Origin of the sequence: Gillisella taibaishanensis (genome assembly GCF_001938985.1) — a bacterium.
In the GTDB taxonomy this organism is placed as follows: Bacteria; Pseudomonadota; Alphaproteobacteria; order Rhizobiales; family Rhizobiaceae; genus Allorhizobium; species Allorhizobium taibaishanense.
Genome location: NZ_MKIN01000019.1, coordinates 171,485 through 227,945 on the forward strand (window position 1 = coordinate 171,485; position 56,461 = coordinate 227,945).

The following is a 56,461-nucleotide window of genomic DNA, read 5'->3' on the forward strand; positions in this document are numbered from 1 at the left end:
CACTGTTCCCAGCCGACGACTTCGGGCGCTACCTTCCAGCCAGGGTTCTTCTCTTCCCAGACTTTGATGTACTTTTCATGGATCGGGTCGATCTTGTCGCCACAATAGATCCAGCTGATTTCCTTATCTGCTGCAAAGCTCGAAAGCGCCGAGCTTGCCAGCAGGGCCAGCGTACCGGCCATGATGGTCAAAGTTCTTTTCATCGGTGGTCCCCCTTTGTTGACAGTCCTGTCTTTGACAGTCCTGGTTGCCTGTTAGTCCTGAAACCCGGTCTCTGCTATTTCACTGCCCCTGCCGTCAGACCGCTGACCAGATAGCGTTGCAGGAAGAAGATCACGATCATTGCCGGCGCAATGCCGACGAAACTGGCGGCCATCAACTCGTTCCAGACCACTTCCTGACGCCCGAAATAGGCGAAGAGGCCGATCGGCAGCGGCATGTATTCCGTCTTGGAGTTGAAGGTCAGCGCAAAGATGAAGTGCTGGGCATAAGCCGTGATGAAGGTGGTGATACCGACGACTGATATGCCGGGCATGGCAAGCGGCAGGATCACGCGACGAAAGGTGTAGAAATGGCTGGCGCCATCGACATAGGCAGCTTCTTCCAGTTCCCGCGGGATGCGCATCATGTACGTGCGCAACAACCAGATGGCGGTCGGGATCAGAAAGGCGATCAGCGGCACGATCAGCGCGAAATACGTGTTGAGCATGCCCGAAACCCGCATCAGCCGGAAGATCGGGATCAGCAGCACAGCGCCCGAGAACATGTTGACCGCGAGAAAGACGCCGAGCAACACGCCCCGGCCCTTGAACTCGAACCGGGCAAAGGCGTAAGCGGCCGGCACCACAAGCAACAGCACCACGATGGTTGCCGTAATCGAGATGAAGAACGAATTGAAGATGTAGCGGCCAAAACCTGGCACATGCTCCCACATCGTTCGGTAGGCCTCGAAGGAGCCGTTTTCGGGCCAGAAGCGGTAGGGCGAGGAAAACAGCTGGCTCAGCGGTTTCAGCGAGACCAGAAACCCCTCGACGAACGGCGCCAGTACGAAGGTCAGAAACACCGCAATGCCACAATAGATGCCGATGATTTCGTACCACTTGTAGCGATTGATCATCGCGTGCTTATTGGTGCTCATCGGGACTGCTCCTGCGAGAGGCGGCTGGTGACGCGGAAATAGAAGTAGCTGAAGATCGACAGGAAGATGCAGATCAGCACGGCGCGGGCGGCGCCCTCACCATATTTGTAAGAGCCGATTGCGGTCTTGTAGGTATCGATGATCATCGTTGTCGTGCTGCCGCTCGGGCCGCCGCGGGTCAGGATCCAGATGATGTCGAAAGAGTTGAATGTCGAAATCAGCGAAATCATCGACATGGTGATCATCGCAGGCATCAGCAGCGGCAAGGTGATGCGGCGGAAGCGGTAGAAACGCCCTGCCCCATCCGTCCATGCAGCTTCGTGCAGGTCCTGTGGGATCGACTGGATGGCGGCCAGGAGATAAAGCGTGACCATGGGCACGCCAATCCACACATCGGTAAAGATTGTCGCCCAGAAAGCCGTCGAACCGTAGGCCAGGAAGGCAACCGGGCCATCCACCAGGCCGAAGCGCTGTAGCATCCCGGAAATCATCCCGAACTGACCGTTATACATCCAGCCCCACATGAAGATGCCGATAGCCATTGGCACGATCCATGGCGGCATCGTGAGGATGCGAAACAGCGTACGTCCGGGAACGGCGCTATTGAGCAAACTTGCACCAAACGTGCCGATGATCATCTTGAACAGGACAGAAAAGAAGGTCCAGACAAAGGTACGGACGATGACATCGGCAAAGGTGGCGTTGAAGATCTTGTTGTAATTCTCCCAGCCGACCCAGTTGGTCACCCGCTTCAGCGAGGCATCGGTGAAGGAGAGAATGAAGGTGTCGACCAGCGGATAGGCAACAATGATGGCGATGTAAATGGTCGCCGGCAGAAGCAGGCACCAGGCGAAAATGACGGTCTGACGCTTCGCCTCCATGATCAGCTCCTCACGCCTTTGCCGCCAGCGCCGGTGCCGGTGCCGTGCCATGAAGGCAAGCGTCGTAACGGCTCCAGACTGGGGCGAGATCCACGACCTTTCGATCAATCCTGGCCTGGTCGAGCGCAAGGGCAAGGATTCCAGCCTCTATGGCGTCCAATGCCGAGACGGGCTGTTTTGCACCTGTCTGGATGAAGGCCAAGACATCGGCTGCCATCTGCTCGTCAGCGCCGTAATGCTGCGATTTCTCAGAGGGCGCGCTGTAGGTGTTGGCGACCAGTTTCTCATTGTTGCGGGCGTTGTGCACGTCAAGGAAACCGCGGACGAAATCACCCTCAGCCATGCCCTTCGAGCCGATCACGCAGAACCGCCTAAACTGGTCTGGCACGTTGAGATTGGTATGGAAGGTCATCGCAACGCCATTCTCATATTCGATGATCGCGGTCTGATAGTCGATGATATCGGCATCGCTGTCGAAAACCTTGTCGGAACCCTGCCAGCCGCTTGGCTTGCGATGATAGAGCTCCATATCGTTGACGCCGTCCTGCTCCGGCGCATTGTCGGGCACGAAGCTCTTGCGTCCGCCAAAGCTTGCGACAAAGCGCGGGCGGGCGCCGACGACGCCATTGTACAGATCAAGATCATGGCAGCACTTTTCCAGCATGAAGCCGCCGGTGTAGCGGCCATAGCGACGCCAGTCGCGCATGAAGAAGGCGCCGTGATAGGGCTCGATATGCTCCGACGCCTCGATGGAGACGACGTTGCCGAGAAGACCCTCCTCCTGTGCCTTGCGCAAGTCGCGATAAAGCGGCGAATAGCGCAGGACCAGACCAACAAGGAGTCTGTCGTGCCCGTAAGTGTGGAGAAGCGAGGCAAGCTCTAGGCTCTCTTCGATGGAAATGACGATTGGCTTTTCGGTAAAGACCGTCAGCCCAGCCTGCAGCCCGAGGCGAATATGGTCTAGATGCAGATGGTTAGGCGAGCCGATCATCAGCAGGTCGAAGCCGCCGGCGGCAATCAGTTGCTCCGGGGTCTCGTAGGATACACCTACGGACACCCCTGCCGCCTGCAGCCCAGGCAGGCCGGCGGGCGCAGGATCGACGTAGCCGACAATCTCGAAGGTCGGGTCGATCTCACTGAACACACGACCCAGATAACCAAGCCGGAAACCGAGCCCGATAATGGCGACTTTCATGCTACAATCATCCCCGTTACGTAATTTATTTTCTTAAGACTGCGGAGTTTTAGATAATTCGTCAATAGAGAAACCGTTCGCCCGACAATCTGTGAAAACTATTTTCACAGCTGCTCAACTCCAGAAAAAACCTTCTGGCGAATTCCGATCAGTGCTGCATTGTCGAAGTCGCAATTGCCTGAGAGGGCGCTTGTTCATTCCCGCTTGTTTTTTTGTTAATGAACCATACCAAAAAAATGCCAATCGTCTAGATGAAATTGTCTAATCCCCTAATTTTCGGGGGAACTAGCTGAAATATCAACGTAAATCGTCTCTGCAGACTGTTAATGAAAAGTCCAATCAAAGACGATTGCATAATTGGTATTGCCTTGGTATCGTAAATTCATAAATCGCCAACGCGCAGGGGACATGACATGCAGACGGATGTGCTTGCCTTTGCCAATTTGCAATCGCGCGGCGGCGGTCCGCTCTATGTCAAGCTGAAGGGTTTGATCGAAGAGGCGATACAAGCCGGGCGGCTGAAAAATGGCGATGCCCTTCCTGCCGAACGGGATATAGCCGAAGTGGCTGGGATTAGCCGTGTAACGGTTCGCAAGGCGATCGACGAGCTGGTGGCCGAAGGCTTGTTGGTACGCCGTCGTGGCGCTGGAACATTTGTGGTGAAACCGGTCCCGCGCATGCAGCAGCCGCTGACGCGACTGACGTCATTTACTGAAGATATGGCCCGGCGCGGCATGGTCAGCGGTTCGCAATGGCTCGAGCGCGGACTGTTCTTGCCTACACCTGAGGAAACCATGGCGCTGGGCTTGTCAGGCAGCGCGCGCGTCGCCCGTCTTGTGCGGCTGCGGACGGCGAGCAGCATGCCGATCGCGCTGGAGCGCACCAACCTGCCGGAGGATCTACTACCGGATCCAGGCAGCGTCGAAAATTCCCTTTACGCTGCACTCGGCAGCGCCGGCATAAGGCCCGTGCGCGCCAACCAGCGGATCTCGGCGGTCATCTTGAGTGACGAAGATGCGAAATTGCTCGGCATGCCCCCCGGTTCTGCGGCGCTGTCGGTACAGCGCATCGCTTATCTGGAAACGGGGCGGGTCATGGAAGTGTCACGCGCGCTTTATCGAAGCGACGCCTATGATTTGGTCGCGGAACTGACGATCGGCTCATAGTCGCAGGTCTCTGCGGTCGTTTCGCAAGATGCATTGAAAGAAGAAGCGGTGTTGCTTGAGGGGTTATCGAGCCGCGCTTCATGGCCGAACAGGAAGGGAAATGACAATGATCACGACAATGCGCCGGGAAATCGACGAGATTCCCGCAGCCGTACGCCGCATGCTGCGCGACAGCCGAGACAGCATCAATGAAGCCGGCTCCATGCTGCGTAAGCGAGATCCTGCCGTCCTCGTCAGCATTGCCCGCGGCTCTTCCGATCATGCGGCGCATTTCCTCAAATATGCCTTCGAGCTAGAACTGGGACTTGTGGTCGCCTCCATCGGCCCTTCGCTTGCCTCGATCTATCAGGCACCGCTGAAGCTTGATCGCGCCGCGGCTTTGGCGATTTCGCAGTCAGGCGCCAGCCCTGATCTGCTGGCTTTGGCCAATACGGCAAAAACCGGTGGTGCTAAGACCGTCTGCCTGGTCAATACGATTTCCTCGCCCTTGGCAGCGGCCTGTGACGTAGCCGTCGATATTCACGCCGGGCCAGAAATTGCCGTTGCCGCTACCAAATCCTTCGTCAACTCGATTGCGGCTGGGCTTTCGCTGCTAAGCATCTGGAGCGGCAATGCCGCCCTCGTGGCGGCAGTCGAGGCTTTGCCTGATCATCTGGAGCAGGCGCTTTCCCTGGATTGGAGCGGTTTGGTCGAGACGCTACACGGCGCCGATTCGCTTTATATGCTTGGCCGCGGGCCGTCGCTCGCCATCGCCTGCGAAGCCGCCTTGAAATGCAAGGAAACGTCGGAACTGCATGCCGAGGCCTATTCCTCCGCCGAGGTGCTGCATGGTCCGGTGTCGCTGGTGTCAGCTCATTTCCCAATCATTGCCTTCGCCGCCCGCGATAAGGCTGAGTCTTCTATTGCGGCAACGGCCAACGGGCTCGCTGCAAAAAACGCCTCAGTATTCCTGACATCAGCGTCAGCAAAGGAGGCGAGCCGCCTGCCCTTCGTTGAAACAGGCCATGCGCTAACCGATGCGCTCGCGCTGATTGTTCCCTATTATGGCATGGTGGAATCACTGTCGCGGGCCCGGGGGCTTAATCCGGATAAACCCGTTGCCCTCAAGAAAGTAACTGAAACGCGATGATCCCTTCCCTGCCCGCCTCTTTTTCCTTTGCCGTCACGGGAGGGAAGGTCTTCGATGGGGCGCAGTTTCATGACGGTAAAGCGCTGATCATTGCCGATGGTCGGATTGTAGAGGTGGCTGACCTGCGGGCGGTTTCCTCTGACCTACCCCGCGTCGATGCTGCCGGCACGCTGGTGGTCCCCGGCTTTGTCGATCTGCAGGTGAATGGCGGCGGTGGCGTCCTGCTCAACAACCAGCCTGACCTGGATGGAATCCGGACGATCTGCGCCGCTCACGCACGCTTCGGCACCACCGCCCTGCTGCCGACGCTGATCACCGATAGATCGGAGTTACGCGACGATGTGCTGGCGCTCGGCCGTGATGCCGTTGCCGCCATGATTCCGGGCTATCTCGGTTTGCATCTCGAAGGGCCACATCTGTCGCTGGCACGCAAAGGCACGCATGATCCATCGCTGATTCGTCCGATGCGGGATGAAGATTTGGCAAGGTTGGTGGCGTCGGCTGGCACGTTCGGCCAGGCGCTGATTACTGTTGCACCTGAAAGCGTGACCGTGCAGCAGGTTCTAGCGTTGGTCGCCGCTGGCTACCATGTCAGCCTTGGCCATACCGACACGAGTTGCAGCAAGGTCAGCGACTATGTCGATGCCGGCGTGACACTGGTCACGCACCTTTTCAACGCTATGAGCCAAATGGGCAATCGAGAACCGGGCCTGGTTGGTGCTGCGCTGAATTCTGGAGCGCTGCATTGCGGGCTGATTGCCGACGGCTTCCATGTCGACCCGGTATCGATGCAGGTGGCCTTGCGGGCGAAGCGTGGCCCGGGCCGGATTTTTTTGGTCACGGACGCCATGTCGAGCATAGGCACCAACGAAACCGGCTTCATGCTGAACGGCCGCCAGGTCTACCGCCGCGACGGCCGCTTGACACTTGCGGATGGTACGCTTGCCGGTGCTGACATCGACATGCTGTCCTGCGTGCGTTTCGTTCGGGACAAGATCGGTCTATCGCTTGAAGAGGCGCTGAACATGGCCTCGCTCTATCCGGCAGATGCCATTGGCGCAGCAGCAAAGGGACGCCTTGCGCCTGGTGCGGACGCAGATTTCCTGCTGTTGACGCCGACGCTCGATCTTCTGTCGACCTGGATCGGCGGGACATGCATGTACCAGGCGAGCGAAACACGTCAGGGGGCGCGGGCATGATTGTCTGTTTCGACATCGGAGGCACCACCATCAAAGGTGCTATTGCTTATTCTCCAGAGGACATCCGTCCGGTTCCACGGCAGCCGACACCTGGTGATGATTTCGAAGCGTTCGTCGACGTTTTGCGCTCCGTGATATCGGAGGCAGAGGACGCACCCTTGTGTGTTTCGCTATCGATTTGCGGTGTCATAGATCCCGATACAAGGCGGGCCATTGTTGCCAACATTCCCTGCATTCATGGTCGCCTGTTGCAGCAAGATCTGGAGACCGCACTGGGTCTGCCCGTTTTGATCGCCAATGATGCCGACTGTTTTGTAATTGCCGAAGCAGGGCTCGGCGCAGGGCGTGGCCATCGGGTGGTTTTCGGTATTATTCTTGGCACTGGCGTCGGCGGCGGGTTGGTGATCGACGGCAAACTGATCAACAGCGACGGCGGCTTTGCCGGGGAATGGGGCCACGGCCCAATTGCCGCAACCGAAGTCGGCGATCCCCCGGTTTCTATTCCGCGCTTTCAGTGTGGTTGCGGCCAAAAAGGCTGCATTGATGCCACCTGCAGCGCCCGTGGACTCGAGAAGCTGCATGCGCACCTCACTAGCGAGAGTAGCACGAGTGAAATGATTGTAGATGCCTGGGGGAAGGGTGAGGCAAATGCCAGCCGCACGATCGGCGTTTATGTTGAACTGCTCGCCGGGCCGTTGGCGCTTGTCATCAATATGACGGGAGCAACAATACTGCCGGTTGGTGGCGGTCTCTCCAACGTATCGGCACTGATTGCAGCAATCGACAAAGCCGTTCGACAGCGGATCTTACGAAAGTTCCAACGGCCAATCATCGTCCCGGCTCAATGCAGGATAGAGCCGGGCTTGATTGGCGCGGCGCTGCTCGGTTTGGCAGCAATGTCTTGACGCTCCGCTGTCGACTGTTGCTGCATTTCTTCCCTTAGATCATGATGATCAGGGCTGCGACGAACACAAAGGCAGCAGCGCAAGTCATGATAGGAAGTGCTGAAAAAACGCGCTGGCGCAGATCGTAAACCGAGCCCATGAACGGCCGGGGTAATTCAGCCTGCCGCAACCCGATTGAAGGGATCAAGCGTTCGATAACAGTCATGATCAACCCTCAAAGAATAGGAAAGAAGCCGCCGAGAATGACAGCGTGATAATCGAACCGGTTTCGATCATTGTCTTCAACAGCGGAGTCCTTGCAGATTTTCGCGTCATCTCTTGGTGTAGCTTGCGATGCCTTTAACGGCTGAGTGTCCGCTTGATTGGCGCGATGCCTGGTCAAACCAAAAAGGTCGAAAGAGAACATGCTGGCAGCAATCGGCATTTTCTTCCTCCTGAAAATTATCGGTCGGCCTTGCGAAAGCTTTTCATTGTTTCGCCTGATTATGGTGACAGGCGGTGTGGCTCACGTCAATATTGTCTATAAAATTAGTATTCTATATGAAACAGGAAAAGGAGCAATTTCATCTTGAAAAAGCCCGAGACTGCAAATCATTCTTCAAAGGAGAGAGTGTGATGTTGCGTTTGATAAACGCATCTTTAGCGTCCAATCGCAATTTACCCATTTTGGAGCGACACGGTTAATCCGGTCGATGTATTTTCAACAGATCTAATTTTCATATCACTGCAGCACGGAAAGATCACGATGACGCGTTCCCGCCTGACAGCGGAATTGGAGCAGATGACGGCCGAGGGCGAAGGACCCGACGCCGCAACGTGTTCGTCTGCGCCCCGCACCTGCCGTCCCGTCCGCCATCCCGACAGCACAAGGGCGATGATCCTGGAGGCTGCGATCCAGGAATTTGCTGCCAAGGGCTTAGCTGGGGCAAGGGTGGACGCCATTGCGCTGCGGTCTAAAACCAACAAACGTATGCTCTACCATTTCTTTGGAGACAAGACTGGGCTCTACATCGCAGTGCTGGAGGCCGTCGTCACCCATGTCACTTCATCCATGCGGGGGCTAAACCTTGCCAACCGCGATCCCGTCGACGGCATCCGCGCGCTTGTCTTGCATAATTGGCACTATCTTCTTGCCCATCCTGAGTTTGTTAGTCTCCTGGCGGGCGAAAATCTTCTGAAGGGCGAGTATTCTAAGCGCTCGAACATGATCTCGTCGCTACATGGTCCCGTTTTTGCGAAAATCGAAAATTTGCTGCAACGCGGTGCTGCGCAAGGCGTATTTCGAGAAGGGATTAGCCCAACCACGGTTTATATGACTTATGCTGGTCTGGGGTTCTTCTATATCAGCAACCGCCACACGGTGGAGACGAATCTTAATCCCGACGTCTGGACCTGCGGCTCGATCGAAGCCTGGGGTGAACATATAGTTGCCGTCACCCTTGCCTTTCTTAGGACGGGCGCGAACTCGACATCCGTTTAGAAATAGCAGATCTCAGGCGTTGCCGATGCATCTTCCGCGTCACCCCTCCTCGCTGCCCGCAAAAGTCTTGCGAACGATACCGTGACGCTGCAGCTTGTCGTAAAAGGTCTTGCGAGGAATTTTCAGTGCCTCAATGGTTTTGCGTACATCGCCATCATAGCGGCTGAGGGCCTCACGCATGACCTCCGCCTCGAATTGATCGACGCGTTCAGGAAGTGAAAGATCGCTGATCTTCGCTGACAAAACTTGATTATTCGACGGCTCGACGTCTTCCAGACCCAGCACGAACCTTTCGGCAAAATGGGTGAGTTCCCGCACATTCCCCGGCCAGTCATGATCGCGCAGATAGCGCTCGACCCACGCCGAGACCGGCGGCGGCTCCCGCCGAAATCGTGCGGCGGCGCGTTCGATAAAATGGGCGAAGAGTAGCGGTACGTCGGGCCGCCGCTCTCTGAGAGGCGGTATCGTCAACGTGACCACATTCAGGCGGTAATACAGATCTTCACGGAATCCCCCGCGCTGGGCCGGATCGCCGAGATCGACTTTCGCCGCCGCAACCACCCTCAGATCGACTGGACGCACGTCATTGATGCCGAGTGGCGACACCTCGCGCATTTCAAGAACGCGCAACATCTGCACCTGGGTGGAGGCTGGCATACTCTCGATTTCGTCGAGAAATAAGGTGCCGCCACTCGAATGCTCGATACGGCCGATGCGCCGCTTTTGCGCACCGGTGAAGGCGCCGGCTTCGTGGCCGAACAACTCGCTTTCAATCATACTTTCCGGAAGCGTACCGCAGTTGAGCGCGACGAAGTTGCCTTTTGCCCGCCGGCTCCAGCTGTGCAGCAGGCTGGCCACCACTTCCTTGCCGCTACCGGTTTCCCCGGTCACGAGAACGTCGACATCGGTATCGGCGATTTGCCTGAGTGTTCGCCTTAGCCGCTCCATCGCCGGTGTCTGGCCGATCAGCGGCAGTCCATCCTGGGCGGCATCGGCGACCAGGCGGAGCTTGCGGTTTTCCAGCACCAGCCGGCGCATCTCAGCCGCACGATGCACGCTTTGTTGCAACCTGTCCGTAGCGAAAGGCTTGGTGATGAAGTCATAGGCACCGTCCTTGATCGCCTGTACTGCCATGGCAATGTCGCCATGCCCTGTTACCAGAATGACAGGCAGATCGTGGTCGAGCACTCTAATCCGGCGAAACAATTCCAGCCCGTCGATATCAGGCATGCGGATGTCGGTAACGACAACCCCGCCGAAGTCACCGGAGATTGACCGCAGGGCTTCAACAGGGCTCGAAAAGGCGGTGACGGAAAATCCGGCAAGTTCCAGGGTTTGGGTCGTTGCCGCCAGAAGATCGCGATCGTTGTCGATCAGGATGACTCTGGCGCCCCTATCCGGCTCTGTCGAACTCATGATTGATCTGCCTTCAAAAGGTGAATGCTGAAGCGGGTACCAGACGCAGTGCTGGTCACGTCGATCCGTCCGCCATAGTCGCTGATAATGTCGCGCGAGATCACCAGCCCAAGCCCAAGGCCTTGCGCCTTCGATGTGGTAAAGGGTGTAAACAACAACCGACGAATGTCTTCCGGGATACCCGGACCGTTGTCTTCGACAGTTACAACGACATCTTCCAGCCCCTCCTCCACCTGAACGTCCACTTTAGCGTCGTTGCGATATTCCAAGGCCTCGATCGCGTTCTGGAAGAGGTTGATCAACACTTGCTCCAGGCGGACACGATTGCCCTTGACGGTGAGATCAGGGTCGATCGCGCCAATGGCCAAGGCGTCCAGCCGCCCGGCAAAGCGGCTGCGCAACAGCATGACGGCGCCTTCGATGGCAGCGCCGAGCGGAACCGGCTCCGGCGGGGTGCGGCCCTTGCGCGCAAAGGCCTTCAACTCCTCGGTTATGGTGCCGATCCGTTCTGTCAGATTTGCAATGGCAGTGAGATTGCCCGTGGCCTGTTCAGGCTGAGCCCTGGCGAGAAAGACGCGGGCATTATCGGCATAAGCGCGGATTGTGGCGACCGGCTGGTTTATCTCATGGGCGACACCGGCCGCGACCTGGCCAAGGATAGCCAATCGGTTTGCCTGCACAAGCTCCTGCTGTACGCCTTGCAGCCGCTGCTCCGTCGCCTTGTGGCCGGCAATTTCCGCTTCCAATCGGTCGCGTGCCTGCGATAGGTCACTTGTGCGCTCGTCGACCCGCCTTTCAAGCTCCAACTGGTCGGCCTGGGCACGGGCCAGCCTTATGACGGTCGCCTGTCTTCGCCAGAGGATCAGCGCGACGAGCAGGAAGAACGGTGCGAGTACGGCAAGCGTCAAAAGTCGCCATTCGCGCACGGTAGCGGCTATCGCAGGCTCTGTTGGAACGAGGTAGTTCAGGTGCCAGCCAGTGCTCGGGACTGCAATTGAGAGGTCGAGATAATCGGCCGGTGTCCCGCCTGGAAAGACCGAACGAACCAACATTTCGTCGGGCCGGGTCTCTGGCCCGAATGGCTCGGCGCGATTGATCGGCAAGGCACGCAGCGGCGCATCACCAAACTGCAGACTGGTACGGATCTGGTCAAGCTCATCTGGCGGTAGTGCCTGCAGGGTCATGAACCGCCAGGAGGACAGGCTCGAAATCAGCACGACGCCGCGGCTGTCCGTGACGAAAGCCGCCCGGCCCTCCTCGCGCCAATCGGTTTCCAATTGATCGAATTCCGCCTTGACCACGACGACACCCAAAGGCGCGTTAGTTGGCCCGACACGTCGAGAAATATACAGCCCGGGTCGTTTGCTGATGCTTCCAAGGGCGAAATGTTCGGCCGTACCGTCCGTCATCGACCGGCGGAAATAATCACGGAAGGAATAGTCGACGCCGACGAAGCTCACAGGCTCGCGCCAGTTGCTGGAGGCGATGGCGCGGCCTGTCGCATCTGTAACATAGAGAACCGACGCACTCGTCCCCGCGACCAATCTTTCCAGCTTATCGTTCAAGCGATCAACGGCTGAGGCCGTGTGCTGGCTGAGAGCATCGACGACCTGCTGATCCTCCGACAGGAGCAGCGGCAAAGAGCGCGGTCGCTCCAGCACTGCCCGAAGGAACGCGACCTTCAGATTCGCGCTGATGCGTGCCTGGTCCGAGAGATCGTCAAGGGCTGCGTGACGCGCATAATAGCCAACAAGCGTAAGCGACAGCACAGTTATGACGCAGGCCATGACCGCAAGTAAAAGCCAGGGCTTGCGAGGCGCCTTTGCATAAGCAGCGGTCTGAGCGGGACTACGAGCCATTATCATCATTAATAACTTTGTGCACTTTTCCGCACACAACGCAAGAGTGCGGGCGGTTTTTCGCTCAAGTTGGCCTCTGCAATCATGGCTCCAATATGGCTTTTCAACGACTTAACGACGCTCAGCATCCTGGCACGGCGATTGCCTAGCCTATGCCAACATCGCTGTTGATGTTGGCAAATTGCATAAGCTCCCGGGAGGCCGATGTTCGGTTGGGAGCGCCTACCGGAGGATCCGATGCAGATTTCGACCCCGACCGCCTCGCACGGCGGCAAGCTTCCATTCTACCGTCACCTTTATTTCCAGGTTGTCGTCGCGATTATCGCCGGCATTGCACTTGGCCATTTTTACCCGCAGACCGGCGAGGCGCTTAAGCCGCTCGGCGACGCCTTCATCAAGCTGGTGAAGATGGTGATCGCGCCGGTCATCTTCCTGACCGTAGCGACCGGTATTGCCGGCATGTCTGATCTTAAGAAGGTCGGTCGCGTTGCTGGCAAGGCGATGATTTACTTCCTGTGCTTTTCGACGCTCGCCTTGATCGTCGGCATGATTGTCTCGAATGTCTTGCAGCCCGGCACGGGCATGCACATCAATCCGGCGACGTTGGATGGAAAGGCCGTTGCGAGCTATGCGCAGCAGGCGCATGATTCGACCATCACCGGCTTCCTGATGAACATCATTCCGGACACGATCGTCGGCGCTTTCGCCAAAGGCGATATTCTCCAGGTCCTGTTCTTCTCAGTGCTGTTCGGCGTGGCGCTGGCCATGGTTGGCGATCTCGGCAAGCCTGTCACCAATTTTCTTCAGGCACTGATGGCACCGGTGTTCAAGCTGGTGGCTATCCTGATGAAGGCCGCACCGATCGGTGCCTTCGGCGCCATGGCATTCACCATTGGCAAATACGGCATCGGCTCTGTCGCTAATCTCGCTTACCTGATCGGTACATTCTACCTGACCTCGGCGCTGTTCGTCCTGGTCGTGCTGGGCGCTGTCGCCCGCTATAACGGCTTCTCCATTCTGGCGCTGATCCGCTATGTGAAAGAAGAACTGCTGCTCGTGCTCGGCACTTCCTCTTCGGAAGCCGCCCTGCCCGGTCTGATGGCGAAGATGGAACGCGCCGGCTGCAAGCGCTCGGTCGTCGGTCTGGTTATTCCGACCGGTTACTCCTTCAACCTTGACGGTACCAATATCTACATGACGCTGGCCGCTCTGTTCATTGCCCAGGCGACGGACATTCAGCTGTCGCTCGGCGACCAGATCCTGCTGCTGCTGGTGGCGATGCTGAGCTCGAAGGGTGCTGCCGGCATCACCGGTGCCGGCTTCATCACGCTGGCTGCTACTCTCTCGGTTGTTCCTTCCGTGCCGGTTGCTGGCATGGCGCTAATCCTCGGCATCGACCGCTTCATGTCGGAATGCCGGGCGCTGACCAACTTCATCGGCAATGCCGTTGCGACCGTGGTTGTCGCTCGTTGGGAAAATGAATTGGACGAGACGCAGTTCAAGGCCGCCATGGCCGGAGAATTGCCAGAGGAAATCGACGTGGTGGCGACACCCGTAGCGGCTGCTGCATAAGCTCTTTCGGTGCCGTCTTCCGGAATACGCAAAGCCCCGGTCTTGCCGGGGCTTTGGCGTTTTTATCGAGGGAGGAAAGTCTTACAGAAGATGATCGGCTGTCGTCGTGGTCGCGGCACTGGCCGTATGCTCATCCAGCGAATAGGCCTTGATATAGTCGATCTTCAATTGCGAGCCATCAGCGAAGTCAGTGGCGCTTGGTGTGCCAGCCATGCCGCCAACTGCCAGGTTGACAACCATATACATGGACTGATGCATGTCCGCCGGCGTGTCGATCTGGCGGACCGCGACATCGTCGACATACCAGGTCAGCTTCGACTCCGTCCACAAGACGCCGTAGGTGTGATAGCCTTCGGTGTCGGTGTAAATCGTCCCAGCATTGGCGACATTGGTGCCTGAAGAGGCGCTATGCGCGGTAACGAAAATTTCTCCCTGCTTCTGTCCGCGCATTTCCATCACATCGAGTTCCGGCGGCCAGTTGCCGTTGGTCGGCAATAACCAGAAAGCCGGCCACGCGCCCTGATCGTTCGGCACGTCGGCACGCATTTCGAAATAGCCATAGGTCTGGCCAAAGGTAGATTCAGTCGTCAACATGCCCGAGGTGTATTTATAGCCGTTGATTTCGCTCTGAACGCTGCTCGATGCGTTGGCGGCGGTAATCGTCAGAACGCCATTGGATACTGAGAACGGATTGACCGACGATGTGCCCGCATAGGAGGGATTGACGTACCATTCGAGTTCGCTGTTATCCGTCAGCGTGCCGCCATTGGCCGCGAACCAGCTATAGCCGGTATCCCAGGTGCCGCTTGTGCCATGATGGAGGGAGAGGCTGTTGAAGTCGTCGGAGAATGTCTGGGTTAGATGCGTCCGATCGAGTGTCAGCTGGAACTGATCCGAGGTGAAATTGGAAATGTTCGTCCCGCTGAACAGGATGCTTTCGCCATGCCCAAGATCGAGCGAAACATCGCTGCCCTTCTGCGTCATGTGGCTGACCACCTGATCGAAGGACGAGTAGTCGTAGTTTTGCAGGCGGATCTTGTCGTCACTGGAAAAATCGGTGATCCGGTCGCTGCCATTGCCCATGCTGAACACGAACGTGTCTGCCCCGCCGCCGCCGATCAGGATGTCGTTGCCGCCATAACCGTCGATTGTCTGGCTGCCGGTGCCCCCGGTGATGATGTTGTTGAGGCCGTTGCCGAAAGCGTAGCGGTTGTCACCCGTCACCACGAGATTTTCGATACCATCTCCGAGCGTATAGCTCATCCAGGTATTGACCGTGTCGATGCCGGAGCCGCCGGCCTCGCTGGCGTGATTGAGCGTGGAATAGAGGTAGTAGACGTCATCGCCCGCACCGCCATTCATGGTGACATTGACGGAGCTGTCGCCATACATCGCGTCATTGCCACTCGAGCCGTTGAGTGTCAGACCGCTGCCCGTCGCGGAATACCAATGGTTCGGATCGCCGCTGTAATAGAGCGCCTCACCCAATGCGTTGAGAAGATATTTGCTGGCCATGCGAACCTCGTCCCGTTGCCGTCATGCCGATAACGGGACTATAGGAGTTTATTCGCATTTGGCCAAACGATCTTTCCCATAATGGCAAGGTTTTTGGAGGTCGGGCAGGCTCACTCTATAAAGTTGCTCCACTTCGGAACAAATTGATCAAAAATGGTCCATCAAATCACACGCCGTAGAGCGCAAGCAGCAGTGGGTCCACGCCGAATAGGACTTCATGGAAGGCGAATAACAAAGCGAACGTGCCGATAACGGTGATCGCCAGAGCAAATACCATGTCGCGGTCGACGCCGAGCCGGGTGCGGCCTGCAACAAAGGCGGCAAAGGGCACGATTGAGGTTTTGCCCGCAAAGTCATTCCAGGCGGTACCGAGCTTGCGGCTGCTGCGCCGCTCCAGAATGATGATCCCGACAAGTGAGAAGATCGCAAAGCCACCGAACAGGACAACGCCACGCAACTCACCGTTTGGGAAGATATGGCCGAATGCCCAGAGGAAAAATCCCCAGAGGACAGGGTGGCGGGTCAGTGCCACGATTGCCCCCGGCTGCTGGTTCTTGCGGAAGGTAATTGACGCAGGATTAGGGCTGCTCAGGCCGCAGATGACGAGGAAAAGGCCTATCGGCGCCAGCGCCAGCGTGATCCAGGCCTGCCATGCCCGATCCAGCCATAGAGCAACATCATCAGCCTCCATGAAAGCGTAAAAGACCCAGACGAGGGTGGCGAGCGACAGCAGCGAATAGAGTGCCATGTAGACGGGCCGTCCGATGAGGCCGATCAGCCTCTGCTTGACCGCAGGCAGGGCCGGCAGGGAATGGAGCGCCAGGAAGCAGAAAAAGGCGAGAAAAAGATCAACCATGCGTCAGTCCAGGAAGAGGTAAGAGGTGCGGCGCCGTCATCAAGGCGGCTTTACCACGCGGCTCTATCGAAACCATCTATCCGCCCATTCACGAATGCGCGATTTGCGCAAGATCAAAGCGATGTCCTCACTCGTGCTTTAAAAGCTGACCCAGACACTCACAGACGACCTACATACAGACACGCTCGATAAATACAGACGAAAGTGAAAATCATGAATCTCGCCCTGAAACATCTCGCCGCCGTTGCCCTGCTCAGCGCCGTCGCTACCGTTCCGACCTTCGCTGCCGATTTTGAAATTCACATGTTGAATAAGGGAGCTGACGGTTCGACGATGGTATTTGAACCTTCGGCGTTAAAAATTGCGCCCGGCGATACGGTCACCTTCATTCCCACCGACAAGTCCCATAGCGCAGAGGCGATTGCTGGTCTGGTACCTGAAGGTGCAGAACTGTTCAAAGGCAAGATCAATGATCCCGTGAAGGTGACCTTCACGCAGTCTGGCGCCTATGGCGTGAAATGCGCGCCGCATATGGCTATGGGCATGGTTGCCGTGGTTGTGGTCGGTGACGTGCCTGCAGCAAATGCCGCTGCATTTGCCGCTTCCACCCTTCCGAAGAAGGCAAAGGACAAGCTACAGGCCGAACTCGACTCTTTGCATTAAACCAGCCGGAACTGATCGCCGGAGATGGAAAAGCCGCCGGTCGTCATGACCGGCGGCTTTCCCTATCTGATGTCAGTGAGTGTGGTTATTCGCGTTCGCCCGTAAAATTCAGCAGCAGCTGGAAGATGTTGACGAAATTCAGGTAAAGCGAAAGAGCTCCGAACACGGCGAGCTTCTGCTGGGATGCCTGGCCGATATTCTCGGCATACTGTTCCTTGATGTTCTGGGTATCCCAGGCCGTCAGGCCAACGAACACCAGAATGCCGATGACCGAAATGGCAAACTGCAACGCGCTTGAGCCCAGGAAGATATTGACAACCGACGCGATAACCACGCCGATCAGGCCCATCATCATGAAGGAACCGAATTTCGACAGATCACGCTTCGTCGTGTAGCCGTACAGGCTCATGGCGCCAAACATCGTCGCGGCAATGAAGAAGGTTCGGGCGATGCTGGTGCCGGTAAACACAAGGAAAACCGAGGCCATCGAGAGACCCATGACCGCGCAGAACGCCCAGAACGCCATTTGCGCAGCACTGGCCGACATGGTCTGAAGGCGGAACGAGAAGAAGAATACGAAGGCCAGAGGCGCAAGCATCACCACCCACTTCAGCGGCGACTGGAAAATCGGCACGTAGAGCGCCGGTGTCGTGCCGACGATCAGGGCGACAATGCCGGTGATGACGAGGCCGAGGCCCATATAATTATAGACGCGCAGCATGTGCTGGCGCAGTCCCTGATCGAACTGTGCGCCAGCCTGTGCCTGCGCACCCCAGCCGATTTGTTCTCTATTGACGGGTTCCATATTTGGATCTCCTCTTGATAATGTTAAAACTTGGTAGCCAGCGGCAGGCGCCGGAAATCATGCGAGTTTCCGGCGCTTGCGCCTTTAATAGAGGCTGCGTGCGAGCTGATTGGCGGCGTCCTGCAACTCATCAGCCTGACGGTCCTTCGAGACCAGGGCATAAGCAACTTCGCCGATTTGCCAGTAAGCGGCTTTCGCGCCATCGGCTTGGGCAACCGTCACATTTTGGACGGCGAACGACCCCGTCCGGGCGGCAAATAGGGTTACCTCCGCGCCGCGCTTCGGCTTCAACGCCATTTCGACGCTTGGGCCGAAATCGGAGGGGAATATCTGGCTGTCCGCCACGCTCCAGCCCCCCGGCAACTGCGGGATGACAATGCCAGTGGCGGCACGAATATCCTTGGGATCGAACTGCATGGTTGCAGACTTTGCCGACGCATCTGCTGGCTGTTGCGGATGCAGGCTTTCGCGCAGCACCGTGGCATCGTGGGCCTGCAACGCCTCGCGCACAAAGGCTGGTGTCGGGACAGAAGCGACAACCGGGGTAGCACCGAATGGATTGATGAGAGAATGGCCAACCCATCCCGCCCCGATCAGCAGCACGACAGAAGCCACGCGCCGAAGCACCACCGAGCGCCCGCGTTGTTGAAGGGCCTGCTCCAGTCTCCGCGCCGCAGCCCTTGTCTGCAGCCTCGGGACGTCGTCACCTTTTGCTGAAAGTGCAAGCCGCAACTCGTCGCGCACCCGCAGATCCGCCATCATCCGCGCCGCCGCATCGGGCTTGGCAGACAGATGTGCCTCGACTTCGATCCGCCGTTGGGCGGTCAACTGATCGTCGATATAGGCCTGCAGATCGCAATCCTGGATCGGATCATGGTGTTTTGTCATCGTTACCTCCGACGATACGCAGATTGACAGGGCCAGTCGCGTGGGGGCGATCCTTGCCTTTGGACGTTCCCGTGGAATGGCCCATAGCCTGACCATTGACCGGCCCGTCGTTTTTGTCCTGCGCGACGGGTGCTGGCAGTGCCTTGCGGCTTTGCTTTGCGTCCGTCGCCTCAAACTCCCGCAGACGGCCCCTCGCCCTCGACAGCCGTGACATCAGTGTGCCCACTGGAATTCCCAGCACCTCTGCCGCCTCCTGGTAGGAGAGCTCCTCGATCGCAACGAGATGCAGAGCCTGCCGCTGCTCTTCGGGCAGATCCATGAAAGCGCGCCGCAATTGTGTGAGCCGCACTGTCTGCTCCTGCCCGCCATCGATCACGGGATCGACAAGATCAGCAGCGGCGGCATCGCGCCGGGCGCCCGACTTCTTCCTGCGCAGGGCGTCGACATGAGCATTGTGCAGAATGGAAAACAGCCAGGAACGGATATTGCCGCCGCTGCGGAAGCTCTGCTGATGCTCGTAAGCCTTTACCAAGGCATCATTGACGAGGTCTTCGGCATCATCCGCGTTGCGCACCAGTGACAAGGCGTAGCGCCGGAGCGCTGCCAATTGTCCGATCACATCGAATGAGCCGTTTTTCGTGTTCATGCCCTATATACGCAGCCGTCCCTCACCCTATTCCAGGGCACGAAACTTTTTTTGCAAAAAAGGTAGACCGGGCAACATTGAGCGCGCGGCTCATCCATCACGAAAATTTCAAGGGTGCGACAATTTGATTATTGGCATTTTCGGATGTGCCAAAGCGCGAAATTGTGCCGATCCCATCTCGCAACTGCGAAGAAACACGTCATTAGAACCCACTGAATCACAAGGGTTTTCCGTTCGCGATCGATTGGTCTCAAAGAATGACACGCACTCGATGTCAGGACACCATTCCTACATTAGCAACAGCGCCTGCGACAAAACGCGCATTTAATCTGCGCGGAAAAGGATTAATTCGCCCTCATGCGCTTGATGAGAGTCAAAGTAATGAAAAAATTCCCGATCTTATCCTCCCTAATGCTTTTGCCCCTGTTGCTGCTTTCGGGCTGCAATCTGGTCGTTATGTCGCCTGCTGGCGATATTGCAGCGCAGCAACGCGATCTCGTGGTTTTCTCGACCGCTTTGATGCTGCTCATCATTATTCCGGTGATCCTGCTCACCCTGTTTTTCGCGTGGAAATACCGCGCATCGAATAAATCGGCGATCTATCTGCCAGACTGGAACCACTCGACCAAGATCGAAATATTGGTGTGGTCCGCGCCAATTGCCATCATCGTCGTTCTGGCATCGGTCACCTGGATCTCCACCCACAAGCTCGATCCTTATCGCCCGCTTGAGCGGATTGACGCCGAACGCGCTATTCCCGCAGACGTAAAGCCGCTGACGGTGGAAGTCGTCGCGCTCGACTGGAAGTGGATGTTCATCTATCCGGATCTGGGGATCGCCACGGTTAACGAGCTGGCGGCGCCGGTCGATGTGCCGATCAATTTCAAGATCACGGCCCAGTCGGTGATGAACTCCTTCTACATCCCTGCCCTCGCCGGCCAGATCTATGCCATGCCTGGTATGCAGACCAGCCTGCACGGCGTGATCAATAAGGAAGGCGTCTATGACGGCTTTTCCGCGAACTATTCGGGCGCCGGCTTCTCGCATATGCGCTTCAAGTTCCATGGTATGAGCGACAAGGGCTTCGCCGATTGGGTTGCCCAGGTGAAAGCCAATGGTACCGCCCTCAACCGAGACGCCTACATGAAGCTCGAAAAGCCGAGCGAAAAGGATCCTGTTCGCTACTTCGCTTCGGCTGACAAGGACCTTTTCAACGCCATCATCAACATGTGTGTCGACCCTGCGAAAATGTGCGCGAGCAACATGATGCATATCGACATGATGGGCGGCGCCGGCAAGGAAAGCGCAGAGAACCGCGAAAAGCTGCAGTACGACAACCGCGGCGTCGATCTCAGTGTCAGCCCTAGCCACGGTGCGGATGCAGATGCTTCCAAGCATTCTGAAGCCGCCCCTGCGACAGACAGCATGCCGGTTGCTTCGACCACCGACGCTGCCGCAAAGGATGCTGGCAATCATGCGACCCATTCCATGGCCGGGCACTCCATGCCTGGAATGGACATGTCCGGGATGGACATGCCGGCCACCGACAACGGCGCGACCGCGCCCGCTCAGCCGAAAAACTGAGCAGGCGACACCGCGAGATTCAACATAAACGGGGCTTCCCATGTTTTCTAACCCAGACCTTATGAAGTTTATCTTCGGCCGGCTGACGCTCGATGCGATCCCGTATCATGAGCCCATTCTGATCATGACATTCGTGGCCGTTGCGCTCGGCGGTGGTGCCGTGCTGGGCGCCGTGACCTATTTCCGCCTTTGGGGCTATCTCTGGAAGGAATGGTTCACCAGCGTCGATCACAAGAAGATCGGCGTCATGTACGTCATCCTGGCGCTCATCATGTTGCTGCGCGGCTTTGCCGACGCGTTGATGATGCGTGGCCAGCAGGCCATGGCGTTCAACGGAAACGAAGGCTTCCTGCCGCCGCACCACTATGACCAGGTCTTTACCGCGCACGGCGTTATCATGATCTTCTTCATGGCGATGCCTTTCGTGACCGGCCTGATGAACCTTGTGGTTCCGCTTCAGATCGGCGCGCGCGACGTGTCCTTCCCGTTCCTCAACAACTTCTCCTTCTGGATGACGGTTGCCGGTGCTGTGATTGTGATGATTTCGCTGTTCGTCGGCGAATTCGCCCGCACGGGCTGGCTGGCCTATCCGCCGCTGTCGGGTGGTGACTACAGCCCTGGCGTCGGTGTCGACTATTATATCTGGGGCCTACAGGTCGCGGGTGTTGGTACGACGTTGTCAGGCATCAATCTGATTGCGACGATCGTCAAGATGCGCGCTCCCGGCATGACCATGATGAAGATGCCTATCTTCACCTGGACCTCGCTCTGCACCAACGTGCTGATCGTTGCCAGCTTCCCGATCCTGACCGCGACTTTGGCTCTGTTGACGCTCGACCGTTATGTCGGCACCAACTTCTTCACCAATGATCTCGGCGGCAATCCGATGATGTATGTGAACCTGATCTGGATCTGGGGTCACCCGGAAGTCTATATCCTGGTTCTGCCGGCCTTCGGCATCTTCTCCGAAGTGGTTTCGACCTTCTCGGGCAAGCGCCTGTTCGGCTACACGTCCATGGTTTATGCAACGGTCTGCATCACGGTCCTGTCTTATCTGGTCTGGCTGCACCACTTCTTCACCATGGGTTCCGGCGCCAGCGTAAACTCGTTCTTCGGCATCACCACGATGATCATCTCGGTTCCGACAGGCGCCAAGATCTTCAACTGGCTGTTCACGATGTATCGTGGCCGCATCCGGTTCGAAGTTCCTATGCTCTGGACCATGGGCTTCATGGTGACCTTCGTCATCGGCGGTATGACCGGCGTTCTGCTGGCCGTTCCCCCGGCTGACTTCGTGCTGCACAACTCGCTGTTCCTGATCGCCCACTTCCATAATGTCATCATCGGCGGCGTGGTCTTCGGTCTGATGGCTGGCGTAACCTTCTGGTTTCCAAAGGCATTCGGCTACAAGCTCGATCCGTTCTGGGGCAAGATGTCCTTCTGGTTCTGGCTGGTCGGTTTCTACTTCGCCTTCATGCCGCTCTACGTTCTCGGCCTGATGGGCGTAACCCGCCGCATGAGCCAGTTCGACGATCCGTCTTTGCAGATCTGGTTCATCATCGCCGCCTTCGGCGCCTGCCTGATCGCACTTGGCATCGCCTCGTTCATCATCCAGCTCGTCGTCAGCTACTTGCGACGTGCAGAACTGGCTGACCTGACGGGCGATCCGTGGAACGGCCGTACGCTGGAATGGTCGATTTCCTCGCCGCCGCCGGCCTATAACTTCGCCTTCACCCCAGTTGTCCACGATACGGATGCCTGGGACGACATGAAGAAGCGTGGCTATAGCCGTCCGCTGCTTGGCTTCAAGCCGATCCACATGCCGAAGAACACCGGAACGGGTGTCATCCTGGCGGGTCTCAGCGTCGCCATGGCATTCGGTCTGATCTGGTACATGTGGTGGCTCGCCATTGCGTCCTTCGTGGCCATCGTTGCGGTCTCGATCTCGCACACCTTCAACTACAACCGCGACTTCTACATCTCCGCCGAAGAGGTGGTGAATACCGAGGCTACGCGGACCGCGCTTCTGGCAAGGAAGGGATGATCTGATGGATCCCAGAACTTTAAAAACCGCAAAGCCGGAATTCTACCTGACGGAGGAGCATCATCCGGAAAGCAGCACGAACCTTGGGTTCTGGCTGTATCTGATGAGCGACTGCCTGATCTTCGCGATGCTGTTTGCCACCTATGCCGTTCTCGGCCGCAATTATGCGGCCGGTCCGGCCCCGGCTGACCTGTTCGACCTGAAGCTGGTTGCTATCAACACCGCGATGCTGCTGTTCTCCTCGATCACCTATGGCTTTGCCATGCTGTCGATGGAAAAGAACAACAAGACCGCGACGCTGTTGTGGCTGGCCGTGACAGGCCTGTTCGGCGCGGTGTTCATCACGCTCGAACTCTATGAGTTCATCCACCTGATCCATGAAGGAGCAGGTCCGCAGCGCAGCGCCTTCCTGTCGTCCTTCTTCACCCTGGTGGGTACCCACGGCCTGCACGTTACCTTCGGTATCGTCTGGTTGGTCACGCTGATGTCCCAGGTCGCCAAGCATGGCCTTATCGAAGCAAACCGTCGTCGCCTGATGTGCCTGTCGATGTTCTGGCACTTCCTCGACGTTATCTGGATCGGCGTATTCTCCTACGTCTACCTGCTGGGAGTGATCGGATGAACGACCAAACGCACGCACATCCCCATGGCCACGGCCATGGTCACCACCATGGCGGCCATGAGGCCAGCCACGGCTCGATGAAGACCTACATGATCGGCTTCATCCTGTCGGTGATCCTGACGGCCATCCCCTTCTATCTCGTGATGACCGGCGTGATCGACAACAAGGCTCTTCTGGCTGGCATCGTCATGGGTCTCGGCGGCATTCAGGTCGTAGTTCACATGATTTACTTCCTGCACATGAACACCAAGTCCGAAGGCGGCTGGAACATGATGGCGCTGATCTTCACGATCATCGTCGTCGTCATCGCGCTGTCCGGTTCGCTTTGGGTCATGCATCATTTGAACACCAACATGATGCCGATGAGCCCGGACATGATGCGAAACGTGCCCTAAGGCAAAAAATAAAGGCGGGCGGCATGAAAATGCCGCCCGATCCGTTTGAGGAGCATGAAATGGCTGCGCAGCAACCCGAACGCCAATTCACGGCAAAGAAACTCGCCCTGTGCGGTTTCCTGCTTTTGGCCACAGCCGCGTTCATCGCTCTTGGAATCTGGCAGATCGAACGGCTGGGTTGGAAGCGAGCGCTGATCGCCCGCGTCGACGCAAGGGTTCATGCCGAGCCGGTGGAAATGCCCGCACCGCCGCAATGGCAAGCCATCAACCGCGACGATGACGAATACCGCCATATCCGCGCCGAGGGTGTATTCCAGAACGACAAGGAAACGCTGGTTTATGCTTCGACCGAGCTTGGGGCAGGCTACTGGGTTATCACCCCGCTGAAGACGGTCAATGACGGTACGGTCCTCATCAATCGAGGGTTTGTACCGATTGAGCGGAAGGATTCCGCAAGCCGCAGCGCAGGGCAGATTTCCACGCCTGTCAGTGTGTCCGGACTACTGCGGATCTCAGAGCCGAACGGAACGCTGCTGCGCTCGAATGATCCTGGAGCGGACCGCTGGTACTCACGTGATGTTCAGGCGATTGCGCAAAAGCGTGACCTCGGTACAGTGGCGCCCTTCTTCATCGATGCCGATAAGACTGACAATCCCGGTGGCTATCCTGTTGGCGGTCTCACGCAGGTCAAGTTTCCAAACAGCCATCTTCAATATGCAATCACTTGGTTTGTCATGGCGGCGATGAGCGTCGTCTTTCTCTGGTTTCTCATCACCCACAAGCAAACGCAAATCGCCCCGGAGCAATAAAGCGGCCGGGGCGATTGATGATTGTCCGCAACGATAATTGCGGCCGATCAATGTGATTACTTGCAGGTTTCCTTGGCATTCGGGCTAGCTGATGGAGCGGCCTGCTGAGTGTTCGTCTGGGTCTTCGCGTCGCTCATATGACGGCAGTCGTCATTATCCGCGCCGCCGTTCTTGCTGCCATTGGACATGGAGCCCGAACCGCCGCCAGAGGAATTATTTCCGGCTGAGCCGCTGCCGCTATTGGACGAAGCGCCGCTGCTGGAGCCGCTCGACGATGTTCCCGAACCTCCATTCGCACCGCCACCGCTGCCGCCAGCCGATTGTGCAAAAGCCGATGTCGCCATTCCAAGGGTTAAAAGCGATACCGCGATCAATTTCATGGTCATGGATGTCTCCTCGTGTTTTATGCTTACCTGCTTCAAATCGCAACAGCACGAGATAGTTCCGACAAAGGCGCTTTACCTTTGATAGTATTTTTTTAAAAAGGATGGCTGGCCGTTGGCCTCATGGCGGAAGAGGTGGGATTCGAACCCACGGTACGGTCTCCCGCACGCCGGTTTTCAAGACCGGTTCCTTAAACCACTCGGACACTCTTCCGCATAGGCGGTCGCTAACGACACCTAGAATCTTTCGGTTCACAAAGATCCTAGAAACGGCCTTATAATGAGCCGGTCGGGAAGGTCAACAGTTTTGGCATATCCTGTTGATTGACAGCTGCCTAGCCGCGGCGTCGTTGGTGGTAGTCCTCGAGCAACGGTCCAAACGACGCAACGGCGAGTGGGAGCGCGAGGAACGCGGCAGCGGGAACGCCGAGCCGTTGGAAAAGCAGGGCGCCGATGACGCCGCCGCCGAAAAACAGGCCGACCATACGTGACAAAAGCCAGAGTTTTTCAAGGTCGGCTTTGACGGGAGGATAGGCGCTATGGCGGGCCGAATGGCCGTTCCAATAGAACAATTTGCCGAGTTCGATGCCTGTATCCGTGACGAGACCCGTCACATGCGTCGTTCTGATCCTCGCACCCGACAGCTTTGTGATAATGGCGTTCTGGAGGCCCATGATGAAGCAAAGCAGGGCAACGATAAAAACCGTGGCGGCTGCCTTGCTGCCGAAGCCTATCGAGCCGCTAAGCGCAAACAGGCCCATCAGCCAAGCCTCGACCGCCAGCGGCAGAGCGTATACCGAACGTAAGTCGCGTCTGCGGCCCCAATTGATCAAAATAGCGGAGCATCCTGCGCCGGACAGAAAGAAACCGAGCGCCAGCATTCCCACCAGAAGCAATTTCACCTCGCCCAGCACCAAATTGTCTGCCATGGACGATACGATGCCCGACATGTGTGACGTGTATTGCCCAATCGCCATAAATCCCCCGGCATTGGCGGCGCCGGCAATGAATGTGAGATAAAATGCAAGGTGGCGGTCGGTTGTTTCGGTGCGATCGCGATGGGCAAGACTTTGAAAATGGCGTTTCATCGGTAAACCAAAGGTGGACTCGCCGGGCTTGACGGATCGACCGGAATATTCCGCCTCGCTCAATCCGTTTGCAAGCCATTCCAAAGTGGCTGCGCGGGCTATCTCGCGGATTTTTCATATCGTGCAAACGTAAATTTATGTAAAATCTCGGCAGCCTTGTCCGTTTGGCCCTATAACCGAGCGCGATTGGAAAGAATAGGACAATGACGCGCGTTCTCCTGATTGACGACGACCTGGAATTTACGGGTTTACTCTGCGAATACCTGACGGAAGAAGGCTTTCAGGCTGATGCCACGGATGATGGCAAGAAAGGCATTGCCATGGTTGAGGCAGGCCTGACGGATATTATCGTGCTCGATGTCATGATGCCGATCATGAACGGCGTTGACCTGTTGCAGAAAATCAGAAAATCAAGCGAAATCCCGATCATGATGCTGACTGCGCGGGGCGACGACAAGGACCGCATCACCGGGTTGGACCTCGGCGCTGACGATTATGTCTCAAAGCCTTGCTCTCCAGGCGAACTTGTCGCCCGATTGCGTGCCATTTTGCGCCGCACCGGCAGGCCTGCTCAGGATCAATCCCTGCTACCATTGAAGAGCGGTAACCTCGTCCTTAATCCTACCAGTAGGCAGGCCCAGTTTGAGGGCGTAGCGCTGACATTGACAGGCACGGAGTACAATTTGCTGGAGCTTTTGGTGCGCAATGGCGGCCGGGTGGTTTCCAAGCAAGACATCTCGCAGAGTGTGTTTGGCCGACCTTTGACGCCGTTCGATCGGCGGATCGACGTGCACCTGAGCAGTGTCCGCCAGAAACTTGGGCTCCGCGCTGACGGGCAGAGCTGGATTCAGTCGGTGCGTGGCCAGGGTTACATTCTGTTGCGGGATGCCTGATGCCCCGTTTATTTTGGCGTTTTTTCTTCATTGTCTGGCTGACGATTACGCTCACGACCATGATGGGCATATCTCTGCCTATGCTCGGTGGCCAACTCCCACCCCATATCCGCATGGCCAATATTCAAAACCGGCTGATAGCCGCGCAAATGGCCGACATGCTACAAAGGCAGGGCCTTGTCCAGACGCAAGCCTTCATCGATCACCTGCCACGCGACAGCGATGCACTTCCACCCCGGCTCGTCCTTGCTACTGACCAACAGCTGCCCTGCACTGAAGCATCGTACCCGGGACGGATTGTAATGTCCGTGGATGGCAAATGTTATACCTTGGGTATCGGCGAGCGAAAACTCCGGGATAATTGGCCCTTTCTCCTACCGTGGCTCACGGGCTTCGTAGCTAGCCTGTTTTCGGCTTATCTGTTGACGAAGTATCTGCTGACGCCGATGGAACGCTTGCGTCACGGGTTGAAGGCTCTGGCCGAGGGCCATTTTAGTGTCCGCATCCACGATCAATTGAAGAACCGTAAGGACGAAATCGGGGTGCTTACCCAGCATTTCGATATCAGTGCCCTTCGCCTGCAGGAACTGCATGAAGGCAGGGAGCGGCTGTTTCATGATGTCTCTCATGAGCTTCGCTCTCCCCTGTCCCGTCTCCAGGCCGTCACGGGAATCCTGCGTAAGAACCCAGGTCGATTGCCTGATCTGCTGGACCGCATGGATCATGAAATCGAACGACTGGACCGGCTAGTTGGCGAGATCCTGGCACTGGCAAGGCTTTCGTCGAAGACGGACGAGGAGACGCCGCTTCAGATCATCGACCTTCTCGATATTCTAGATGACATCGTTCAGGATGCCACCTTCGAGGCGCAGGAAAAGGCGGTGACGATCGAGTTCTCCCGCAGCGGCACCTTTGTCGCCGCCGTAAACGGCGAACTGGTTTACCGCGCAATCGAAAATGTGCTGCGCAATGCAATAAAATATACCGGTGCAGGCACTACGGTCCGCATCAAGACCAAGGTCGGGCTCGATGGCCTGACACTATGCATTGCGGACGAAGGGCCCGGCGTAAGGGAAGAGGATCTAGAAAGCATTTTTCGGCCCTTCATGAGTTCCGGTAGCACGGGCAGCAGCAGTAGCACGTCAGGCTACGGTCTAGGTCTCGCCATTGCCAAGACGGCGGTGGAGCGGCATGGCGGCCGGGTCTTTGCGGTCAACATCGTCCCGCATGGACTAAAGGTCACGATGATGTTCCCCGCCGATCAGAATAGCAGGCCCGAGAACTACAACACCCTGCGCCAGGGATGACGCAGGGTGTTTTTCTCGCAGAGGCTGTGTGACCGGCATGGCGGTTATTCGCCGATTACGAGGCCTTTCGTCAGTTCCAGCGCCTGGCGTTCGAACAGGCCGCGATAGATCCCGGCCTTCATCCGGATCAGGCTTTCATGAGTGCCCTCCTCCGCAATCTTACCGTGATCGAATACCAGCAGCCGGTCGAGTGCCCTGACCGTGGACAGTCGATGCGCCACGACAAGTGTCGTCCTGCCCTGCATCAACCGTTCCATGGCATGCTGAATCAGCATTTCCGATTCCGAGTCGAGGCTGGATGTGGCCTCGTCGAGGATCAGGATCGGCGCATCCGCCAGGAAGGCGCGGGCGATGGCGATGCGCTGGCGTTCACCACCGGACAGTTTGATGCCGCGTTCGCCGACAAGCGTTCCGTAGCCCTTGGGCAGAGCCTGGATGAAGCCGTGAGCGCTGGCAAGCTTCGCTGCCGTCTCGACTTCTTCCTGACTCGCGGAAGGCCGAGCATAGGCGATGTTTTCCGCCAGCGACCGGTGAAACAGGATTGGCTCCTGTTGGACAATCGCGATCTGCCGGCGCAGTGACGTCTGCGCGACATGAGCAATGTCTTGGCCGTCGATGCGGATCGCCCCGCCATTTACGTCGTGCAGCCGCTGGATCAGCTTGATGAACGTCGTCTTTCCGGAGCCGGAATGACCGACCAGACCGACGCGCTCGCCGGGCTGGATCACCACGGAGAAGTCCTTATACAGCGGCGCAAAATGGCTGCCGTAATGGAAACTCACCCGGTCGAACTCGATCCTGCCGCGGTCGATCTGGATTGGCTTAGCACCCGGTATGTCTTCAACCCCTAACGGCTGCTGCTGGAGAACGACGAGCTCTTCCATGTCATTCACAGAGCGCTGCAGGTTGCGGATATGCATCCCAATTTCCCGCAGATAGCCTTGGAGAATGAAGAAAGCAGTCAGCACGAAGGTGATGTCACCAGGGCTGGCCTTGCCCGTACTCCACAGCCAGAGTGCAAGGCCGAGCACACCGCCGCGCAGCACCATCAGCAACAATGCTTGCAAGCTGCCGTTCAACGTACCGCGCGTCCAAGTCCGCCGGGTGCGATCCTGCCAGCGGCGAAGAACCCAGCTCAGCCGGTGTTCTTCACGGCTTTCCGCCCCAAACGCCTTGACCACGGCGTTGCAGGTCACGGCATCGGCCAAGGAGCCGCCGAGTTTCGTGTCCCAGCCGTTTGCCATGCTGGCCAGCGGCGCGACGTAGCGCAGCGCCATCGTGGCAGTGAAGAGGACGAAGCAGACCGAGCCGGTTCCGACCAGCAAGCCCATCATCGGCCAGTGCCACGCCATGAGCGCCGTAGAGCCAATCAGCATGACCAGCGACGGGAACAGCGCGACGAACACCGTGTCGTTCAAGAGATCAAGCGCCCACATACCACGGGTCACTTTACGGACGGTGGAGCCAGCAAAGCTGTTGGCATGCCAGTCGCTTGAAAACCGCTGGATACGTGCGAAGGCGTCCGCCGCAATGTCGGACATCGACCGAAGCGTGAACCCGATGATGGCCGTAAACGTCGCGTGCCGTAAAACGACTGCGCTTGCAGACAGTGCCATCAGCCAGATAAATGCAGCCACGGCATTGCCCCAGGCTGCGGCATCATCGGCCCGACCAGAGACAACCGCATCGACCAGTCGACCGGAGAAGAGCGGTGTCAGCACATCCGCCAGTGTTGAGAGAAGCACGGCGCAGAGCATGAAGCCGGCGCGCACCGGCTGGCGGCGCCAATGGACTGCGCAGAAGCGAAAAACAATGCGAAATGCTCCGTTGGAGCGTGATTTATAACCCAAAGCCATAGGAAATCCCGGCGCAAACCGGCTCCGACACTATGAAAACAACGAAAACCGCGCGAGGCGCGATAAAGCGGCGTTAGAGTGGAAAATCAGAAACCCGGACGCGCCGGATTCAACACAGTGCAACGGCTAGACCGTTGAAACGCAGATCAGCTGCGTCGGGCGCTGGCCGATAGTGGATCGGCGCTGGCCACCGGGGAGGTGGAAAAATATGCCATAATGCCTCCCTGACTGGTGTTGAAGATGTGTGATTTTTAACGGCACTTGTTTTCGATGCCAATACTGAAATGTCAGATTCTGGCCGAAACATCAGCTATGCGGTAATCCTGCCACAGCTCCCTTGAGTTCCAGATGCGGCGAATGCGAGTTCGCCGCATGTTTTTGTTATATGAAAAGCATTTATTTTCAGGAGTGGGTCTTGTCGTCGGCTGCCAACGGATTTTCTGGCTGTGTCGCGCCTGGATGATAACCGACAACGTAGAATGCGCCGATCAGGCATGCGATGATGAAAAGCGCGCCGACAAAGATCTGCATGCGACGCTTGGGCTTCTGTGCGTGATGTTTCATGTCACCTCTAGGTGGTGGTTTTGCTTAAAGTGCCAGGTCAACTGACCGGCAGGAGTTATTTGCGGGTCATCAGCGCCCGCATTTCTTCAAAGCGCCGCCGACGATCGTCTGCGCGCTCTCCCTCCGAATAACATGTGCTGGAGATGCAGAATTTGGTCAGGCCATACGGAGGCTTCGCATTTTGGAATTCGCAGTCGATGACGTCGTCCATTTTGGATGCGTCGGTGTCGGCGCGTTCGGAGAAGCTGATGCGGGCACCGGGCGGCTGCAATTCCGGGAAGCTTTGGGCTTGGCCAAGCTTCACATCGGGTTTCATTAGGAAATTCTGCAACACGCTACGGCACGCTTGTTCAAGCTCGGGCGACTGCGCCATAGCCGGCATGGCGGTGGCAAGCAGGATCGGTAAAACATATTTCATCGAAAACGCTCTCGTTGATGAAGTCGGCAATAAAGCTACGGAGCGCGGTTTTTGTTCCCTATTTATGAATTATGAACAGCGCGACTATTCTACCTTCCCGGCGAATTGGAACTTTATGCGGGACTGAATCATTTAAGGGCCTGAGAATAAAAAAGGTATGAGGTGAGGAAATGAAGACATTTGCTGCTATTTTTCTGTCTGCTGCGACACTTGTGACCAGCCTGACACCGGCGGTGAGCGCCTCTGCCGCAACAAGCGCAATGGCCAACTCTGTAATTCAGCCTGTGCAGCGGCAAGGAACTTCGGTTGCGGTAGATGGGGTCCAGGTGGCTGAAAACAGCTGGGCAGACGACCGCAGGCAGCGCCGCTACATGATGCAGCACCGCGACCGTCATTGGGAAGATCGGCGTTGGCGCGACCGCCGAAGCGATTACCGTGACCGTTATGACGGGCGCTACGATCGTCGTCACCACCATAACAATGCCGGTGCGATCATTGGCGGTCTTGCGGCAGGTGCAATTATTGGTGGCGCACTAAGCGCTGGCGCTCATCGTGGCGATTCGCACAGCCAGTGGTGCTCTAATCGTTATCGCTCTTACAGGGCTTCCGATAATACCTATCAGCCCAACTACGGCCCTCGCCGCCAGTGCGTTTCCCCGTAATGCGGTTAGAAAACTCAAATTAGAGTTCAGTGACAATGGCGCTTTTACTGGCGCCATTGTTTTTCCAATTTGGGTCATGTTAACGGCCTAGATGATTTTTCAAGAAAATCGGCCTACTCTCTTTCCGATGCGTTGTGCGCCTTGCTGGCTCGCGCGGAAGGGGAGCAGATGGAAAAGAATATTCTACGGCGCTTTTTACATTGCTGCGCAGGCTTGTTTCTATTTTTTGCAGGAGCAACGGCAGTAGTCCCGACCGCAGCAATCGCTGACGATGGCTCGATCACCATAAAGGTACCGTCCGGCCAAGACATGGGCGCCGTGGAAAATGCGGTGCGCGCCGCAAGTCAGGCGGCTGGCCAAGGCGTGAAGAACATCACTATCGAGCTGTCCGCTCCTTTAACCGTCTCCTCAACAGCGCCTCAGACACCCACTGCCCCCGCCCAAACGGCTCCTGCCAAACCTGCGTCTGCCGCCGTGCCTACTGCGGCTGCAAAAGCCTCCGCTCCAAGCGCCGTGTCTCCGGCGGTATCGATGGAAGCAGACATGATGACAACGGCCTATGGCACGTTCGTCGCTGCGCTCAAACGCGGTGGAGCGGTTGCCTTGGCCGGCATAGAAAGCCTGCCGACGGGTTTTGACAACAGCATGCAATCGCTGAAAGCGGAGCAGACTGGGATGAAGGCGCTAAGCCTGACGGCCACTGGTGCCCTCCTTGCAGGGCTCGCCTCAGCCGTCCTGTTTATTTTGCTATTCCAGAGATTCGTACCTAGCCCGAGGGTCGACAACGGGCCTTTGACCAAGGCATTTGCGGCGGGCATCCGGCTCCTGGGAGATCTCTTGGCGGTTGCGATTTTCGTCAGTCTTGCGCGCAGCGGCACCCACATGGGCTACGTTTCCGGCTCATTCGGCAAGGAGGTCACCTACGGTATTATCAGGGCCGTGATGACTGCCGGCCTCTTCGCGGCCTTTGGTCGAATGTTGTTTTCAAGGATCAAAGGCGCCGATCCACTGTTCGATATCGCCCATCCGCAGTGGCATCTGAAAATGATGATCGGCTTTGGCACATTGTCTGGCCTCGTCAACGGAAGTTTGAGGCTCGCGGACGCAAAGGGCCTCGACCCTATGGCAGCCGACGGCTGGCTGTTTTTGAGCTCCAGCGTCGTCAACGCCTACCTGCTCGTCTGGTTTCTGCTCGGACGCAAGGACATCGTCGATTCCTATGCTGGTCACGGGCGCGGCTGGCGCCGGTTTACTGGTAACCTGATCGCTGATTTTTATATCGTGTCTGCCGTCTTGCTCTGGCTGCTGGGCCTGATGGTCGCGGGTACGGCACAGAACGTGCTTTGGCTGAGAGTGTCCGGCATCAGCCAGATCTTGTTGATTCTCATCCCGATCCTGCACCGTGGCGTCTCAGGTCTCTTCCGCACGATGGCAGCCCGACGCGAAGTAGCTTTCGGACCGGCCTTTCCATCGGTTCTATTATGGGCGCTGCGCATTCCCTTTGCCGGAGCCATCTGGCTGCTAGGTATGCATATCATTGTCATTCTTTGGGAACCCTTGCTGGCAGGCGCCGGCGTCGATGCCTCCTACTGGCTGACCCATGTACAGCAGTTTGGCATAACCGTGGTTTGCAGCGGCTTCGTCTGCAGTCTTCTCTGGAAGTTCTTTGATACGGTCGCGCCAACCAACGCTGTTAAACTGCCAGGCCATGAAGATGATGGGCTGCCCAAGACCACGAGCCGCTTGTCAACGGTCCTGCCGGTGATCCGCAATCTGGTCATGGGCGCGGTGCTGGCGGTGGCGATGCTTGTCATCTTGTCTTCGCTCGGCGTTGACGTTGCACCACTGCTGGCCGGTTTCGGCGTACTCGGCCTTGCCGTCTCCTTCGGCTCGCAGACGCTGGTCAAGGATGTGGTCTCCGGTATCTTCTTCCTCGCGGAGGATGCGTTCCGGATCGACGAATATATCGATGCCGGCAAGCTGCAGGGTACGGTCGAACAGATTTCGTTGCGCTCGGTGCGGCTTCGCCACCATAACGGCCCAGTGCATACCGTGCCTTTCGGCCAGATCGCCGCCGTGACCAATTACAGCCGCGACTGGGGCACGATTAAATTCGAATTGCGCTTCGACCGCGATGCCGATCTTGAACTGATCCGCAAGACGGCGAAGAAAGTCGGCCTCGCCTTGTTGGAAGAGCCGGAATTTGCGGGCGATTTCCTTATTCCTCTGAAGATGCAGGGCATTCAGGAAGTCAACGAAAACTCCATGGTCATCCGCTTCAAGTTCACCAGCCGGCCTGGCAATCCAAGCCTGATCAAACGTGAGGGAATTAAGCGGTTGTTGGCGGCCTTCAAGGCGGCGGGGCTCAATCTGGCGTCCAATGCCGTGGTGGTTCGCTCAAGCGAGCAGTCTCCAATGGGCGCAGGTGCAGCTGCCGCTGCGTCCGCGTCGGTTCCGACCATGGCGGCCAACGCCCCATAAGCGCGTTCAAATCTACACTTGATTGTGATGGCGTCGCAACTGATGTCCCGCACGATGAAGTCGGACACATCGGGCTAGGTTGGACTGCATTTCGGCACGAATGAAAGCTTGAACTGCAAGCCAGCCGTTCAAAGTCGCTCGGCGCTGCCACCAATAGTAACTTGACTTCAATTGTCACCTTACCTAGTCAAAGGCATCGTTCTTCCTTCCTTCCTTCCTTCCGCCTTTGACAAGGAGACTGACTTGAAAACTGCTCGTATTTCCGGCCTGAGTGTTGTGGCTGTTCTGTCCGCGCTATTTACCTCGACTGCGGTTGCGCCTGTGCTTGCTGCCGATGGCGACGGCATTGTGGTCTATAACGCCCAACACGAAAGCCTCGGCCGGGAATGGGTCGACGCCTTTACCAAGGCCACCGGCATCAAGGTGACCATGCGCCAGGGCAGCGACATGCAGTTTGCCAATCAACTGCTCCAGGAAGGCGAAGCTTCGCCGGCTGACGTCTTCCTCACGGAAAATTCGCCGGCCATGACGCTGGTTGATCAGGCCGGCCTGTTTGCCCCTGTCGATGCTGACACCCTGGCACAGGTACCGGCGGAATTCCGCCCGGCCAATGGCAAGTGGATCGGCATTGCCGCCCGCTCGACCGTTTTTGCCTATGACAAGAGAAAACTCACCGAAGACAAGCTGCCGAAGTCGATGCTCGACCTTGCAGATGCCGCGTGGAAGGGCCGCTGGGCAGCTTCGCCGTCCGGAGCCGATTTCCAGGCCATCGTTGCCGCTCTGCTTGAACTGAAGGGTGAAGAAGCCACGGCCAAGTGGCTCAAGGCGTTGAAGGAAAATGCGACTTTCTACAAGGGTAACAGCGTTGCCATGAAGGCCGTCAATGCCGGTGAAGTCGAAGGCGCGATCATCTACCATTACTACTGGTTCGGCGATCAGGCGAGGACCGGTGAAAACAGCAGCAATGTTGCCCTGCATTACTTCAAGCATCAGGATCCGGGTGCGTTCTTCAGCATTTCCGGTGGCGGCATCGTCAAGTCCAGCCAGCATATGAAGGATGCCCAGGCGTTCCTCAAATTCGTCACCAGCAAGGCCGGCCAAGAAATCCTGAAGGCCGGGACGTCTTATGAGTATGCTGTCGGTAACGGCGCCGAGTCCAACGCCAAGCTCGTCCCGATCAAGGAACTCGATGCTCCCAAAGTCGAGCCTACCAAGCTGAACAGCAAGAAGGTCACCGAGATGATGACTGCGGCTGGCATCCTTTAAGGATCCCGCTGAGACACTGCGTCATCGCAAACTATTGTCTTTCGCTCAAGAAAGGCTTAGGGCAATCGCCGAACGGCGGTTGCCCTTGTTTCAAGGGCTTGGCCGGCTTTCCCGACCGGCTTCAACCAAGAAGATCAGAACCCCTTGCTGCAGGATAACAGGCGAACAGCGCCCCGGGCGCAGGCAGTAAAGCGGATTGGCCGTGCGCATCGACCTGCCGGCCATTTGGGTCTCATCGTCATTGCCGGCCTCGTTGCACTCTTCAGCCTCGTACCGCTCGGTTTTATCGCCTGGGTAACCGTCGATGTTGGTTGGGATACGGTGCGGACCCTGGTGTTTCGCGGCCGGGTCGGTGACCTCCTGATCAATACTGTTCTTCTGGAAACCGCGACGCTTCCAATCACCACTGCCCTTTCCATTGCCCTCGCGTGGCTGATCGAGCGGACTCGCCTGCCGGCCGCCGGCGTCTGGTCCTGGCTGATGGTAACACCGCTTGCCGTTCCTGCCTTCGTGCACAGCTATGCCTGGATCGGCATTGCCCCCGACATGCACGGGCTCTGGAGCGCTGTTTTTATCTCGGTTCTCGCCTATTTCCCGTTTATCTATCTGCCGATTGCCGCGACGCTGCGCCGGCTCGATCCTGCCATAGAGGACGCGGCAGCGTCCCTGGGGCTCAACCCATGGCGTGTGTTCTGGCGCGTTGTGCTGCCGCAGTTGCGCCCGGCGATCCTCGGTGGTGCATTGCTAGTGGCTTTGCACCTGCTGTCGGAATACGGTCTATTCGTGATGATCCGCTTCGATACGTTTGCCACCGCGATCGTCGATCAGTTCCAGTCATCTTATAACAGCCCTGCATCGAATATGCTCAGCGGCGTGCTGGTCTTGTGTTGCATCTTGCTGCTCGGCCTCGATGGCCTGCTTCGCGGCTCGGAACGTTATGCGCGGGTTGGCTCTGGCGCCATTCGGCCAGTCCAGCGTCACCGGCTTGGGGTCTTTATGGCACCCGCCCTTCTGCTGCCGCTTGTTGTCACCGTGCTGGCGCTGGGTGTACCGGTCTTTACGCTGCTACGCTGGCTGATGATTGGTGGCATCAAAGTCTGGCAAAACGAAATTCTCGGTACGGCTTTCGGTGAAACGATCGTTCTTGCCCTTGCCGGTGGTATTCTCTCAATGCTTGTCGCCGCGCCAATGGCCTGGCTTTCAGTCCGCGCTCCGGGGCGATTGCAGAAACTGCTCGAAGCCTGCCATTACTACGTCGGTTCGCTGCCAGGAGTCGTGGTGGCTCTCGCGCTCGTGACGATTACTGTGCGTGTGGCTCTGCCCTTCTATCAGACATTTGCGACGCTGATCGCCGCTTACATCCTGCTGTTCCTGCCCCGCGCCATGGTTGGCTTGCGCGCCAGCATTTCCCAGGCACCGGTAGAGTTGGAACGGGCGGCGATGAGCCTTGGCAAAAGCCCTGGACGTGCCGTCTGGTTGACGACGATGCGGCTTGCCGCTCCGGGTGCGGCAGCCAGTATCGCGCTGGTGGCTATGGGCATCACCAATGAACTGACTGCGACATTGATGCTGGCGCCAAACGGCGTCGACACACTCGCTACCAAATTCTGGTCTCTGACCAGCGAAATCGACTATGTGGCAGCGGCGCCCTATGCGCTGTTGATGGTGGTGCTATCGCTGCCACTCACCCTGCTCTTGCAGTCGCAATCCAAACGCACGGCCGGCCAATGAGTTTTCTGGAAATCCAATCTGTCTCCAAGCACTATGGCTCCGTGGCAGCGCTTGATGATGTCACGTTGAATGTGCCAGCCGGGAGCCGAACGGCGATTGTCGGCCCGTCGGGTTCGGGAAAGACGACGCTGCTGCGGCTGATCGCCGGGTTCGAGATGCCGGATGCGGGGCGTGTCAGCCTTGGCGGTGCGCTGCAGGCGGAGCCCGGCTTCATGCTGCCAGCGCATAAGCGCGGCATCGGCATCGTATCCCAGGATGGCGCGCTGTTTCCTCATCTAAGCGTTGCCGACAACATCGCCTTCGGCTTCGAGCGCGGTCTAAACGACCGAGACGAGCGCATAAAATCGCTGGCTGAAATGGTCGAGCTTGATCCTGTCATGCTGGCGCGCCGGCCGCATCAACTCTCCGGCGGCCAGCAACAGCGCGTTGCGCTTGCTCGTGCCCTCGGCCGCCAGCCAAGGCTGATGCTGCTCGACGAGCCGTTTTCCGCTCTGGACACGGGCTTGCGCGAAGCGATGCGCAAGGCTGTTTCGAAGCTGCTCGCGTCGGCTGGGATTACGACCATTCTGGTGACACACGACCAGACAGAAGCGCTGTCTTTCGCCGACCAACTCGCCGTGCTGCGCGATGGCCGTCTGGTCCAGTCCGGCGCTCCAAAGGACCTTTACGAACGCCCGATCGACCGGCAAACGGCGCTGTTTCTGGGCGAGGCCATCATTCTGCCCGCCGAGTTTTCACATGATAAAGTGCAATGCGCTTTGGGCAGTCTCACGATTTGTGAAGCCGGTACTGGTCTGGGCGATGTTATGGTGCGGCCAGAGCAGATCTCCGTGGTCAGTTCGGCACAGGAGGGAAGCTGTGCCGCGCGCGTTCTCGACGTGGAATTTTCCGGGGCGAGTGGCACGGTGACACTGCAACTGACGCAAGCCAGCAGCACTGTCGCACCCCTGTCCGTGCGAATGTCACGGCTTAATTTGCCTGTTCCCGGCGACGTCGTCTATCTCAGCGTGAATGGCGAAGTCCACAGACTTCCAACGCCGTAAGCGACAAAATCAAAATAGAAAACGCCGCGCAGCTTATTGGCCGCGCGGCGTTTTTTGTGTTTATGTCGTTCAGTCTGCGTCGTCAAAGCCGATGCCGGAGGGCTCAGCTCCACCGCCGACGATGATTTCACGCTTGCCGACATGGTTGGCCGGGCCTACCAGACCTTCCCGCTCCATGCGCTCGACAAGCGAGGCAGCACGATTATAGCCGATTGACAGGCGACGCTGGATGTAAGAGGTCGAGCATTTCTGGTCGCGCAGCACAACCTTGACCGCCTTTTCGTAAACCTCGTCGCTTTCCTCGCCACTGGCGTTGACGGCAACGCGCTCATAGGCTTCGTCAACGGCAGCGGGCGTCGCCGAGGCGGGTTCGCCACCATCTTCCTCGGTCACCGTGCCGAGATATTCCGGCCGGCCCTGGGTCTTCAGGTGGGCGACGACCTGCTCGACTTCCGCATCCGATACGAATGGACCATGGACACGGCAGACGCGGCCGCCGCCGATCATGTGGAGCATATCGCCCTGGCCGAGCAGATGTTCGGCACCCTGCTCGCCCAGAATGGTGCGGCTGTCGATCTTCGAGGTAACCTGGAAGGAGATCCGGGTCGGGAAATTGGCCTTGATCGTGCCGGTGATGACATCGACGGAAGGCCGCTGCGTTGCCATAATCAAGTGGATACCGGCAGCGCGAGCCATCTGGGCCAGACGCTGGATGGCACCTTCGATTTCCTTGCCGGCCACCATCATCAGGTCGGCCATTTCATCGACGATGATGACGATATAGGGCATGTGTGACATGTCGAGATCTTGATCCTCATAGAGGATCTCGCCGGAATGGCGGTCGAACCCGACCTGAACGCTAACGGTGATGACCTCACCCTTTTCGCGGGCCTGGGCCGCACGAGCATTATACCCGTCGATATTGCGCACGCCGAGCCGCGACATCTTGCGGTACCGGTCTTCCATCTCGCGCACCGCCCATTTCAGAGCCATCACGGCCTTCTTCGAGTCGGTTACGACAGGGGTCAGCAGGTGCGGGATGCCGTCATAGACGGAAAGCTCCAACATCTTCGGATCGACCATGATCAGGCGGCATTCTTCCGGCTTCAACCGGTAGAGCAGCGACAGGATCATCGTGTTGATCGCAACCGACTTACCGGAACCGGTGGTGCCGGCAACTAGCAGATGCGGCATCTTTGCCAGCTCAGCAATCACAGGCTCGCCGCCGATCGATTTACCGAGGCAAAGCGCGAGCTTGAAGCGGCTCTCCCAATAATCTTCGCATTCGATCAATTCGCGCAAATAGACGGTTTCGCGCACGGCGTTCGGCAATTCGATGCCGATGACATTGCGGCCGGGCACAACGGCAACGCGGGCGGACAGCGCCGACATCGACCGGGCGATGTCGTCGGCAAGACCGATAATGCGCGAGGACTTGATGCCAGGCGCCGGCTCGAATTCATAGAGCGTCACGACCGGACCGGGGCGGACATCAATGACTTCACCGCGAATGCCGAAATCTTCGAGCACGCTTTCGAGAAGGCCGGCGCTCTGCTCCAGCGCTTCCGGCTGCATTGCTTCCGCACGGACCGCCGGCGGCTCCTGCAGAAGGCTGATCGACGGGAAGACGAAATCGCCATCGAAAGGATGGCTACGGTTCATTTCCAGGCCACCAATGGCGCGGTTGGCGCGGATAGTTTCCACAACAGGCCGGGCTACATTGAAGCTACGCATCGGCTCAACAGTTTCCACAGCTTCCGCGACAACTTCGGCGGTGGAAACGTCGGGCTCGGCAACCACTTCATCCCATGGGGCCACATCAATGGCGGCATCAACGACTGCGGTCTCTACCTCAGCAACCGGCTCCGCAACAACAGGCGCAGCTTCGTCGACGCCTGCGGGTTCAACCACCGCAGCCGACACCTCGGCAACCGCTTCTGGAACGCTAATAGCAACCGGCGCTTGGGCTTCCAAACCATGGCGCATACGGATCTCGCGGTAAAGCGCAGCAACAGACCCGACAGATGGCGTGGAAATGGTCGGTGCGAGCGGTGCAGGCTCCGGCGCTGGCACAAACAACATTGGCTTTGGCTGGGCGACGAAGGAGGTGACAGATACAGGCGTTTCCTCTTCCATGTCGAAGGGCTCGGACATCATCTCGAAGAATGCGAAATCGGAAAGCGGCAACGTTGCGGGTGTGATCGCATACTGTTGCGCAACAACGGTTGGAGCCTCGACCGGAGCAGCGTCCTGGCGCAGATGGACGTCGATATGTTCAGCCATTCGCATAGCAGCCGCGGCTTGGCGCAGGCGCAGAGCCTCAGGAAGGTGAGCCGGAGTGACGGCCTGTGCCTCAGCGACAGCCTCAGTCTTGGCTTCTCGATAGAGAAAGGTGTCGGTCGAAAACTGCGGGGCAATGATAACTGGCGGCATAGAACACTGCTCTAGAACTTGTGGCGCGGCTTCTTCGACGGCCGCCTCGATAGCGGGCTCTGCCGAAGCCTCCACAGGACGCGGGCTAACCGGGCGTGGCGGCGGCGCGCGGCGTGGCACGATCAACGGGCTGCCTGTCTTTGGCAGGCCGAAGAAAGAGGGCGAACCCGGTTGCGGCTGCACAGGGGCGACGGCCGCTGGGGCTGCCCCTTGCTCAGCAACTGGCGCAGCTTCGACGGCACGCGCCTGATCGACAGCCTTTTGCAAGGCAGCGACAATGGCGGCCTGTTCGGCGGCAGCTTCCGCTTCGCGACGCTTATTGATCGCAGCTTCCGGCGTGCGCGTGAAACGCACATTCGGCCCCAGCACGAAAGCAGATTGCCAAGGCTCCAGCGGCCCGCCCTGAGCAGTCTGACCATTCGAAGGTGTGGCGGCAGCCTGCGGATCGTCATGACCTGACGGCTCGGAAGAACGTGACGTATTCTGTGTTGGAAAGCGCATGGTGCCTAACAGTTCATTGGGAATTGCTCTTGGTCCCCTATAGAAGTAAAAAATAAAGGTTAATCACTCCTTTCACCGGCGTCGCGAAACGGGCACAAAGTGCCGGAAGGCTCCACTTTAACCCATTGTTTTTTCATGATTGGCCGGAAAGCCCTCAGATCAAGCAGAGGCTGCAGCGCCTTGAAAACAAGAGATAATCGAAACGGCAAATTTTTTGGACGCAGATCCATCTTTTAGGCCGCAATCAGGTTGAATCCGGTGGCGGCGTGAGCATCATCCACCAGAAGAAATTTGGCGCCATGGCATTCGACCTTAGACGAATCGTGGGTAGTCAGCAGAGCGCAGCCATGGCAGGTTGCAGGCAAATGCGCAGAGGAGGCCAGCATGTCCGAGAGTTTCACCGCCGTTGTTCTCGATAACGTCGATGGCAAGCCGAAGGGCTTGTTTCGGGAGTTGACGCTCGCCGATCTTACCGATCATGAGGTGCTGGTCGAGGTGGCCTATTCCACACTGAACTACAAGGACGGCCTCGCATTTACCGGAAAAGGCCGGATCGCGCGTCGCACGCCTGTTATCGCTGGCGCCGATCTAGCTGGAACAGTCATTTCCTCGCGCGTGCCGGACTGGAAGCCGGGCGACCGGGTCGTGGTCAACGGCTTCGGCATGACCGAGACGGAAGGCGGCGGCTACACCCGCTACCAGCGTGTGAAGCCGGAATGGCTGCTGCGCCTACCCGACGGCTTCTCTCTCGAGCAGGCCATGGCAATCGGGACTGCCGGCTATACGGCGGCGCTCTCGGTCCTTGCGCTTGAAGATTGGGGCAAGATCGAAGTCGGTAGCGGCGAAGTGCTGGTTACCGGCGCCGGCGGCGGCGTCGGCTCGATTGCCGTCAGCTTGCTTGCTTCGCGCGGGTATAACGTCACGGCAGGCACAGGCCGGCCGGAGGTACAGGAGTATCTACGCGGCCTCGGTGCGAGCGCTTTCGTGACCCGGGAGGAACTGGCGGAAAAGGCGAACCCGTTGCAGAAGGAGCGCTGGACCGGCGCCGTCGACAGCGTCGGCTCGAGCGTTCTCGCCAATGTGCTTGCACAGACCGTGTATGGTGGTGGTGTCGCGGCTTGCGGCCTTGCAGGTGGCGCCGATCTGCCGACGACGGTGATGCCTTTTATCCTGCGCGGCGTCACGCTGCTCGGGATTGATTCTGTAATGACGCCAATGCCAAAGCGCGTCCGCGCCTGGGAGTTTCTGGACAAGGTCCTCAACCGCGACCATCTCGCCGCGATGACTACGGTAGAGCCGATGTCCAACCTGCCGGCGCTGGCCGAGGCCATTCTTGCCGGTCAGACGCGCGGCCGGGTGGTGATCGACGTCACGAAATAGCGCCAGGGGAATCCCCTGCTTGTTCCGTTATAACTGTTCCGAGGCGGGTCCAAGACGAGCGATGGCCTCAATCAATTGCAGCCCTGTCCGGGTTGCGGCCCCTGTCGCCACGACCAGTTGCGGTAGCAGTAACCATTCCAGCGCCCAGGCAGCACCAGAACGCTCCTGTTCATGCACCAGGCTCTGATGCAGGCCAGACACCTGCACGGCATTGAAGCGGGCAATCGTAACCAGCGTTTCGGCGCCGACCGGATTCTGCTTGTGCGGCATGGCGGAGGAGCCGCCGCCGCCGGTCAGCTGAATTTCCTTGCCCATTTCGGCCAAAAGCGCAACGTCCTGGCCGAATTTGCCGAGAGCGCCGGAGATCAGCGACAAAAGATCGGCAAAGGCGACGATCCGGTCGCGTTGGCTATGCCATTGCGGTGCATCGGCAAGGCCGAGAATGTGTGCCAGGCTGGCGCGCACGGCCGGACCCTTGTCACCAAGCTTTTCCAGAGTACCAGCCGCACCGCCGAATTGAACTGCAAAGCCATCTGCCAACAGCAGCCGCAGCCGGTCATGCGACCGGGCAAGCGGCCCGGCCCAGGCGGCGATCCGGTCTGAGACGGTTATGGGAATTGCGGCCTGCATACGGGTGTGACCCATCAAAGGTTTTTTGCCGAAAGCGGTATCAAGTCGCGCAAAGGCAGTGGCCAACGCCGCAAGCCGTTTTTCCAAGAGCTGGGCCGCAGCCTTCAGCCGCAGAACCAGGCTGGTGTCGATCACGTCCTGGCTGGTGGCGCCGAAATGAAGTTTGGCTTGCCCGGCCCCACCGACAGCTGCCCGCATCTGCTTTACCAGGTCGGGAATGACCACGCCGTCGCGCGCCGTGGCCGTTTTCAAGGCGTCGAGGTCGGGCGTGAATGTCGCGAGCCCGGCCTCGATTGCCTCGGCATCGCCATGCTCGATCACCCCATGCTCTGCCTGCGCCTTTGCCAATGCCGCTTCGAAGGCGAGCATGGCATCGATATCAGCTTTGGCCGTAAACAAAGCGGCAAAAGCCTCGTCGCCGAACAGGCCGGAGAGATAAGGGTGGTCGAAGGAGGATGTGCTCATGACTGCCGATCAGATGTCGAAGAAGACGGTTTCGTTTTCGCCCTGCAGGCGGATATCGAAGACGTAATCGTCTCCCTGTCGGTTGGCAATCAAGGTCGGTATCCGCACCTTGTGCTCGATGCGGGCCAGAACCGGATCGGCGGCATTTGCGTCCTCTTCGTCAGGAAAATACATCCGTGTCTGCAGACCGATATTGATACCGCGGGCCACCACCCAGAAGGTGATATGCGGCGCCATCCACCTGGTGCCATCGAAAGGCACCTTGCCGGGCTTGATCGTGTGGAACACGAATTCGCCGGTGGCCATGTCGCCTGGGCAACGGGCCCAGCCGAGGAAGTTGGGATCGGCTTTTCCGCGCGTTTCGGACGGGCTATTGTAGAATCCGTCGGTGTCGGCCTGCCAGATTTCGACGAGCCCGTCCTTCAGCGTATTTCCACCCCCGTCATAGACGTGGCCGCGAATGGTGATGCGCTCACCCCGCGTCTTATCATTATAGAGGGGGCCGGAGCCGAGATCCTGATCAAAGATCCCTTCGATGCCGACGAAATTAGGCGTGCAGCCAATGTGCACATACGGGCCTGCCGTTTGCGAGGCGGATTCCTTGAGATAACCGAGCGGCTGTACCATGTCAGTTGCCCTCCTTGCGGTTTTCAAACAGCGTCGAGCGACGACCGCGCAACACAATATCGAACTTGTAGGCGCGCATATCCATCGGAATGGTGGCGTTCATGTCGAGCGGCGCGACGAGGCGCTTGATCGCATCTTCATCCGGGATCGTTTTCACGATCGGACATTTCCAGATCAGCGGGTCGCCTTCGAAATACATCTGGGTGATAAGGCGCTGGGCAAAGCCATGGCCGAAAATTGAAAAATGTATATGGGCCGGCCGCCAGTCGTTGACACCATTCGGCCACGGATACGGGCCTGGCTTGATGGTCTTGAACCAGTAATAGCCGTTCTCGTCGGTGATCGCGCGGCCGACACCACCGAAATTAGGATCAAGCGCCGCGAGATAGGTTTCCTTCTTGTGGCGGTAGCGCCCGCCGGCATTGGCCTGCCAGAATTCGACCAGCGCGCCGTGAACACCGATGCCGCGCTCATCCAGAACCTGGCCATGCACGAGGATGCGCTGGCCGACGGCCATTTCGCCTGGCTTTGCATAGTTCATGATCAGGTCGTTATCGAGTTCGTTCAGCAGGCCGTGACCGAAGACCGGGCCAGTGATTTCGCTCTTGGTGCCTTCGAGGGAGATTAGCGCCCGCTGCGGCGACCGCAGAACAGACGTTTTATACCAAGGCGCGTAGGCCGGTGGATGCATGTCCCGGTCGCGGGCAAAGAACGCCCCGGTTTCCGGCGGTGTGTTTTTCATCTTCATCCTCCTCAGGGTTTTACCGAATAAGCGCGGAGCAGATCTGGCTCAGGCTTTCTCGGCATCCATTTCCGCAAAGACGCCCTTCGCGACTTTGAAAGCGTGGTTGGCGGCCGGCACGCCGGCATAGATGGCGACATGCATCAGTGCTTCGCGAATATCCTCGCGGCTGGCACCGGTATTGGCAGTGGCGCGAATATGCATCGCCACTTCCTCGTGGTGACCGAGGGCGGCCAGCAGCGCGATGGTAACCATCGACCGCTCGCGCTTGGTCCAGTGATCGCCCGACCAGACCGTGCCCCAGGCGGACTCGGTGATCAGCGTCTGGAACGGCTGATCGAAAGGCGTTGCCGCGGACGAGGCCCGGTTGACATGGGCATCACCCAGCACCGACCGCCTGGTCTTCATGCCGCGGCCATAGGCCTCGGACGGCGTTTCCGTCTTGTCAGTCATGTCTTGATGTCTCCGCAAAATATGTCGATTGAAGGCCGGGGGCCAAAATGAACGTCAGGCCGACTCCGCCAGGAAGGGGCGCAATGCCGCCACATAGGCGTCCGGCTGTTCAAGGCAGGGAATGTGGCCGGCTCCCTCCACGACAGCAAAACGGCCCCCGGGTATGAGGTCCGCCAGCGACTGCACGAGCGCAGGTGGCGTCGAGCCATCCTGATCGCCCACGATGCATAGTGTTGGAACTGCGATAGCGGGTGCCTGGGCGGTAAAATCCGCATCACGAAGCGCCGCACAGGTACCGGAATAGCCTTCCGCCGATTGTCGCAGCAACATGGTGCAGCAGCCCGCATAGAGGGAGTTGCTCTCGACCCGAAATGGGGGTGTGAACCAGCGCTCCATGATCGGTTCCAGCAGTGCGGCGATACCGCCCTTGCGGATTGCGTCTATACGGCTATTCCACATCTCCGGCGTGCCGATCTTGTGGGCAGTATTGCTCAGGATCAGCGCCCGCACCAGGTCAGGCCGGCTTGCATAGAGGCCTTGCGCGATCATGCCGCCAACGGAGAGGCCGCAGACGATCACCTGCTTCAGCGCCAGATGGTCGAGCAAGGCCGCCATGTCCTTGACGTGGTCATCCATCGTATAGGGCGCAGATGCGAGATCGGACAGACCGTGCCCGCGTTTGTCATGTAGCACGAAGGCGAAACGGTCCTGAAGACGCTCGATTACCTCGTCCCAGATGCGAAAATCCGTGCCGAGCGAATTGGCAAAGGCTATTACCGGCTTTCCGGTCTCAAGTCCGTGGGTGCGGTAGTGGATAACCGCATCCGCGGTCTTCAAAAATTTCATGAATCTTTCCTCCTGCGATAATCTTGTCCGAGCGATAATGCTAAGTAAAATGACTTTTTTGCCGAAAACGATAACCTAGAGGTTATGGGAAGATGATAGATCATCGGATCAAATTTCGCCATCTCCAAGCTTTCGTGGAGGTCGCACGGCAGAAAAGCGTTATCAAGGCCGCCGAAATCCTGCATGTCAGCCAGCCGGCCGTAACCAAGACGATACGCGAACTCGAGGAGGTCTTGAGCGTAGGCCTGATCGAGCGCGACGGCCGAGGCATTCGCATCACCCGCTACGGCGAGGTGTTCCTGCGCCATGCCGGCGCAACGCTCGCGGCACTGAACCACGCAGTTGATTCAGTATCGCAGGAGGCCATTCGGTCCGGTCCACCGGTCCGCGTCGGGGCTTTGCCGACAGTCTCAACCCGTATCATGCCCGTCGCAATGAAGACGTTTCTGTTGGAAAACACCGGCAGCCCGGTAAAGATCGTAACCGGCGACAATGCGGTTCTCTTGGAGCAATTGCGTCTTGGCGAACTGGACCTTGTCCTAGGAAGGTTGGCAGCACCGGAGAAGATGGCGGGATTTTCATTTGAGCATCTCTATTCCGAGCAGGTCGTGTTCACTGTCCGGGTGGGCCATCCGCTGCTATCGGGCGAGAAGCTGGTGGAGCGCATGCGCGAATTTCCGGTCCTCATGCCAACACACAATTCCATCATACGGCCGCTGGTCGATCATTTCCTGATCGCGAATGGCATCCCGGCCTTCCCCAACCAGATTGAAACGATTTCAGACGCATTCGGTCGGGCATTTGCAAAGATAAGTGATGCGATTTGGGTGATTTCGGAGGGGGTGGTTGCCGGCGACATTGGTGAGGGAACGCTGGCTGCGCTACCGATCGATTGTTCGGCGACACGCGGTCCAGTGGGGCTAACACAAAGAACCGATGCCATCGCCTCGCTGCCGCAATCGCTTCTGATGCAAGCGATCCGTAATGCGGCAGCGAAGGCGACGGTCCCGGGAGGAACCTAAGACGTGAGCATGTCTAGTAAGGCAGGCCGACGTAGTTTTCGGCAAGCGATGTGGCGGCGGCCCGGGAGTGGACGAGATAATCCAGTTCCGCTTCCTGGATGCGCTGGCCGAAATCGCCCGTATCCTGAAAACGGTGCATCATCGTCGTCATCCACCAGGAGAAGCGCACCGCTTTCCAAACTCTTGCCAGGGCGCGGGCCGAATAGCCGTCGATACCGGCCTTCGACTTTTCTCCGTAGAATTCGATTAGTGCTTCGCTGAGATAGAAGACGTCGCTGGCCGCTAAGTTCAGGCCTTTCGCCCCGGTCGGTGGGACGATATGGGCGGCATCACCGGCGAGGAACAGTCGCCCGAACCGCATTGGCTCCGCCACGAAGGAGCGCAACGGTGCGATGGATTTTTCAAATGACGGACCAGTCACCATCCCCTCGGCATGTTCTGCCGGAAGGCGGCGGCGCAACTCGTCCCAGAAGCGGTCGTCGCTCCACTCCTCGACCTTATCGTCGAGCGAGCACTGCACATAGTAGCGGCTACGAGTGGTGGAACGCATTGAACACAGTGCAAAACCGCGGGGATGATTTGCGTAAATCAGCTCATGTGCAACTGGCGGCACTTCCGCCATGATGCCGAGCCAGCCGAATGGATAGATGCGCTCGAATTCTTTGATGGAGCCCTGCGGCACAGCTTTGCGGCTGACGCCATGGAACCCGTCACAGCCAGCGATAAAATCGCAATCGATACGGTGGGAAACGCCATCCTTTTCATAGGTGACATAGGGCTTTTCGCCATCGAAATCATGTGGCTGTACGTTGGCGGCGTCATAGATGGTAACGGCGCCGGCTGCGTCACGCTGATCCATCAGGTCGCGAGTGACTTCCGTCTGGCCGTAGACCATGACCCGGTCGCCGCCGGTCAAGTCGAACAGATCGATGCGGTGATCGCGACCGTCGAAGGCAAGCGAAAATCCGTCGTGCGGCAGGCCTTCTCGGTGCAGACGATCCGCAGCGCCTGCTTGTTCGAGCATTCGCACTGTGCCCTGTTCAAGTACGCCAGCGCGGACGCGCCCGAGAATATAATCACGGCCTACGCGGTCGATAATAACCGTGTCGATGCCTTTCCGGTGCAGCAATTGCCCGAGCAGAAGCCCCGAAGGACCTGAACCAATAATAACGACTTGAGTACGCATAAAAAGCCTCCCGAATTTGCTCCTAGTCAAAATCTGACCGGTTCGGCCTGCCATCTCAATGGACTTTTCATCCTTAAAATTGCACTATCCGACCATCACTTGGAGGCAAGGGTCGCATGAGTTCAATACCGGTCTACCGTCTCTACGGTGAAAAAAATCCCGGATCAGGTGAGTTCTGGTTGCATTGCGAGACGCTCTTTTCACGCAGCAGCCTGCATCGCTTCGAGATCGACCTGCACTTCCATGAGAATTTCCTGCAAATTCTTTACATCACAGAGGGACAGGGCGATGCGATGCTGAATGGGCGCTCTTTCAGTATAACCCCGCCTTCAATCGTCGTCGTTCCCGCTGGCTTCGTGCATGGCTTCCGCTTTTCGCGCACCATTAAGGGTATGATTGCCACTGTGCTGCCTGCGGCTTTGCCGCTTGCGGCTCGCGCTGGGCTGAAGCAGGCCTTTCCCCTGCCCTTGATGATGCCAGTCGGAGACAAAAACGATGATCGCGAAATTGCTGCAGTGATGGAGCGGATTGCCGAGGAATATGCGGGCACGCAGCCAGACCGCAATGCCTTGCTCGAAGCCTATCTAGCAACCATTGCCCTGCTTTTGTCGCGCCGCGCCAGCGCGAATTCACCCCCTGCCAAACCGGTTGCAGTGGCGGAAGACCGGCGGATGGAAAAGCTGTTGGCATTGATCGCTGCACATTTTCGCGATCACCAGACGGCAAGCTTCTATGCCCGGGAGATGGGCCTCTCCGCGACCCATCTCAACCGGATTATTAAGGCTGGAACGGGCCTTAGCTTGCAGCATGTGATCGCAAAAAAGCAGTTGGAAACCGCGCAGCAGGAACTGATCTTCAGCCACAGCAGCATACAGGCGATCGCGCTCAATCTCGGCTTTGCCGATCCTGCCTATTTTACGCGGTTCTTTACCCGCCAGACCGGCCTTACACCAAAAGCGTGGCGAGTTGCCGAACGGCGCAAGCTGCAGGACCTCAATGAACGGTCGCAGGCCGAAGTCAGCGCAGCAGGGGTCTCAGAATAGACTGGGTTTCCGTTAGAGCCGGCAGGAAACGGGCAGCCATGTCCGTGGCTGAAATCTGGCCTGCCGGGGCCCCGATGTTGATCGCCGCGACCAATCGTCCCCGGCTGTCTTTGACCGGCACTGCGATCGAACAAAGACCGACTTCCAATTCCTGATCGATGATGGCGTAACCGGATGTGCGGACCTTTGCAATTTCCGCAAGAAGGTCTTTGGGATCGGTCAGGGTAAAGGCAGTATTTGCTTTCAGGGGAGAGGCGGCAAGGGCATCGCGAACCTCGTCGTCAGTCAACCCGGCGAGCAGCACGCGGCCCATAGATGCGCAATATGCGGGCAGCCGGCTTCCGGGCATGAGATTGATCGACATTACCCGGCGCTGCGACGCGCGGGCGATATAGACAACCTCCGTCCCATCCAGCACTGAAGCGGACGCGCTTTGCCCGACCTTTTCACTCAATCGGTCTAGATGCGGCTGCAGAATGGCCGGTAGCGGCGTTGCGGATAGCCAGGCGTGTCCGAGCCGGAGGATCTTCGGCGTCAGCGCGAAGAATTTTCCGTCGTAATCAGCGTAGCCAAGTTCAGACAGCGTCAACAGACAGCGGCGGGCCGTGGCGCGGTCGAGTCCGGTACGGTTGGCTGCCTCAGCAATTGACAAGCGAGGGGCCTCTTCATCGAACGCTTCGATGATTTTAAGGCCTTTGGCAAAGCCGCCCATTCTGTCTGTTTCGCGCATCGACGTCTCCCCTTGCTTTGTCAGGTTGTGCGATAATCGAACAAAAGTCAAATAACGCACAAAATGATTGCAGGACATCAATGACGAGCCTATCTTTTTGCCTGGAGGCGGACCGGACAGACATGTCCGAACGCAGTGATGAACGGGAGTTCCCCATGGACAAGAGAATTGCCAGCGCGGCAGAGGCCGTTGCAGGCATAGACGACGGCGCCATCGTGATGATCGGCGGCTTCGGCGGCTCCGGCGCGCCGATTGAGCTCATTCACGCCCTGATCGATAAGGGGCCGAAGAATCTGACCGTGATCAACAACAATGCCGGCAATGGCCGGATCGGCATCGCCGCGATGATCGATGCGGGCCTTGTGAAGAAGATGATTTGCTCCTTCCCGCGCTCTTCCGATGCCCGTGCCTTCAATGACCGGTATCTGGCTGGCGAGATTGAGCTGGAGCTAGTGCCGCAAGGCACGCTGGCCGAGCGGATCCGCGCCGGTGGCGCCGGCATCCCCGCCTTTTACACGCCGACCGGCTATGGCACGGAACTGGCCGAAGGCAAGGTAATTGCCGAGTTCGACGGTCGTCACTATGTGCAGGAGCGTTGGCTGAAGGCGGATTTTGCGATCGTCAAGGGGCTGGTCGGCGACCTCCACGGCAACCTCACCTACAGCAAGGCCGGCCGCAACTTCAATCCGTTGATGTGTATGGCTGCGGCCAAAACCATCGTGCAGGTCTCTAAGATCGTGCAGCCGGGCGAGATCGATCCAGAAGTCATCGTCACCCCTGGCATTTTCGTCGATGGCGTCGTCGAGATTGCCAATCCGCAACAGGAAGAAGCGCTCATTCGCGCCGGAGTGGCCTACGCATGACGACCTCGATCGACACCCGCGAAGACATTAAGCTCAGCAATGCCCAGATAGCCTGGCGCGCCGCGCAGGACATCGCCGATGGCGCCTACGTCAACCTCGGCATTGGCTTTCCGGAAATGGTCGCGCGCTACCAGCCGCCCGGCCGCGAAGCAATTTTCCATACTGAAAACGGCGTCCTCAACTTCGGTGAAGCCCCGCCGGCCGGCGAGGAAGACTGGGACCTGATCAATGCCGGCAAGAAGGCCGTAACATTGAAACCGGGTGCAGCTTTCTTCCACCATGCCGACAGCTTCGCCATGGTGCGTGGCGGCCATCTCGATGTGGCCATCCTCGGTGCCTACCAGGTAGCGGAAAGCGGCGATCTCGCCAATTGGCGGGTCGGCTCCAAGGGCGTTCCCGCTGTCGGCGGCGCCATGGATCTGGTGCATGGCGCAAAACAAGTCTGCGTCATCACCGAGCATGTCACCAAGACCGGTGAGCCGAAACTGGTGGAGAAATGCACCTTCCCGCTGACGGGCGTCGGCTGCATCACCCGCGTCTATACCAGCCATGCCGTCATCGACATCGTCGACAAGAAATTCGTGCTGCGCGAAAAGCTTGCCGCTATGACGTTCGACGAATTGCAGGCGATGACTGGCGCAAAACTGCATATCGACGGCCCGGTGGCCGACCTGATCGTGCCGGCACTTTGAGGACATCACGATGACTGAAGCTTTTATCTGCGACTATATCCGGACGCCCATCGGTCGCTTCGGCGGTTCGCTTTCTTCCGTGCGGGCCGATGATCTCGGCGCCGTTCCGCTGAAAGCACTGATGGCAAAACATGCAGGCATCGACTGGCAGGCGGTTGACGACGTCATCTATGGCTGCGCCAATCAGGCCGGCGAGGACAACCGTAACGTTGCACGCATGTCCCTGCTGCTGGCCGGGCTTCCGGTCTCCGTCACGGGCACGACGATCAACCGCCTTTGCGGCTCGGGCATGGATGCAGTTATCGCTGCCGCACGCGCCGTGAAATCGGGTGAATCCGAACTGATGATAGCCGGCGGTGTCGAAAGCATGAGCCGGGCGCCCTTCGTGTTGCCGAAGGCGGAAAGCGCCTTTTCCCGCAATGCCGAAATCTACGATACCACCATCGGCTGGCGCTTCGTCAATCCACTGATGAAGAAGCAATACGGTGTCGATTCGATGCCTGAGACGGGCGAGAACGTCGCTGAGGACTACAAGGTCTCCCGCGAAGACCAGGACGCTTTTGCGGTGCGGAGCCAGAACAAGGCAGCAGCAGCACAGGCAAATGGCCGGTTGGGACAGGAAATTACTCCGGTCACGATCCCACAGCGCAAGGGCGATGCTATCGTCGTCTACAAGGATGAGCATCCGCGCGCGACGACCATTGAAACGCTCGCCAAGCTCGGCACGCCCTTCAAGAAGGAAGGCGGCACGGTAACAGCCGGCAATGCTTCTGGAGTCAATGACGGTGCTGCTGCGCTGATCATCGCTTCGGAAGCAGCGGCGAAGAAGCATGGTCTGACACCGATCGCTCGCATTCTCGGTGGTGCCACTGCTGGCGTCCCGCCGCGGGTCATGGGCATCGGCCCGGCCCCCGCAAGTCAGAAGTTGCTCGACCGGCTCGGCCTCACCCAAGACCAGTTCGACGTCATCGAACTCAACGAAGCCTTTGCCTCCCAAGGCCTTGCGACGCTGCGCCAGCTTGGCATTGCCGACGATGATCCGCGCGTGAACCGCAACGGTGGAGCGATCGCGCTCGGACATCCGCTCGGCATGTCTGGCGCACGCATTACCGGGACTGCTGCTTTGGAACTGGCGCTGACCGGTGGCCGCTATTCATTATCGACCATGTGTATCGGCGTTGGTCAGGGCATTGCGATCGCGCTTGAGCGGGTCTGATTGCGGTTTTGTTTGCCCCGAGAGTCTGTCAGGTTTAGATTAAACCAGACAGACTCTCGTTCTTCTTGTTTACATTTGTCTTTTCGAAAAATGGGCGATCAACTAGCCCTGAAACGCTAGTGATAGAAGCTGGCCATGTCCCCCGTTATCGCTTTGCGCGCCTCGTCATGCGTGTAGAACATATGGCCGCCATGATAGAGATTGAGGTGCACACGATCTTTGCTGAGAGCGGGTGGCAAGCGATCAATCATGTAACGGGCCACGCTGTAGGGGCACAAGGTGTCGCTATAGCCCTGGGCAATCATCAGTTTCATCGAAGGTATCGTTGACAGCAGGTCGCGCAGGTCATCGCCGACAGTGGCCGTGACGCGGCTTTCTCCACCACGACTATCGTCCCATTTCCAATGACGGTTCACCTCTTCGTTCAATAGCGAATAGGTCATCTCCGTCTTGAAGTTGAGATCATCGCGTGCATAGCTGGCGAAGGCTCCGCCATATGCCCTGGTATATCCGTCAAGAATTGCATCGTCATTTCGCAGATAACTATATTCCGGATACGGGTCGGCCTGCGAAACGCTGGAATCGTAGGGGCTTAAAACTTGCCCGGCGGGAAGCGCCTCCTTGCCATACGCCATGCCGGCAAAGCCGCGTGTCCGCCGCACCACCTCTTCCGAAAGCCCCGTCATCTGAGCAATCTTGGCAAAAAAATCGTCACCCTGTTTGCCGGTCAAAGGCGGCCCAGCGAGCGCAACGAGATAATCGGTCATGGCGAACCTCTCCGCGTCGGCCAAGGCCGCCGCGTCAAAGCCATTGTGGCGCTCCATGGTAGCAGCAACCAGCGACGGGAATTGCAAGGCGGCCGCCAGTGGGTCCTCTCCTCCGCCTGCGAGATACCGGCCATCCAGCAGCGGCGATATCATGGTAATTCCGCTGACCAGAATGCCTTGCTCGTCCTTTAGCGCGCGGGCCACCTTCGCAGCCCTGAACCCGCCGTAGCTTTCTCCAAGTAAATATTTCGGAGCAGCCGCGAGATTGTTGTTCTGTACGTAGAGCGCAATCACCTTTGCAAGAGAAGCCGCATCCTGACGGACGCTCCAAAAATTTCGGCTTTCGTCTTCGCTCACAGCGCGGCTCCACCCTGTCCCAACAGGATCAACTAGAACCAGATCGGTAAGGGCTAACCAGCTTTGCGGATTGTCTTGCAGTGCGGGTTCTGTTCCATTCTGATTGTCGCCCGCAAAATGCACGATCTTTGGCCCCAAGAGCCCGAGATGCAGATAGGCCGATGCGGCGCCGGGACCGCCGTTGAAAACAAAAGTAACAGGCCGGTTTGCGGCCCTCTCTTTCGCGCGGTAGGCCGTGTAGAACACCTTTGCAACAAGCGCGCCGTCCTGCCCATGCAGGTCAAGCGTTCCAGCCGTCGCAGTATATTGCAGTGGTCCTTGCTCCGTTTTCAGCACATGATCCGTCACCGCATCCGGCGGAAGAAGGGTGAAAATCCCCTCACCTTTGGCTGCTCCGTGGTCGCTAGAGGCGTTATGGCCTGTGTCTGACCCTTGCGATCTGTCTCTGCCCACGGCAGGAGCGGCGGCAAGTGCAACGGCGATCACGCTGGAAACAATCAATTTTTTCAAAACGAGCCCTCAATTCCCATGAGAACTTATCGCGGGGGTCAAGCAGAACAAATCAACTCTGCTTGACCTTGAGACTGGGGGCTTTCAAAAAAGGGCCGGCGAACTGCCGCCGGCCCAACTTCACTCAAAACGGCGCATCGATATCGACCACGTCGATCAGCTTGTGATTGACGAACTCCTTTATGCCGAGGCCGAGCAGTTCCCGGCCATAACCTGAGCGTTTGACACCGCCGAAGGGCAGGTCCGCCTTGACCATGGTCGGATGGTTGATGAACACCATGCCGGTTTCGATCCGCCGGGCAACCTCCACGCCTCGCTTCGTGTCACGGGTGAAGATCGAACCGCCGAGACCGAAAGGCGTATCATTGGCAATGCGGATCGCATCGTCCTCGTCGCGGGCGCGAAACAGCATGGAAACCGGGCCGAAGAATTCCCAGTAGCGGGCCGGATTGTCATCGGCGAGATCAGTAAGAATAGTCGGCTGTACAAAGGCACCCTGGTTGGGGACCGGTGGGCCGACTTCCGTCGCGGTCGCGCCATGGGCAACAGCCTCGGCGATCTTCTGCTTGATTTCGTCGGCTGCGGCTTGCGAGGAAAGTGGCGCGAGCGTCGTCTGTGGATCGAAGGGGTCGCCTGCCTTCAGGCCAGCCACGCCGGTCTTGTAGTTCTCCAGGAAGGCATCGTAGACGGCATCCACAATGATCATCCTCTTCGACGACACGCAGACCTGTCCGCCATTCCAGTGGCGACCGAAAACGGCCCATTTCACCGTCTTTTCCAGATCGGCATCGGCAAGAACCACGAAAGCATCGGCGCCGCCAAGCTCCATGGCGGATTTCTTCAAGGCCTTTCCCGCCTGGGCGGCGATGATTGCCCCTGCCCCTTCCGATCCCGTCAGCGCCACGCCATGCACACGCGGATCGTTGAGGATCATTTCCACCTGGCTGCGGGTGGCGAAAAGATTAGTGAAAGCGCCCTTTGGCAAACCTGCCTCCAGCATCAGCGTCTCAAAAGCGCTCGCGCATTGCGGCACGTTGGAAGCGTGTTTCAGCAGCATTGTATTGCCAGCGGAAAGCTGCGGGGCAATGATCCGGGCAATCTGGTAATATGGGAAATTCCAGGGCTCGATGGCGAGAAGCACTCCCAGCGGCTCATGCACCAGCATCGCTTCGCCTTCGGCCTTGTCGGCGACCGGCAGGTTTTCAGCTTGCAACAGGCGCTCGGCATTGACCGCATAATAATCGAGAATATCGGCAGATAAAGCTACTTCGGCTCGCGCCTCGGAAATCAACTTGCCCATTTCGAGGGTCAGCAGCTTCGCATAATCGTCGGTTTGCTGCCTCAGGATCTCTGCGGCAGCGTGCATGACCTTGGCGCGCTCCGCGAATGTCGCGTGGCGCCAGTGTTGAAACGCGCCATGGGCCGCCGTGATCGCAGCCTCGACGGCAGCGTCGGTTGCCTCTGGGAAGGTCTGAAGGGTTTCGCCAGTGTAGGGATTGGTCGTTGCGTAAGCCATGGAACTGTCCTTTGCCTTGATTG

At 58.1% G+C, this 56,461-nt stretch carries 53 protein-coding genes, 1 tRNA gene and 1 pseudogene (1 of these 55 only partly in view); 26 read left to right on the top strand and 29 right to left on the bottom strand.

The window, feature by feature from the left end; all coding sequences use genetic code 11:
- From BJF91_RS04280 to BJF91_RS04295, 4 genes are all read right to left on the bottom strand, one after another.
- On the bottom strand, positions 1–182 hold the start of the coding sequence (locus BJF91_RS04280) for an extracellular solute-binding protein (RefSeq protein WP_407639858.1). The gene continues 1,018 nt to the left of window position 1, outside the view; only the first 182 of its 1,200 coding nucleotides appear in the window; it begins with the start codon at positions 180–182; the stop codon falls past the left edge of the window.
- 95 nt (positions 183–277) lie between these two features.
- A complete protein-coding gene (locus tag BJF91_RS04285) occupies positions 278–1,138 on the bottom strand; it encodes a carbohydrate ABC transporter permease (protein ID WP_075613244.1) in 861 nt (286 codons plus the stop codon).
- The gene (locus BJF91_RS04290; protein ID WP_075613245.1) at positions 1,135–2,019 is read right to left on the bottom strand and encodes a carbohydrate ABC transporter permease; all 885 of its coding nucleotides are present in this window, start codon (positions 2,017–2,019) and stop codon (positions 1,135–1,137) included. Before BJF91_RS04290 ends, BJF91_RS04285 begins: the two co-directional genes overlap by 4 nt.
- A 10-nt stretch (positions 2,020–2,029) precedes the next feature.
- Entirely contained in the window at positions 2,030–3,214 is a 1,185-nt protein-coding gene (locus BJF91_RS04295; protein ID WP_075613246.1) for a Gfo/Idh/MocA family protein, read from the bottom strand.
- Positions 3,215–3,627: 413 nt separating this feature from the next.
- Between BJF91_RS04295 and BJF91_RS04300 the strand changes: the two genes are divergently transcribed.
- The 4 genes from BJF91_RS04300 to BJF91_RS04315 all read left to right on the top strand — a co-directional run bounded on the left by BJF91_RS04300 (position 3,628) and on the right by BJF91_RS04315 (position 7,613).
- Positions 3,628–4,380, top strand: a complete 753-nt coding sequence (locus BJF91_RS04300) for a GntR family transcriptional regulator (protein WP_075613247.1) — start codon at positions 3,628–3,630, stop codon at positions 4,378–4,380.
- Positions 4,381–4,486: 106 nt separating this feature from the next.
- Positions 4,487–5,509: an SIS domain-containing protein gene (locus BJF91_RS04305; RefSeq protein ID WP_075613248.1), complete on the top strand. Its 1,023-nt coding sequence runs from the start codon at positions 4,487–4,489 to the stop codon at positions 5,507–5,509.
- Positions 5,506–6,708: an N-acetylglucosamine-6-phosphate deacetylase gene (gene nagA / locus BJF91_RS04310; protein WP_075613249.1), complete on the top strand. Its 1,203-nt coding sequence runs from the start codon at positions 5,506–5,508 to the stop codon at positions 6,706–6,708. The genes BJF91_RS04305 and nagA overlap by 4 nt, the downstream gene beginning before the upstream one ends.
- Positions 6,705–7,613, top strand: coding sequence for an ROK family protein (locus BJF91_RS04315; RefSeq protein ID WP_075613250.1), 909 nt, complete (start codon positions 6,705–6,707; stop codon positions 7,611–7,613). Before nagA ends, BJF91_RS04315 begins: the two co-directional genes overlap by 4 nt.
- 34 nt (positions 7,614–7,647) lie before the next feature.
- On the opposite strand, the gene BJF91_RS24965 is transcribed toward BJF91_RS04315, so the two are convergent.
- The gene (locus tag BJF91_RS24965; RefSeq protein WP_162843833.1) at positions 7,648–7,818 is read right to left on the bottom strand and encodes a hypothetical protein; all 171 of its coding nucleotides are present in this window, start codon (positions 7,816–7,818) and stop codon (positions 7,648–7,650) included.
- A 9-nt stretch (positions 7,819–7,827) separates the two neighbouring features.
- On the bottom strand, positions 7,828–8,037 hold the full coding sequence (locus tag BJF91_RS04320) for a hypothetical protein (protein ID WP_075613251.1): 210 nt from the start codon (positions 8,035–8,037) through the stop codon (positions 7,828–7,830).
- 321 nt (positions 8,038–8,358) lie between these two features.
- Here BJF91_RS04320 and BJF91_RS04325 point away from each other — a divergent pair, with 321 nt between their 5' ends.
- Entirely contained in the window at positions 8,359–9,093 is a 735-nt protein-coding gene (locus tag BJF91_RS04325) for a TetR/AcrR family transcriptional regulator (protein ID WP_234801540.1), read from the top strand.
- A gap of 39 nt (positions 9,094–9,132) precedes the next feature.
- Here BJF91_RS04325 and BJF91_RS04330 read toward each other — a convergent pair whose 3' ends face one another.
- Together BJF91_RS04330 and BJF91_RS04335 are read right to left on the bottom strand one after the other, a co-directional pair.
- A complete protein-coding gene (locus BJF91_RS04330) occupies positions 9,133–10,509 on the bottom strand; it encodes a sigma-54-dependent transcriptional regulator (protein WP_075613252.1) in 1,377 nt (458 codons plus the stop codon).
- Positions 10,506–12,368: a sensor histidine kinase gene (locus BJF91_RS04335; protein WP_234801541.1), complete on the bottom strand. Its 1,863-nt coding sequence runs from the start codon at positions 12,366–12,368 to the stop codon at positions 10,506–10,508. Before BJF91_RS04335 ends, BJF91_RS04330 begins: the two co-directional genes overlap by 4 nt.
- 237 nt (positions 12,369–12,605) lie before the next feature.
- Here BJF91_RS04335 and BJF91_RS04340 point away from each other — a divergent pair, with 237 nt between their 5' ends.
- Positions 12,606–13,940 (top strand): dicarboxylate/amino acid:cation symporter, encoded by a 1,335-nt coding sequence (locus BJF91_RS04340; RefSeq protein ID WP_075613253.1) that lies wholly within the window; start codon positions 12,606–12,608, stop codon positions 13,938–13,940.
- 81 nt (positions 13,941–14,021) lie between these two features.
- Here BJF91_RS04340 and eglC read toward each other — a convergent pair whose 3' ends face one another.
- Both eglC and BJF91_RS04350 read right to left on the bottom strand, forming a co-directional pair.
- Positions 14,022–15,455, bottom strand: coding sequence for an endo-1,3-1,4-beta-glycanase EglC (eglC, locus tag BJF91_RS04345; protein WP_075613254.1), 1,434 nt, complete (start codon positions 15,453–15,455; stop codon positions 14,022–14,024).
- Positions 15,456–15,621: 166 nt separating this feature from the next.
- Positions 15,622–16,311 carry an NnrU family protein gene (locus BJF91_RS04350; protein ID WP_075613255.1) on the bottom strand — a complete coding sequence of 230 codons (690 nt, stop codon included), beginning with the start codon at positions 16,309–16,311 and terminating at the stop codon, positions 15,622–15,624.
- 213 nt (positions 16,312–16,524) lie between these two features.
- Between BJF91_RS04350 and BJF91_RS04355 the strand changes: the two genes are divergently transcribed.
- Positions 16,525–16,974 (top strand): pseudoazurin, encoded by a 450-nt coding sequence (locus BJF91_RS04355; RefSeq protein WP_075613256.1) that lies wholly within the window; start codon positions 16,525–16,527, stop codon positions 16,972–16,974.
- A gap of 85 nt (positions 16,975–17,059) precedes the next feature.
- Here BJF91_RS04355 and BJF91_RS04360 read toward each other — a convergent pair whose 3' ends face one another.
- The 3 genes and pseudogenes from BJF91_RS04360 to BJF91_RS04370 form a co-directional block, all read right to left on the bottom strand.
- Positions 17,060–17,779, bottom strand: coding sequence for a Bax inhibitor-1/YccA family protein (locus BJF91_RS04360; RefSeq protein WP_075613257.1), 720 nt, complete (start codon positions 17,777–17,779; stop codon positions 17,060–17,062).
- Between the two features lie 84 nt (positions 17,780–17,863).
- Positions 17,864–18,667 carry an anti-sigma factor family protein gene (locus tag BJF91_RS04365; protein WP_075613258.1) on the bottom strand — a complete coding sequence of 268 codons (804 nt, stop codon included), beginning with the start codon at positions 18,665–18,667 and terminating at the stop codon, positions 17,864–17,866.
- Positions 18,668–18,836: 169 nt separating this feature from the next.
- A pseudogene (locus BJF91_RS04370) lies at positions 18,837–19,313 on the bottom strand (sigma-70 family RNA polymerase sigma factor); the annotation flags it as partial.
- A 257-nt stretch (positions 19,314–19,570) separates the two neighbouring features.
- Between BJF91_RS04370 and BJF91_RS25265 the strand changes: the two are divergent.
- The 6 genes from BJF91_RS25265 to BJF91_RS04395 are packed head-to-tail and all read left to right on the top strand — an operon-like array spanning position 19,571 to position 24,767.
- On the top strand, positions 19,571–19,903 hold the full coding sequence (locus BJF91_RS25265) for a hypothetical protein (RefSeq protein ID WP_234801549.1): 333 nt from the start codon (positions 19,571–19,573) through the stop codon (positions 19,901–19,903).
- On the top strand, positions 19,788–20,897 hold the full coding sequence (gene cyoA, locus BJF91_RS04375; protein WP_234801546.1) for a ubiquinol oxidase subunit II: 1,110 nt from the start codon (positions 19,788–19,790) through the stop codon (positions 20,895–20,897). The genes BJF91_RS25265 and cyoA overlap by 116 nt, the downstream gene beginning before the upstream one ends.
- A 40-nt stretch (positions 20,898–20,937) precedes the next feature.
- Complete coding sequence (gene cyoB, locus BJF91_RS04380) at positions 20,938–22,941, top strand: cytochrome o ubiquinol oxidase subunit I (RefSeq protein ID WP_075613260.1); 2,004 nt, start codon at positions 20,938–20,940, stop codon at positions 22,939–22,941.
- Between the two features lie 4 nt (positions 22,942–22,945).
- A complete protein-coding gene (cyoC, locus tag BJF91_RS04385; RefSeq protein ID WP_075613261.1) occupies positions 22,946–23,563 on the top strand; it encodes a cytochrome o ubiquinol oxidase subunit III in 618 nt (205 codons plus the stop codon).
- Positions 23,560–23,958: a cytochrome o ubiquinol oxidase subunit IV gene (cyoD, locus tag BJF91_RS04390; protein WP_075613262.1), complete on the top strand. Its 399-nt coding sequence runs from the start codon at positions 23,560–23,562 to the stop codon at positions 23,956–23,958. The genes cyoC and cyoD overlap by 4 nt, the downstream gene beginning before the upstream one ends.
- Before the next feature lie 59 nt (positions 23,959–24,017).
- Entirely contained in the window at positions 24,018–24,767 is a 750-nt protein-coding gene (locus BJF91_RS04395) for an SURF1 family protein (RefSeq protein WP_083943159.1), read from the top strand.
- Positions 24,768–24,823: 56 nt separating this feature from the next.
- Here BJF91_RS04395 and BJF91_RS24720 read toward each other — a convergent pair whose 3' ends face one another.
- The 3 genes from BJF91_RS24720 to BJF91_RS04410 form a co-directional block, all read right to left on the bottom strand.
- Positions 24,824–25,153 carry a hypothetical protein gene (locus BJF91_RS24720; protein WP_139310582.1) on the bottom strand — a complete coding sequence of 110 codons (330 nt, stop codon included), beginning with the start codon at positions 25,151–25,153 and terminating at the stop codon, positions 24,824–24,826.
- Positions 25,154–25,274: 121 nt separating this feature from the next.
- Positions 25,275–25,364 (bottom strand) — tRNA-Ser (locus BJF91_RS04405).
- A gap of 121 nt (positions 25,365–25,485) precedes the next feature.
- Complete coding sequence (locus BJF91_RS04410) at positions 25,486–26,238, bottom strand: YoaK family protein (RefSeq protein ID WP_075613422.1); 753 nt, start codon at positions 26,236–26,238, stop codon at positions 25,486–25,488.
- A gap of 203 nt (positions 26,239–26,441) precedes the next feature.
- Between BJF91_RS04410 and BJF91_RS04415 the strand changes: the two genes are divergently transcribed.
- Both BJF91_RS04415 and BJF91_RS04420 read left to right on the top strand, forming a co-directional pair.
- Entirely contained in the window at positions 26,442–27,131 is a 690-nt protein-coding gene (locus BJF91_RS04415) for a response regulator transcription factor (RefSeq protein ID WP_075613265.1), read from the top strand.
- Positions 27,131–28,438 carry a HAMP domain-containing sensor histidine kinase gene (locus tag BJF91_RS04420; protein WP_075613266.1) on the top strand — a complete coding sequence of 436 codons (1,308 nt, stop codon included), beginning with the start codon at positions 27,131–27,133 and terminating at the stop codon, positions 28,436–28,438. Before BJF91_RS04415 ends, BJF91_RS04420 begins: the two co-directional genes overlap by 1 nt.
- Positions 28,439–28,482: 44 nt before the next feature.
- Here the strand turns inward: BJF91_RS04420 and BJF91_RS04425 are convergent, their stop codons facing one another.
- From BJF91_RS04425 to BJF91_RS04430, 3 genes are all read right to left on the bottom strand, one after another.
- On the bottom strand, positions 28,483–30,294 hold the full coding sequence (locus tag BJF91_RS04425) for an ABC transporter ATP-binding protein (RefSeq protein WP_075613267.1): 1,812 nt from the start codon (positions 30,292–30,294) through the stop codon (positions 28,483–28,485).
- Between the two features lie 402 nt (positions 30,295–30,696).
- A complete protein-coding gene (locus BJF91_RS24970; RefSeq protein WP_162843834.1) occupies positions 30,697–30,858 on the bottom strand; it encodes a hypothetical protein in 162 nt (53 codons plus the stop codon).
- 55 nt (positions 30,859–30,913) lie between these two features.
- Complete coding sequence (locus BJF91_RS04430) at positions 30,914–31,276, bottom strand: hypothetical protein (RefSeq protein WP_075613268.1); 363 nt, start codon at positions 31,274–31,276, stop codon at positions 30,914–30,916.
- Positions 31,277–31,446: 170 nt separating this feature from the next.
- Here BJF91_RS04430 and BJF91_RS04435 point away from each other — a divergent pair, with 170 nt between their 5' ends.
- The 5 genes from BJF91_RS04435 to BJF91_RS04455 all read left to right on the top strand — a co-directional run bounded on the left by BJF91_RS04435 (position 31,447) and on the right by BJF91_RS04455 (position 38,459).
- Complete coding sequence (locus BJF91_RS04435) at positions 31,447–31,938, top strand: BA14K family protein (protein WP_075613269.1); 492 nt, start codon at positions 31,447–31,449, stop codon at positions 31,936–31,938.
- Positions 31,939–32,106: 168 nt separating this feature from the next.
- Positions 32,107–34,419, top strand: a complete 2,313-nt coding sequence (locus tag BJF91_RS04440; protein WP_075613270.1) for a mechanosensitive ion channel family protein — start codon at positions 32,107–32,109, stop codon at positions 34,417–34,419.
- A gap of 285 nt (positions 34,420–34,704) precedes the next feature.
- Entirely contained in the window at positions 34,705–35,685 is a 981-nt protein-coding gene (locus tag BJF91_RS04445; RefSeq protein ID WP_407639859.1) for an iron ABC transporter substrate-binding protein, read from the top strand.
- A gap of 144 nt (positions 35,686–35,829) precedes the next feature.
- Complete coding sequence (locus tag BJF91_RS04450; RefSeq protein ID WP_083943133.1) at positions 35,830–37,416, top strand: ABC transporter permease; 1,587 nt, start codon at positions 35,830–35,832, stop codon at positions 37,414–37,416.
- Positions 37,413–38,459, top strand: coding sequence for an ABC transporter ATP-binding protein (locus BJF91_RS04455; protein ID WP_075613272.1), 1,047 nt, complete (start codon positions 37,413–37,415; stop codon positions 38,457–38,459). The genes BJF91_RS04450 and BJF91_RS04455 overlap by 4 nt, the downstream gene beginning before the upstream one ends.
- Before the next feature lie 69 nt (positions 38,460–38,528).
- Here the strand turns inward: BJF91_RS04455 and BJF91_RS04460 are convergent, their stop codons facing one another.
- On the bottom strand, positions 38,529–41,393 hold the full coding sequence (locus BJF91_RS04460) for a DNA translocase FtsK (RefSeq protein ID WP_075613273.1): 2,865 nt from the start codon (positions 41,391–41,393) through the stop codon (positions 38,529–38,531).
- A gap of 384 nt (positions 41,394–41,777) precedes the next feature.
- Between BJF91_RS04460 and BJF91_RS04465 the strand changes: the two genes are divergently transcribed.
- Positions 41,778–42,773 carry an MDR family oxidoreductase gene (locus BJF91_RS04465; RefSeq protein WP_075613274.1) on the top strand — a complete coding sequence of 332 codons (996 nt, stop codon included), beginning with the start codon at positions 41,778–41,780 and terminating at the stop codon, positions 42,771–42,773.
- A gap of 27 nt (positions 42,774–42,800) precedes the next feature.
- Here BJF91_RS04465 and BJF91_RS04470 read toward each other — a convergent pair whose 3' ends face one another.
- The 5 genes from BJF91_RS04470 to pcaD are packed head-to-tail and all read right to left on the bottom strand — an operon-like array spanning position 42,801 to position 46,536.
- Positions 42,801–43,868: a 3-carboxy-cis,cis-muconate cycloisomerase gene (locus BJF91_RS04470; protein ID WP_075613275.1), complete on the bottom strand. Its 1,068-nt coding sequence runs from the start codon at positions 43,866–43,868 to the stop codon at positions 42,801–42,803.
- A gap of 9 nt (positions 43,869–43,877) precedes the next feature.
- Positions 43,878–44,495, bottom strand: a complete 618-nt coding sequence (gene pcaG / locus BJF91_RS04475) for a protocatechuate 3,4-dioxygenase subunit alpha (RefSeq protein ID WP_075613276.1) — start codon at positions 44,493–44,495, stop codon at positions 43,878–43,880.
- 1 nt (position 44,496) lies between these two features.
- The gene (gene pcaH, locus BJF91_RS04480) at positions 44,497–45,237 is read right to left on the bottom strand and encodes a protocatechuate 3,4-dioxygenase subunit beta (protein WP_075613424.1); all 741 of its coding nucleotides are present in this window, start codon (positions 45,235–45,237) and stop codon (positions 44,497–44,499) included.
- 48 nt (positions 45,238–45,285) lie between these two features.
- Positions 45,286–45,690 carry a 4-carboxymuconolactone decarboxylase gene (gene pcaC, locus BJF91_RS04485; RefSeq protein WP_075613277.1) on the bottom strand — a complete coding sequence of 135 codons (405 nt, stop codon included), beginning with the start codon at positions 45,688–45,690 and terminating at the stop codon, positions 45,286–45,288.
- 54 nt (positions 45,691–45,744) lie between these two features.
- On the bottom strand, positions 45,745–46,536 hold the full coding sequence (pcaD, locus tag BJF91_RS04490; RefSeq protein ID WP_075613278.1) for a 3-oxoadipate enol-lactonase: 792 nt from the start codon (positions 46,534–46,536) through the stop codon (positions 45,745–45,747).
- A 92-nt stretch (positions 46,537–46,628) separates the two neighbouring features.
- Here pcaD and pcaQ point away from each other — a divergent pair, with 92 nt between their 5' ends.
- Positions 46,629–47,558 carry a pca operon transcription factor PcaQ gene (gene pcaQ / locus BJF91_RS04495; RefSeq protein ID WP_075613279.1) on the top strand — a complete coding sequence of 310 codons (930 nt, stop codon included), beginning with the start codon at positions 46,629–46,631 and terminating at the stop codon, positions 47,556–47,558.
- Between the two features lie 13 nt (positions 47,559–47,571).
- Here pcaQ and pobA read toward each other — a convergent pair whose 3' ends face one another.
- A complete protein-coding gene (gene pobA, locus BJF91_RS04500; protein ID WP_075613280.1) occupies positions 47,572–48,744 on the bottom strand; it encodes a 4-hydroxybenzoate 3-monooxygenase in 1,173 nt (390 codons plus the stop codon).
- 116 nt (positions 48,745–48,860) lie between these two features.
- Between pobA and BJF91_RS04505 the strand changes: the two genes are divergently transcribed.
- Positions 48,861–49,787, top strand: a complete 927-nt coding sequence (locus tag BJF91_RS04505) for a helix-turn-helix domain-containing protein (protein ID WP_075613281.1) — start codon at positions 48,861–48,863, stop codon at positions 49,785–49,787.
- On the opposite strand, the gene BJF91_RS04510 is transcribed toward BJF91_RS04505, so the two are convergent.
- On the bottom strand, positions 49,762–50,517 hold the full coding sequence (locus BJF91_RS04510) for an IclR family transcriptional regulator (RefSeq protein ID WP_075613282.1): 756 nt from the start codon (positions 50,515–50,517) through the stop codon (positions 49,762–49,764). The genes BJF91_RS04505 and BJF91_RS04510 overlap by 26 nt on opposite strands.
- 155 nt (positions 50,518–50,672) lie before the next feature.
- Here BJF91_RS04510 and BJF91_RS04515 point away from each other — a divergent pair, with 155 nt between their 5' ends.
- The 3 genes from BJF91_RS04515 to pcaF are packed head-to-tail and all read left to right on the top strand — an operon-like array spanning position 50,673 to position 53,288.
- Positions 50,673–51,380: a 3-oxoacid CoA-transferase subunit A gene (locus tag BJF91_RS04515; RefSeq protein WP_075613283.1), complete on the top strand. Its 708-nt coding sequence runs from the start codon at positions 50,673–50,675 to the stop codon at positions 51,378–51,380.
- The gene (locus BJF91_RS04520) at positions 51,377–52,072 is read left to right on the top strand and encodes a CoA transferase subunit B (protein WP_075613284.1); all 696 of its coding nucleotides are present in this window, start codon (positions 51,377–51,379) and stop codon (positions 52,070–52,072) included. Before BJF91_RS04515 ends, BJF91_RS04520 begins: the two co-directional genes overlap by 4 nt.
- A gap of 10 nt (positions 52,073–52,082) precedes the next feature.
- Positions 52,083–53,288, top strand: coding sequence for a 3-oxoadipyl-CoA thiolase (gene pcaF / locus BJF91_RS04525; protein WP_075613285.1), 1,206 nt, complete (start codon positions 52,083–52,085; stop codon positions 53,286–53,288).
- Positions 53,289–53,404: 116 nt separating this feature from the next.
- Here the strand turns inward: pcaF and BJF91_RS04530 are convergent, their stop codons facing one another.
- Together BJF91_RS04530 and BJF91_RS04535 are read right to left on the bottom strand one after the other, a co-directional pair.
- Complete coding sequence (locus BJF91_RS04530; RefSeq protein WP_234801542.1) at positions 53,405–54,898, bottom strand: S10 family peptidase; 1,494 nt, start codon at positions 54,896–54,898, stop codon at positions 53,405–53,407.
- Between the two features lie 148 nt (positions 54,899–55,046).
- The gene (locus BJF91_RS04535) at positions 55,047–56,438 is read right to left on the bottom strand and encodes an NAD-dependent succinate-semialdehyde dehydrogenase (RefSeq protein ID WP_075613425.1); all 1,392 of its coding nucleotides are present in this window, start codon (positions 56,436–56,438) and stop codon (positions 55,047–55,049) included.
- Positions 56,439–56,461: the final 23 nt, after the last annotated feature.

Bases quoted from the DNA above. Each gene is read 5' to 3' on its own strand.
- BJF91_RS04460 (WP_075613273.1), bottom strand. From the start codon at position 41,393: ATGCGCTTTCCAACACAGAATACGTCACGTTCTTCCGAGCCGTCAGGT.
- cyoD (WP_075613262.1), top strand. From the start codon at position 23,560: ATGAACGACCAAACGCACGCACATCCCCATGGCCACGGCCATGGTCAC.
- pcaC (WP_075613277.1), bottom strand. From the start codon at position 45,690: ATGACTGACAAGACGGAAACGCCGTCCGAGGCCTATGGCCGCGGCATG.
- BJF91_RS04290 (WP_075613245.1), bottom strand. From the start codon at position 2,019: ATGGAGGCGAAGCGTCAGACCGTCATTTTCGCCTGGTGCCTGCTTCTG.
- BJF91_RS24720 (WP_139310582.1), bottom strand. From the start codon at position 25,153: ATGACCATGAAATTGATCGCGGTATCGCTTTTAACCCTTGGAATGGCG.
- BJF91_RS04355 (WP_075613256.1), top strand. From the start codon at position 16,525: ATGAATCTCGCCCTGAAACATCTCGCCGCCGTTGCCCTGCTCAGCGCC.
- BJF91_RS04435 (WP_075613269.1), top strand. From the start codon at position 31,447: ATGAAGACATTTGCTGCTATTTTTCTGTCTGCTGCGACACTTGTGACC.
- pcaG (WP_075613276.1), bottom strand. From the start codon at position 44,495: ATGGTACAGCCGCTCGGTTATCTCAAGGAATCCGCCTCGCAAACGGCA.
- BJF91_RS04505 (WP_075613281.1), top strand. From the start codon at position 48,861: ATGAGTTCAATACCGGTCTACCGTCTCTACGGTGAAAAAAATCCCGGA.
- BJF91_RS04295 (WP_075613246.1), bottom strand. From the start codon at position 3,214: ATGAAAGTCGCCATTATCGGGCTCGGTTTCCGGCTTGGTTATCTGGGT.
- BJF91_RS04515 (WP_075613283.1), top strand. From the start codon at position 50,673: ATGGACAAGAGAATTGCCAGCGCGGCAGAGGCCGTTGCAGGCATAGAC.
- pcaF (WP_075613285.1), top strand. From the start codon at position 52,083: ATGACTGAAGCTTTTATCTGCGACTATATCCGGACGCCCATCGGTCGC.
- BJF91_RS24965 (WP_162843833.1), bottom strand. From the start codon at position 7,818: ATGACTGTTATCGAACGCTTGATCCCTTCAATCGGGTTGCGGCAGGCT.
- BJF91_RS04350 (WP_075613255.1), bottom strand. From the start codon at position 16,311: ATGGTTGATCTTTTTCTCGCCTTTTTCTGCTTCCTGGCGCTCCATTCC.
- BJF91_RS04455 (WP_075613272.1), top strand. From the start codon at position 37,413: ATGAGTTTTCTGGAAATCCAATCTGTCTCCAAGCACTATGGCTCCGTG.
- BJF91_RS04285 (WP_075613244.1), bottom strand. From the start codon at position 1,138: ATGAGCACCAATAAGCACGCGATGATCAATCGCTACAAGTGGTACGAA.
- BJF91_RS04430 (WP_075613268.1), bottom strand. From the start codon at position 31,276: ATGAAATATGTTTTACCGATCCTGCTTGCCACCGCCATGCCGGCTATG.
- BJF91_RS04410 (WP_075613422.1), bottom strand. From the start codon at position 26,238: ATGAAACGCCATTTTCAAAGTCTTGCCCATCGCGATCGCACCGAAACA.
- BJF91_RS04365 (WP_075613258.1), bottom strand. From the start codon at position 18,667: ATGACAAAACACCATGATCCGATCCAGGATTGCGATCTGCAGGCCTAT.
- BJF91_RS04420 (WP_075613266.1), top strand. From the start codon at position 27,131: ATGCCCCGTTTATTTTGGCGTTTTTTCTTCATTGTCTGGCTGACGATT.
- pcaH (WP_075613424.1), bottom strand. From the start codon at position 45,237: ATGAAAAACACACCGCCGGAAACCGGGGCGTTCTTTGCCCGCGACCGG.
- BJF91_RS25265 (WP_234801549.1), top strand. From the start codon at position 19,571: ATGACACGCACTCGATGTCAGGACACCATTCCTACATTAGCAACAGCG.
- pcaQ (WP_075613279.1), top strand. From the start codon at position 46,629: ATGATAGATCATCGGATCAAATTTCGCCATCTCCAAGCTTTCGTGGAG.
- pcaD (WP_075613278.1), bottom strand. From the start codon at position 46,536: ATGAAATTTTTGAAGACCGCGGATGCGGTTATCCACTACCGCACCCAC.
- BJF91_RS04440 (WP_075613270.1), top strand. From the start codon at position 32,107: ATGGAAAAGAATATTCTACGGCGCTTTTTACATTGCTGCGCAGGCTTG.
- BJF91_RS04340 (WP_075613253.1), top strand. From the start codon at position 12,606: ATGCAGATTTCGACCCCGACCGCCTCGCACGGCGGCAAGCTTCCATTC.
- eglC (WP_075613254.1), bottom strand. From the start codon at position 15,455: ATGGCCAGCAAATATCTTCTCAACGCATTGGGTGAGGCGCTCTATTAC.
- BJF91_RS04470 (WP_075613275.1), bottom strand. From the start codon at position 43,868: ATGAGCACATCCTCCTTCGACCACCCTTATCTCTCCGGCCTGTTCGGC.
- BJF91_RS04330 (WP_075613252.1), bottom strand. From the start codon at position 10,509: ATGAGTTCGACAGAGCCGGATAGGGGCGCCAGAGTCATCCTGATCGAC.
- pobA (WP_075613280.1), bottom strand. From the start codon at position 48,744: ATGCGTACTCAAGTCGTTATTATTGGTTCAGGTCCTTCGGGGCTTCTG.
- cyoB (WP_075613260.1), top strand. From the start codon at position 20,938: ATGTTTTCTAACCCAGACCTTATGAAGTTTATCTTCGGCCGGCTGACG.
- BJF91_RS04320 (WP_075613251.1), bottom strand. From the start codon at position 8,037: ATGCCGATTGCTGCCAGCATGTTCTCTTTCGACCTTTTTGGTTTGACC.
- BJF91_RS04425 (WP_075613267.1), bottom strand. From the start codon at position 30,294: ATGGCTTTGGGTTATAAATCACGCTCCAACGGAGCATTTCGCATTGTT.
- BJF91_RS04300 (WP_075613247.1), top strand. From the start codon at position 3,628: ATGCAGACGGATGTGCTTGCCTTTGCCAATTTGCAATCGCGCGGCGGC.
- BJF91_RS04465 (WP_075613274.1), top strand. From the start codon at position 41,778: ATGTCCGAGAGTTTCACCGCCGTTGTTCTCGATAACGTCGATGGCAAG.
- cyoC (WP_075613261.1), top strand. From the start codon at position 22,946: ATGGATCCCAGAACTTTAAAAACCGCAAAGCCGGAATTCTACCTGACG.
- BJF91_RS24970 (WP_162843834.1), bottom strand. From the start codon at position 30,858: ATGAAACATCACGCACAGAAGCCCAAGCGTCGCATGCAGATCTTTGTC.
- BJF91_RS04535 (WP_075613425.1), bottom strand. From the start codon at position 56,438: ATGGCTTACGCAACGACCAATCCCTACACTGGCGAAACCCTTCAGACC.
- BJF91_RS04415 (WP_075613265.1), top strand. From the start codon at position 26,442: ATGACGCGCGTTCTCCTGATTGACGACGACCTGGAATTTACGGGTTTA.
- nagA (WP_075613249.1), top strand. From the start codon at position 5,506: ATGATCCCTTCCCTGCCCGCCTCTTTTTCCTTTGCCGTCACGGGAGGG.
- BJF91_RS04510 (WP_075613282.1), bottom strand. From the start codon at position 50,517: ATGCGCGAAACAGACAGAATGGGCGGCTTTGCCAAAGGCCTTAAAATC.
- BJF91_RS04305 (WP_075613248.1), top strand. From the start codon at position 4,487: ATGATCACGACAATGCGCCGGGAAATCGACGAGATTCCCGCAGCCGTA.
- BJF91_RS04315 (WP_075613250.1), top strand. From the start codon at position 6,705: ATGATTGTCTGTTTCGACATCGGAGGCACCACCATCAAAGGTGCTATT.
- BJF91_RS04335 (WP_234801541.1), bottom strand. From the start codon at position 12,368: ATGGCTCGTAGTCCCGCTCAGACCGCTGCTTATGCAAAGGCGCCTCGC.
- BJF91_RS04360 (WP_075613257.1), bottom strand. From the start codon at position 17,779: ATGGAACCCGTCAATAGAGAACAAATCGGCTGGGGTGCGCAGGCACAG.
- BJF91_RS04395 (WP_083943159.1), top strand. From the start codon at position 24,018: ATGGCTGCGCAGCAACCCGAACGCCAATTCACGGCAAAGAAACTCGCC.
- BJF91_RS04520 (WP_075613284.1), top strand. From the start codon at position 51,377: ATGACGACCTCGATCGACACCCGCGAAGACATTAAGCTCAGCAATGCC.
- BJF91_RS04325 (WP_234801540.1), top strand. From the start codon at position 8,359: ATGACGCGTTCCCGCCTGACAGCGGAATTGGAGCAGATGACGGCCGAG.